At 73.2% G+C, this 56,856-nt stretch carries 53 protein-coding genes and 3 pseudogenes (1 of these 56 only partly in view); 22 read left to right on the forward strand and 34 right to left on the reverse strand.

The features are described 5' to 3' along the window. From VG276_17050 to VG276_17075, 6 genes are all read left to right on the forward strand, one after another. Positions 1–1,029 (forward strand): sensor histidine kinase (locus VG276_17050; GenBank protein HEV8651043.1); only part of this gene is annotated, 1,029 nt, incomplete at its 5' end. Continuing rightward, positions 1,026–1,715, forward strand: a complete 690-nt coding sequence (locus VG276_17055; protein HEV8651044.1) for a response regulator transcription factor — start codon at positions 1,026–1,028, stop codon at positions 1,713–1,715. The genes VG276_17050 and VG276_17055, both read left to right, overlap by 4 nt. 699 nt (positions 1,716–2,414) lie before the next feature. After that, on the forward strand, positions 2,415–5,051 hold the full coding sequence (locus VG276_17060) for a nitrate- and nitrite sensing domain-containing protein (GenBank protein ID HEV8651045.1): 2,637 nt from the start codon (positions 2,415–2,417) through the stop codon (positions 5,049–5,051). A 4-nt stretch (positions 5,052–5,055) separates the two neighbouring features. Continuing rightward, positions 5,056–5,478 carry a roadblock/LC7 domain-containing protein gene (locus VG276_17065; protein ID HEV8651046.1) on the forward strand — a complete coding sequence of 141 codons (423 nt, stop codon included), beginning with the start codon at positions 5,056–5,058 and terminating at the stop codon, positions 5,476–5,478. 15 nt (positions 5,479–5,493) lie between these two features. Then, positions 5,494–5,862, forward strand: a complete 369-nt coding sequence (locus VG276_17070) for a DUF742 domain-containing protein (protein HEV8651047.1) — start codon at positions 5,494–5,496, stop codon at positions 5,860–5,862. Next, positions 5,843–6,457, forward strand: a complete 615-nt coding sequence (locus VG276_17075; GenBank protein HEV8651048.1) for an ATP/GTP-binding protein — start codon at positions 5,843–5,845, stop codon at positions 6,455–6,457. The genes VG276_17070 and VG276_17075 overlap by 20 nt, the downstream gene beginning before the upstream one ends. A 47-nt stretch (positions 6,458–6,504) precedes the next feature. Here the strand turns inward: VG276_17075 and VG276_17080 are convergent, their stop codons facing one another. Continuing rightward, positions 6,505–8,052 carry a hypothetical protein gene (locus VG276_17080; GenBank protein HEV8651049.1) on the reverse strand — a complete coding sequence of 516 codons (1,548 nt, stop codon included), beginning with the start codon at positions 8,050–8,052 and terminating at the stop codon, positions 6,505–6,507. 494 nt (positions 8,053–8,546) lie between these two features. Here VG276_17080 and VG276_17085 point away from each other — a divergent pair. After that, positions 8,547–8,669, forward strand: a pseudogene (locus VG276_17085) (LysM domain-containing protein). Positions 8,670–8,840: 171 nt separating this feature from the next. Continuing rightward, positions 8,841–9,077, forward strand: a pseudogene (locus VG276_17090) (transglycosylase family protein). Positions 9,078–9,234: 157 nt separating this feature from the next. Here VG276_17090 and purL read toward each other — a convergent pair. The 6 genes and pseudogenes from purL to csrA form a co-directional block, all read right to left on the reverse strand. Then, a complete protein-coding gene (gene purL, locus VG276_17095) occupies positions 9,235–11,535 on the reverse strand; it encodes a phosphoribosylformylglycinamidine synthase subunit PurL (protein ID HEV8651050.1) in 2,301 nt (766 codons plus the stop codon). Beyond that, positions 11,532–12,185, reverse strand: a complete 654-nt coding sequence (purQ, locus tag VG276_17100) for a phosphoribosylformylglycinamidine synthase subunit PurQ (protein HEV8651051.1) — start codon at positions 12,183–12,185, stop codon at positions 11,532–11,534. The genes purL and purQ overlap by 4 nt, the downstream gene beginning before the upstream one ends. 116 nt (positions 12,186–12,301) lie before the next feature. After that, a complete protein-coding gene (locus VG276_17105; GenBank protein HEV8651052.1) occupies positions 12,302–13,240 on the reverse strand; it encodes a serine hydrolase domain-containing protein in 939 nt (312 codons plus the stop codon). A 27-nt stretch (positions 13,241–13,267) separates the two neighbouring features. Continuing rightward, entirely contained in the window at positions 13,268–14,068 is an 801-nt protein-coding gene (locus VG276_17110; GenBank protein ID HEV8651053.1) for a hypothetical protein, read from the reverse strand. Positions 14,069–14,074: 6 nt separating this feature from the next. After that, positions 14,075–14,314 carry a phosphoribosylformylglycinamidine synthase subunit PurS gene (gene purS, locus VG276_17115; GenBank protein ID HEV8651054.1) on the reverse strand — a complete coding sequence of 80 codons (240 nt, stop codon included), beginning with the start codon at positions 14,312–14,314 and terminating at the stop codon, positions 14,075–14,077. Positions 14,315–14,449: 135 nt separating this feature from the next. Continuing rightward, positions 14,450–14,602, reverse strand: a pseudogene (csrA, locus tag VG276_17120) (carbon storage regulator CsrA). Between the two features lie 539 nt (positions 14,603–15,141). Here csrA and VG276_17125 point away from each other — a divergent pair. The 4 genes from VG276_17125 to VG276_17140 all read left to right on the forward strand — a co-directional run bounded on the left by VG276_17125 (position 15,142) and on the right by VG276_17140 (position 17,882). Further along, positions 15,142–16,047: a sigma-70 family RNA polymerase sigma factor gene (locus VG276_17125; GenBank protein ID HEV8651055.1), complete on the forward strand. Its 906-nt coding sequence runs from the start codon at positions 15,142–15,144 to the stop codon at positions 16,045–16,047. Between the two features lie 255 nt (positions 16,048–16,302). Then, complete coding sequence (locus tag VG276_17130; GenBank protein ID HEV8651056.1) at positions 16,303–16,557, forward strand: hypothetical protein; 255 nt, start codon at positions 16,303–16,305, stop codon at positions 16,555–16,557. 149 nt (positions 16,558–16,706) lie between these two features. Continuing rightward, the gene (locus VG276_17135) at positions 16,707–17,444 is read left to right on the forward strand and encodes an SDR family NAD(P)-dependent oxidoreductase (protein ID HEV8651057.1); all 738 of its coding nucleotides are present in this window, start codon (positions 16,707–16,709) and stop codon (positions 17,442–17,444) included. 156 nt (positions 17,445–17,600) lie between these two features. Further along, positions 17,601–17,882, forward strand: coding sequence for a flagellar FlbD family protein (locus VG276_17140; GenBank protein ID HEV8651058.1), 282 nt, complete (start codon positions 17,601–17,603; stop codon positions 17,880–17,882). A 7-nt stretch (positions 17,883–17,889) separates the two neighbouring features. Here the strand turns inward: VG276_17140 and VG276_17145 are convergent, their stop codons facing one another. From VG276_17145 to VG276_17160, 4 genes are all read right to left on the reverse strand, one after another. Continuing rightward, positions 17,890–19,095, reverse strand: a complete 1,206-nt coding sequence (locus tag VG276_17145; protein HEV8651059.1) for an ABC transporter permease — start codon at positions 19,093–19,095, stop codon at positions 17,890–17,892. A gap of 70 nt (positions 19,096–19,165) precedes the next feature. After that, positions 19,166–19,978, reverse strand: a complete 813-nt coding sequence (locus VG276_17150) for an ABC transporter ATP-binding protein (protein HEV8651060.1) — start codon at positions 19,976–19,978, stop codon at positions 19,166–19,168. Then, positions 19,975–21,243 (reverse strand): peptidoglycan-binding protein, encoded by a 1,269-nt coding sequence (locus VG276_17155; protein ID HEV8651061.1) that lies wholly within the window; start codon positions 21,241–21,243, stop codon positions 19,975–19,977. Before VG276_17155 ends, VG276_17150 begins: the two co-directional genes overlap by 4 nt. Beyond that, the gene (locus tag VG276_17160; protein HEV8651062.1) at positions 21,240–21,902 is read right to left on the reverse strand and encodes a hypothetical protein; all 663 of its coding nucleotides are present in this window, start codon (positions 21,900–21,902) and stop codon (positions 21,240–21,242) included. The genes VG276_17155 and VG276_17160 overlap by 4 nt, the downstream gene beginning before the upstream one ends. 225 nt (positions 21,903–22,127) lie before the next feature. On the opposite strand from VG276_17160, the gene VG276_17165 reads away from it, so the two are divergent. From VG276_17165 to VG276_17190, 6 genes are all read left to right on the forward strand, one after another. Beyond that, positions 22,128–22,781, forward strand: a complete 654-nt coding sequence (locus VG276_17165) for a response regulator transcription factor (protein HEV8651063.1) — start codon at positions 22,128–22,130, stop codon at positions 22,779–22,781. 59 nt (positions 22,782–22,840) lie between these two features. Continuing rightward, positions 22,841–24,061 (forward strand): ATP-binding protein, encoded by a 1,221-nt coding sequence (locus tag VG276_17170; protein ID HEV8651064.1) that lies wholly within the window; start codon positions 22,841–22,843, stop codon positions 24,059–24,061. Between the two features lie 277 nt (positions 24,062–24,338). Beyond that, entirely contained in the window at positions 24,339–25,277 is a 939-nt protein-coding gene (locus VG276_17175) for an SDR family NAD(P)-dependent oxidoreductase (GenBank protein ID HEV8651065.1), read from the forward strand. A 118-nt stretch (positions 25,278–25,395) separates the two neighbouring features. Then, positions 25,396–26,124 (forward strand): Phenylacetic acid catabolic protein, encoded by a 729-nt coding sequence (locus VG276_17180; protein HEV8651066.1) that lies wholly within the window; start codon positions 25,396–25,398, stop codon positions 26,122–26,124. 69 nt (positions 26,125–26,193) lie between these two features. Beyond that, positions 26,194–27,339, forward strand: a complete 1,146-nt coding sequence (locus tag VG276_17185; GenBank protein HEV8651067.1) for a cupin domain-containing protein — start codon at positions 26,194–26,196, stop codon at positions 27,337–27,339. 5 nt (positions 27,340–27,344) lie between these two features. Then, positions 27,345–28,781: an AMP-binding protein gene (locus tag VG276_17190; GenBank protein HEV8651068.1), complete on the forward strand. Its 1,437-nt coding sequence runs from the start codon at positions 27,345–27,347 to the stop codon at positions 28,779–28,781. A 162-nt stretch (positions 28,782–28,943) separates the two neighbouring features. Here the strand turns inward: VG276_17190 and VG276_17195 are convergent, their stop codons facing one another. The 4 genes from VG276_17195 to purE all read right to left on the reverse strand — a co-directional run bounded on the left by VG276_17195 (position 28,944) and on the right by purE (position 33,190). After that, positions 28,944–30,338: an aminotransferase class I/II-fold pyridoxal phosphate-dependent enzyme gene (locus tag VG276_17195; GenBank protein HEV8651069.1), complete on the reverse strand. Its 1,395-nt coding sequence runs from the start codon at positions 30,336–30,338 to the stop codon at positions 28,944–28,946. A gap of 38 nt (positions 30,339–30,376) precedes the next feature. Continuing rightward, positions 30,377–31,273: a phosphoribosylaminoimidazolesuccinocarboxamide synthase gene (locus tag VG276_17200; GenBank protein ID HEV8651070.1), complete on the reverse strand. Its 897-nt coding sequence runs from the start codon at positions 31,271–31,273 to the stop codon at positions 30,377–30,379. Continuing rightward, positions 31,270–32,637, reverse strand: a complete 1,368-nt coding sequence (purB, locus tag VG276_17205) for an adenylosuccinate lyase (GenBank protein ID HEV8651071.1) — start codon at positions 32,635–32,637, stop codon at positions 31,270–31,272. The genes VG276_17200 and purB overlap by 4 nt, the downstream gene beginning before the upstream one ends. Positions 32,638–32,722: 85 nt before the next feature. After that, a complete protein-coding gene (purE, locus tag VG276_17210) occupies positions 32,723–33,190 on the reverse strand; it encodes a 5-(carboxyamino)imidazole ribonucleotide mutase (GenBank protein ID HEV8651072.1) in 468 nt (155 codons plus the stop codon). A gap of 150 nt (positions 33,191–33,340) precedes the next feature. Between purE and VG276_17215 the strand changes: the two genes are divergently transcribed. Continuing rightward, on the forward strand, positions 33,341–34,246 hold the full coding sequence (locus VG276_17215; GenBank protein ID HEV8651073.1) for a hypothetical protein: 906 nt from the start codon (positions 33,341–33,343) through the stop codon (positions 34,244–34,246). A 229-nt stretch (positions 34,247–34,475) separates the two neighbouring features. Here the strand turns inward: VG276_17215 and VG276_17220 are convergent, their stop codons facing one another. The 7 genes from VG276_17220 to VG276_17250 form a co-directional block, all read right to left on the reverse strand. Continuing rightward, on the reverse strand, positions 34,476–35,582 hold the full coding sequence (locus tag VG276_17220) for a histidine kinase (protein ID HEV8651074.1): 1,107 nt from the start codon (positions 35,580–35,582) through the stop codon (positions 34,476–34,478). 315 nt (positions 35,583–35,897) lie between these two features. Beyond that, positions 35,898–36,482, reverse strand: a complete 585-nt coding sequence (locus VG276_17225) for a GrpB family protein (protein HEV8651075.1) — start codon at positions 36,480–36,482, stop codon at positions 35,898–35,900. Between the two features lie 297 nt (positions 36,483–36,779). Then, on the reverse strand, positions 36,780–38,048 hold the full coding sequence (gene purD, locus VG276_17230; GenBank protein HEV8651076.1) for a phosphoribosylamine--glycine ligase: 1,269 nt from the start codon (positions 38,046–38,048) through the stop codon (positions 36,780–36,782). A gap of 3 nt (positions 38,049–38,051) precedes the next feature. Then, complete coding sequence (locus VG276_17235) at positions 38,052–39,335, reverse strand: adenylosuccinate synthase (protein ID HEV8651077.1); 1,284 nt, start codon at positions 39,333–39,335, stop codon at positions 38,052–38,054. Between the two features lie 227 nt (positions 39,336–39,562). Beyond that, positions 39,563–40,699 carry a cupredoxin domain-containing protein gene (locus tag VG276_17240; protein ID HEV8651078.1) on the reverse strand — a complete coding sequence of 379 codons (1,137 nt, stop codon included), beginning with the start codon at positions 40,697–40,699 and terminating at the stop codon, positions 39,563–39,565. 5 nt (positions 40,700–40,704) lie between these two features. Next, positions 40,705–41,145, reverse strand: coding sequence for a DUF6529 family protein (locus VG276_17245; GenBank protein ID HEV8651079.1), 441 nt, complete (start codon positions 41,143–41,145; stop codon positions 40,705–40,707). A 10-nt stretch (positions 41,146–41,155) separates the two neighbouring features. Further along, the gene (locus VG276_17250) at positions 41,156–41,539 is read right to left on the reverse strand and encodes a cupredoxin domain-containing protein (protein ID HEV8651080.1); all 384 of its coding nucleotides are present in this window, start codon (positions 41,537–41,539) and stop codon (positions 41,156–41,158) included. Positions 41,540–41,932: 393 nt separating this feature from the next. Here VG276_17250 and mscL point away from each other — a divergent pair, with 393 nt between their 5' ends. The 3 genes from mscL to VG276_17265 all read left to right on the forward strand — a co-directional run bounded on the left by mscL (position 41,933) and on the right by VG276_17265 (position 44,157). Then, the gene (gene mscL / locus VG276_17255) at positions 41,933–42,376 is read left to right on the forward strand and encodes a large conductance mechanosensitive channel protein MscL (protein HEV8651081.1); all 444 of its coding nucleotides are present in this window, start codon (positions 41,933–41,935) and stop codon (positions 42,374–42,376) included. Positions 42,377–42,525: 149 nt separating this feature from the next. Beyond that, positions 42,526–42,846: an RNA polymerase-binding protein RbpA gene (locus VG276_17260; GenBank protein HEV8651082.1), complete on the forward strand. Its 321-nt coding sequence runs from the start codon at positions 42,526–42,528 to the stop codon at positions 42,844–42,846. Positions 42,847–42,987: 141 nt separating this feature from the next. Then, a complete protein-coding gene (locus VG276_17265; GenBank protein ID HEV8651083.1) occupies positions 42,988–44,157 on the forward strand; it encodes a geranylgeranyl reductase family protein in 1,170 nt (389 codons plus the stop codon). A 119-nt stretch (positions 44,158–44,276) separates the two neighbouring features. Here VG276_17265 and VG276_17270 read toward each other — a convergent pair whose 3' ends face one another. From VG276_17270 to dnaK, 12 genes are all read right to left on the reverse strand, one after another. Then, positions 44,277–45,071, reverse strand: a complete 795-nt coding sequence (locus VG276_17270; GenBank protein HEV8651084.1) for a nuclease-related domain-containing protein — start codon at positions 45,069–45,071, stop codon at positions 44,277–44,279. 242 nt (positions 45,072–45,313) lie between these two features. Continuing rightward, positions 45,314–45,604: a hypothetical protein gene (locus VG276_17275; protein HEV8651085.1), complete on the reverse strand. Its 291-nt coding sequence runs from the start codon at positions 45,602–45,604 to the stop codon at positions 45,314–45,316. Between the two features lie 62 nt (positions 45,605–45,666). Then, positions 45,667–46,560: an amino acid ABC transporter permease gene (locus VG276_17280; protein HEV8651086.1), complete on the reverse strand. Its 894-nt coding sequence runs from the start codon at positions 46,558–46,560 to the stop codon at positions 45,667–45,669. Between the two features lie 46 nt (positions 46,561–46,606). Then, positions 46,607–47,251, reverse strand: a complete 645-nt coding sequence (locus VG276_17285) for an amino acid ABC transporter permease (protein ID HEV8651087.1) — start codon at positions 47,249–47,251, stop codon at positions 46,607–46,609. A gap of 72 nt (positions 47,252–47,323) precedes the next feature. Continuing rightward, positions 47,324–48,187 (reverse strand): glutamate ABC transporter substrate-binding protein, encoded by an 864-nt coding sequence (locus VG276_17290; GenBank protein ID HEV8651088.1) that lies wholly within the window; start codon positions 48,185–48,187, stop codon positions 47,324–47,326. Positions 48,188–48,233: 46 nt separating this feature from the next. Further along, entirely contained in the window at positions 48,234–49,007 is a 774-nt protein-coding gene (locus tag VG276_17295; GenBank protein ID HEV8651089.1) for an amino acid ABC transporter ATP-binding protein, read from the reverse strand. Between the two features lie 119 nt (positions 49,008–49,126). Next, the gene (gene clpB / locus VG276_17300) at positions 49,127–51,802 is read right to left on the reverse strand and encodes an ATP-dependent chaperone ClpB (GenBank protein ID HEV8651090.1); all 2,676 of its coding nucleotides are present in this window, start codon (positions 51,800–51,802) and stop codon (positions 49,127–49,129) included. 205 nt (positions 51,803–52,007) lie between these two features. Further along, on the reverse strand, positions 52,008–52,433 hold the full coding sequence (locus VG276_17305) for a MerR family transcriptional regulator (GenBank protein HEV8651091.1): 426 nt from the start codon (positions 52,431–52,433) through the stop codon (positions 52,008–52,010). Positions 52,434–52,460: 27 nt separating this feature from the next. After that, complete coding sequence (dnaJ, locus tag VG276_17310; GenBank protein HEV8651092.1) at positions 52,461–53,609, reverse strand: molecular chaperone DnaJ; 1,149 nt, start codon at positions 53,607–53,609, stop codon at positions 52,461–52,463. Between the two features lie 74 nt (positions 53,610–53,683). Continuing rightward, the gene (gene grpE / locus VG276_17315) at positions 53,684–54,487 is read right to left on the reverse strand and encodes a nucleotide exchange factor GrpE (GenBank protein ID HEV8651093.1); all 804 of its coding nucleotides are present in this window, start codon (positions 54,485–54,487) and stop codon (positions 53,684–53,686) included. Positions 54,488–54,625: 138 nt separating this feature from the next. Continuing rightward, complete coding sequence (locus VG276_17320) at positions 54,626–55,123, reverse strand: Hsp20/alpha crystallin family protein (GenBank protein ID HEV8651094.1); 498 nt, start codon at positions 55,121–55,123, stop codon at positions 54,626–54,628. 118 nt (positions 55,124–55,241) lie between these two features. Then, positions 55,242–56,856, reverse strand: the 3' portion of a protein-coding gene (gene dnaK, locus VG276_17325; GenBank protein HEV8651095.1) for a molecular chaperone DnaK. Its footprint extends 299 nt past the window's final position; only the last 1,615 of its 1,914 coding nucleotides appear in the window; the start codon falls outside the window, past its right edge; it ends in the stop codon at positions 55,242–55,244.

A 56,856-nucleotide genomic window follows, 5' to 3' on the forward strand; every position in this document is an offset into this window, starting at 1 on the left:
CTGCTGAGCCTGGCCGCGACCGTGCCGCTGGCGTTCGCGCGCACCTCCGTCCTGACCGCGGCGGTGACCATCACCGCGGCGACGCTGCTGACCCTCGCGCTCGATCAGCGGCTCACCGGCGCCGGCGTGATCGCCCAGGTCGCCGTCGTCTACCTGCTCGCACGGCGCCGGTCGGGGTGGGTGACCGGCGCGGTCCTGCTTCCGTTCGTGGTGGGGGTGACCTCGTATACCGTGGTCGCGCCGTCCGGCGGTGGCGTCAACGGCAGCGTCGTCCCGGTTGCCCTGCTGTCGCTGACCGTTATTGCGGCCGGGCTCGGCGTCGGCAGCCGGGCTCGTGGAGAGACGGCCGCGCTGACCGCGTCCAGGCAGGCCATCGCGGACACGCTGCTGGAGCACGCCGCGCGCGGTGAGCGCGCGCGGATCGCCCGTGAGCTGCACGACGTCGTCGCCCATCACATCTCCATGATCTCGGTGCAGGCAGAGATCGCCCGGCTGACCACGCCGGGCATGCCCACGGAGGGGGCCAGGCGCCTCGCCGCCATCGGCGACACCGCCAGGACGGCCCTGACCGAGATGCAGCGGCTGCTTGACGTGCTCCGCTCCGACGCCGCGGCGGAGCCGACCCGCAAGCCCCAGCCCGGGCTCGACCAGCTCAACGAGCTGATCGACGAGGCTCGCGACGCCGGCGGTGCCAGCACCCGCCTGATCGTTCGCGGCCGGGTGGTCTCGCTGGACGCGGGCCTGGAGCTGAGCGCGTACCGGATCATCCAGGAGGCCCTGACCAACGCCAGGCGGCATGCGCCAGGGGCCGCGGTCGACGTCGAGCTGCTCTATACCGGCGACGCGCTGCACCTGCGTGTCCGGGACAACGGCCCGGGCCCGCCGGACGGCGCCACGGCCGCCGGCCACGGGCTGCTCGGCATGCGCGAGCGGGCCGCGATGGTGGGCGGCACGCTGTCGACCGGTCGCGCTCGGACCGGCGGCTTCCTGGTCGAGGCCACCCTCCCGATCGCGGAGCCGGCCGCGTGAGCTCCCCGCGGCCCGTCCGCATCGTCGTCGTCGACGACCAGGAGGTCGTCCGCGCCGGGTTCGGCATGCTCCTGGAGTCCCAGCCCGACTTCTGCGTCGTCGGCGACGCGGCCGACGGCGCCGAGGCGATCGGGGTCTGCCGCGAGCAGCATCCCGACGTCGTGCTCATGGACGTGCGCATGCCGGTCATGGACGGCATCGAGGCGACCCGGCGGATCACCGCCGAGGCCGGTGACGGCGACCGGCCGAGGATCATCATGCTGACAACGTTCAACCTCGACGAGCATGTCTACGACGCCCTCAGCGCGGGCGCCAGCGGCTTCCTGCTCAAGGCGGTGACCGCCGATCGGCTGTTCGACGCGGTACGCGTGGTCGCCGCCGGCGAGGCGCTCCTCGCGCCGGCGGTCACCCGCCGGCTGATCACCGAGTTCGCACGCCTTCGGCCGCCGCCGTCGCGGCAGTCCATCCCGCTCGGCCTGCTGACCCCGCGGGAGACCGAGGTGCTCCGCCTGATCGCCGAGGGGCTGTCCAACCCCGAGATCGCCGAGCGCCTCGTGGTCGGGGAGGAGACGGTCAAGACCCACGTCGGCCGGGTCCTGAGCAAGCTCGGGTTGCGCGACCGGACGCAGGCGGTGGTTGCGGCCTACGAATCCGGCCTGGTCGTGCCGGGCTTCCCCAGCCGATGACCCCGCAGATCCCGATCGGCCGAACCCACGCATCACCCAAATCACGACTGACGTGCTACTAGGGTCTATCCAGCGGATCTAGGGTCTGCCCAGCGGATCCGCCCGGGCCCACCTACCCGGGACGCACCGCCACCTCAGCCTCAGCCAGCACCCAACGGTCAGCTCACGCCACCAGGGCCTTGGTCGCCGAAGTCCCCTGGTCAATCGCGAGCCGTCCACGGGTACATCCTCACACGAGCGGCACCCGGCTGACCGTGCGTCCGGGCTTTCGCCGTGTACGCCGGCAACGGCGCTGTCGCAAGCGCGCCGACCAGGCCGCCGCAGCTGGTCTTGGGGCGGTCATGGGCGATAGGGTGATCGGTGCAGAAGGCGGCTGTTGCGGCGAGTCAAGCCCAAGGGTTAAATTCGCGGCCACTTCCCCCATTTCCCCAGATCGCTGCACTTCCTCGGAAGCGAACGAGCAGGAACTATGCCTTCGCATCGACACGGATCCGGAGGGTCGTCTGCGGTGGCCGCAGCTCCATCCCGGCTCCCGACCGGGTGGCGCGCGCCTCGCCGCCGGTGGGGGGCCGGATGCTGTGTGGCCTCCCACCCTCGCGCGGGGCCGGCGCCGCTCCTCGGGCGGCCACCGTCCTCCGGTCGGCTGCGTACTGAAGGGACGAGGCAGGCAGGCACTCCGAACCGAACGAAGGGCAGCTGATGTTCCAGAATGTGTCCATCCGGTCCAAGCTCATCGCGATCCTCGTCGGCCCGTTGCTGGCCCTCACGATCCTCGCGTCGGTGGGCATCGGGACCAACCTGGCCGACAGCGTCAAGGCGAACCGCGTCAACGAGCTGTCCCAGTTCGCCGGCAAGCTGACCTCGCTCGTCCACGAGCTGCAGAAGGAGCGCAGCCTGTCGTGGAGCTACGTCGGCAGCCGGCGGACCACCGGCTCGGAGGCGCTGGGCACCCAGCGCGACAACACCAACCGGGCGGTGGAGGTCTACAAGGCCGCCGTGGCCGGGCTGGATGCCACCAACACCGGCAGCGGCCTGAAGGAGGCGCTGGCGCACGGCGTCGAGGTGCTCCGCAACCTCAAGGACCAGCGCGGCGCCATCGACAACGCGCAAATCGCCCCGCCCGGCGAGGCCGAGACCTCGGACTTGGGCAGCCTCGGGGCGGGACCGCGCCCCGAGGCTGCGCACGGCCCCATCGACTCGGTCGAGCACGCCCTCGACCAGTACACCGACACGATCGGCGACCTGCTGAACGTCAACAGCCAGATCGCCTTCGACAACGCGGGCAACAACCGCGAGATGCTGCGCACCCTCACGACCTTCGTCGCTCTCTCCCGGCTCAAGGAGTTCAACGACCAGGAGCGCGGGTTCATCAGCCAGGTCCTCGCCAACGGCCGCTTCGAGCGGGGGCAGTTCGCCCGGTACGCCGCCATCGTGGCCGGTGAGAACCTGTGGTTCGGGCAGTTCCAGGGCGCGGCCGACGCCGACCAGCGGCGCATCTTCGCCACCACCGTGGCCGGCCCCCAGGTCACCGAGGCCAAGAAGCTCCAGCAGGTCGTGCTGGACAGCGAGGACAGGCCCAAGATCAACATCCCGCAGCAGCCGTGGTACTTGGCCATGAGCAGCAGGGTAGAGCTGCTGCGCCGCGTCGAGCAGGGTCTCAGCACCGAGGTGAGCAACCTCTCCTCGCAGCTCAAGGCGTCGGCCGACCGGCGGGCGCTGCTGTACAGCATCGCCCTCACGATCGTCCTGTGGCTCGCGGTCGGCCTGTCGCTGTTCACCGCCCGCTCGATGGTGGGGCCGCTGCGGCTGCTCAAGGACGCAGCCGACGAGGTGGCCCGGCGCAAGCTGCCCGGCGTGGTCGAGCGGCTGCAGCGGTCCGAGCGCGTCGACCTGGACGCCGAGACGGCCCCGATCGGGATCACCTCGAAGGACGAGATCGGCCAGGTGGCCGAGGCGTTCAACGAGGTGCACCGGACCGCGGTCCACGTCGCCGGCGAGCAGGCGGCCCTGCGCACCAGCGTCGGGGACATGTTCCTCAACCTCGCCCGGCGCAGCCAGAGCCTGGTCGACCGCCAGCTCGAGCTGATCGACGACCTCGAGCGGGGCGAGACCGACCCCGACGCACTCGAGAACCTGTTCCGGCTCGACCACCTCGCCACGCGCATGCGCCGCAACGCCGAGAACCTGATCGTGCTCTCCGGCTCCGAGCCGGCCCGGCGCTGGAGCGAGCCGGTCGCGCTCGTCGACATCGTCCGGGCGGCGATCGCCGAGGTCGAGGACTACACCCGGGTGGAGCTGCTGCCGATCGAGCCGCTCGGGGTGGCCGGCCAGGCCGTGGGCGACGTGGTGCACCTGCTGGCGGAGCTCGTCGAGAACGCCACCGCGTTCTCCCCGCCGGGGACCAAGGTGCAGATCGCCGGCCAGAACGTGAGCAGCGGGTACGTGATCGAGGTCGAGGACCGGGGTCTCGGCATGACCGACGCCGAACTGGTGGAGGCCAACGAGCGCCTGGCCAACCCGCCCGTGATCGACTTCGCGCTCTCCCGCATGCTCGGCATCTTCGTGGTCAGCCGTCTGGCCGCCCGGTACGGCATCAAGGTCCAGCTCCGCCACTCCTGGTATGGCGGTGTCACCGCGCTGGTGCTGTTCCCCGAGGCGATCGTGGTCCGGACCGTGGCCGAGGGCGGCCCGCTGGTGCCGGCCCAGGTCACGCCGCAGCAGGGCCGCACCGAGCTGCCGCCCCCGGCCACGCCGTCGCTGGCCATGTCCTCGCTCAGCCCTCCGCCGCCGCCTGGGCCGAGCCGCTCCGACTCGCTGCCGATCTTCGAGGCGGCCCGGTCCGACTGGTTCGAGACCGGGTCCGCAGGCGCGCACCTGCCCCTGCGCCGCCACGCCGCCCAGCTCAACGGCGACGGGGAGCAGTCGCCGGCCAGCCTGACGCGGGGGCGGAACGACGGGGAGCAGTCGCCGGCCAGCATCGAACCACTGCCCGAGCGACTGGTGCCCCCGACGCCGGAAGCCCCGCCCGCGCCCGAACCGCCGCCAGCACCCGAACCGGTGCGGGAAGCCCCGGCGCAGACCACCAGGGCCGGGTTGCCGCGCCGGATCCCCAAGACCAACCTGAACCCGGAGATGACCGAGCCCACCCTGGCCTGGGAGCGGCCGCAGACTCCTGTAGGCTCCCGCAGCCCTGGCGAGGTGCGGAGCATGCTGTCGAGCTACCGTACCGGTCTCGAGCGCGGGCGCAGCGCCGCGTCGAGCGTCGTGTCGAGCAGGGACAGGGACGCAGAAGAGCCGATTGGCGGCGATGCCGCTCCGCACGCCGTCGAGGAGTGACCCAATGACGCAGCTCAGCAAGGAAGCGCAGAACCTCAACTGGCTTGTGACCAACTTCGTCAGGAAGGTCCCTGGCGTTGCGCACACCATCGTCGTGTCGGCCGACGGGCTGCTCATGGCGGTGTCCGAGAAGCTCGACCGCGCCCGGGCCGACCAGCTCGCCGCCGTGGCCTCGGGACTGTCGAGCCTGACCCAGGGCGCCGCCCGCTGCTTCGGGGGCGGGGCGGTGAACCAGACCGTCGTGGAGATGGAGAAGGGCTTCCTGTTCGTGATGTCGGTCAGCGACGGGTCCTGCCTTGCCGTGCTGGCCTCGCTCAACTGTGACATCGGTCTGATCGGCTATGAGATGGCGCTGCTCGTGGCTCGCACGGGAGACGTGCTCACCCCGGCTCTGCGGGCCGAGCTGCAGGCTTCGCTCCCGCGATGAGCGGAAGGATCGGCCATGAGTACCGAGAATGGACGTGGTCCAGGCCGCTTCGTAAGGCCCTACGCGATGACCGGCGGGCGCACCCGCCCATCGCACCTGGATCTCGAGCTGGAGCTTGAGACCCTGGTGTCGACCACGTCGCTCGGTGAGCAGTCCGTGGCCGCGCTCAGCCTGGAACGGCGCTCGATCGCCCTGCTCTGCCGCGACGTCATCAGCGTGGCGGAGGTGTCGGCCCGGCTCGACCTTCCCCTCGGCGTGGCCCGGGTCCTCGTCGGGGACATGGCCGACGAGGGCCTCGTGATCGTGCACCGTCCCGCCAGCCCGAATGACCGCCCCGACCTGGCACTTCTCGAGAGGGTGTTGTATGGACTCCGGACCATCTAGCCGCGCGCCGGGCGGGAGCCTCACCCCGGCTCCCACCCCGGTCAAAATCGTCATCGCCGGCGGCTTCGGGGTCGGCAAGACCACCTTCGTGGGGGCCGTCTCCGAGATCATCCCCCTCACCACCGAGGCGGTCATGACCTCCGCCAGCGTCGGCGTGGACGACACCAACCAGGTCCCCGGCAAGACGACCACCACGGTGGCCATGGACTTCGGCCGGATCACCCTGGACACCGACCTGATCCTCTACCTGTTCGGCACGCCCGGGCAGGACCGGTTCTGGTTCATGTGGGACGACCTCGTCCGGGGCGCGATCGGCGCGGTCGTGCTGGTGGACACGCGCCGGCTCGACGCCTGCTTCGCCGCGGTCGACTACTTCGAGCAGCGGGCGCTGCCCTTCATCGTGGCTGTGAACTGCTTCCACGGCGAGGCCCTGCACGCCGTGGAGGACGTCCGCGAGGCGCTGGCGATCGGGCAGGACGTCCCGATCGTGCTCTGCGACGCCCGGGCCCGCGACTCGGCCAAGGCGACCCTCATCGAGCTGGTCCAGCACGCGCTGGCCCGGGCCACCGCCGCCCTGGACTCGGCCAAGGCCTGAGCCTGGGCCTTCCCGGCCGCGGCCGGCGCGGCCTGGGGCCGCGCAGGTCACCCGCCCGGGGGTGCCTCCCGGGCGCTGGCCCGCTGGCGGGCCCGCCGCACGGCCGCGGCGGCAGCGCCGGCGGCCAGCAAGCCGGCCAGCGCTCCGGCCCCGAGGACCACGCCGGAGGGGCCGGGCTCGCGAGACGCGTCGAGCACGGGACCGCCGTCGCGGGGCGCGGCGGCTCCGTCCCCGGCGCGGGCTCCGTTGCCACCGCCCGCCCCCGCCGTGCTTCCTGTGAACTGGAACACCCACAGGCCGGAGGCCATGTCGCTGGCGAACACCAGTCCCTGCGCCTGGTGCACGCCCCAGACCAGCGGGTAGGTGCGGCGGCCGTCCGGTGAGTCCGCAGGCATGCTGCCCGGGGCCGGCTCCGGCGGGGGGACGAAGGAGCCGACCTCGCGCGGGTGGGCGGGGTCGGAGAGGTCGACGACCCGGACGCCGTCGGAGTACCAGGAGACGTACTCGAGCTCCCCCTCGACGACGGCGTTGTGGACCGAGTAGAAGCCGTCGAGCCCGATCCGCCCGTCCCGGCCGGGCGCTGCCGCCTCGGTGGCGAAGGTGCCGACGAGCTTCGGCTCCGACAGCGTGCGGGTGTCCCAGATACGCTGGGAGGGCCAGGACGCACCCGGGCCTTCGTCCACGCCGAGGGCCTCGTCGTTCTGGACGAACAGGGTCTCGTCCCGGTTGAACCAGCCGGAGTGGGCGGCCTGGTGACGGTCGCTGGGCTGGTAGGACGTGCGCCCGACCAGCCTGGGCTTGGCCGGGTCGGCGATGTCGAGAAACAGCTCGCCGGCCGCCCAGAACGAGGCGAACAACTTGTTCCCGTGGTCGAACGGCCACGCGCTGTGGCAGAAGACGTCCGGCCTGGTGGCCAGCTTCGACCGTAGCTCGGCCGGACCGTCCCGGCGGACGTCCCAGTCGGCGATCTCCTTGGGCCTCCGGGGGTCGGTGACCTCGATGATGCGCAGGTCCCCCTCTTCCCCCCTGGAAAGCGGGAACGAGCCAGGCACGGCCGCGAGCGCGAGCACGCGGCCGTCGGGCCGCACGGCCACGCCGAGCTCGTGCACGCCGGCCCGAGCTCCGGTGGCGAGCCGGCCGAGGGGCTTGGGCCGGGCCGGGTCGGTCACGTCGAACAGGGCCAGCCCGACGAAGCGGGGCTTGGCCGCCTGCCCACCGCAGGACTGGATCCCGGTGACGGCCAGGTCGCCGGAGAACGACGGCGTCTGCACCCGCCCAACCCACACGTCCTGGTCGTCGCTGCCCGGGAACTTCCCGAACTGCGCCAGGAGCCGAGGCCGGGCCGGGTCACGCACGTCGATGGCTGACACCCCGTTCGGCGCCGTGGCACACGCCTTGTTCCGGTAGCCGCCGAGGTAGGCGATGCCGGCGTGGACCCAGACGTCGGCGTACGGGCCCGGGCCGGGGTCGAGGTGACCGACGAGCCGGGTGTTGGAGGTGCGCGGCGCCACCTCGGCGGCCGGGGCCGTCCCGACCGTGCCCGCGGCCACCACGGCGGCGACCGCTGTCCGCCACCCGACGGCCCTCCAGCCCATCCGACCCACCTCCCGGCACCCGTCCACGCCCCATGGTGACAACCAAGCCTGAGCGCTTGCTAAGAAACCTGAGCGCTTGCTAAGAAAATCGCCCCTGCAATCGCTGTAAACCACCCCGAACCACCCGAGTCGTGAAGGGCTTCCTTGACCATTCCGGCGGACGTGACTACTCTTCTCGGCTCGTGTGGCCGGTGCAGTTGTAGACCCCACGGCGCTGCTCCGGTCGCGGCCCCCTGACCGGGGCGTCGGCGCGCCGCGCAGCGGCGCGTCCCGTGCGCCGCGTGGTGGCGCATCCGCGTGTGGGGCCCTCCCCCGGGTCCGCCGCGAGACCTTCGCATACAACCCTTGTAACCAGGAGGTTTTCTTTGGCACGCCATCCTTCGACCGGCCGGCGGTACTTACGCCGGACGGCCCGCCTGAGCGTGGTCCTCACGCTCGGTGCGGCGCTTGCGACGTCGGTGGCCGCGCTGCCGGCCGCTGCCAGCACCGTCCACGTGGTCAAGCGGGGTGAGACCCTCGCCAGCATCGCAAAGGGGGCCGGCCTCGACACCTGGCGCCCGATCTGGGACGTCAACGCGAGCATCGCCCACCCCGACCTCATCTACCCGGGCCAGCGCCTGGCCGTCCCCGCCAGGGGTGAGAAGGTCAAGCCGCGCCCGCTGCCGGGAAGCCTCCGTCCGGCGGTGGTGACCAAGGCCACGGTGGTGACCAAGGCCACGACGTCGCGGAGCTACCGGACCACGCGCGCCCGCACCGGTTCCGACCGGGCCCGTGTCCGGTCGCGAGCGACCGGGAGCTCGGTCTGGGACCGGCTCGCCAAGTGCGAGTCCGGCGGGAACTGGGGCATCAGCACCGGCAACGGCTACTACGGCGGCCTGCAGTTCTCCGCCTCCACCTGGCGTGCCGCCGGGGGGAGCGGCTCGGCCCACCGGGCCAGCCGGGAGGAGCAGATCCGCGTGGCCAAGCGCGTGCAGCAGCGGCAGGGCTGGGGCGCCTGGCCTGCCTGCAGCCGCAGGCTCGGCCTGCGCTGACCCGACCACAACTGATCCGACCACACCACAACTGACGCACGCGTGAGGCGCCGAGCGCGAGCTCACTCGTGCACCAATCGTGGGGTATGCGGCACGGCGTGCGGGTCCTCGGAGGACCCGCACGCCGTGCCGTCACGACCGGCCCGTCCGGTCACCGCCCGATATCGGGCGCAGCCTCTCCAAGGGCCCGCGGCACCGCACGCTCATAGGCGTCGCGCAGGCGGTCGAGCGGCAGGTCGAGCAGGCCGGGCACGACCAGGGCGTCCCCGCCGGTCCGTCCCAGGCGGCGGATCGGGACACCGGTCCCGGTCGCGGCGGCGGTCACAGCGGCCGCGGCCGCCGGGTCGACGGCGACCAGGACCCGGGAGGCGGACTCCCCGGCCAGCGCGGCGAGCGGCGGCAGGCCGGCAGGCAGCGCGACGGTGGCGCCCACGCCGGCGGCCAGCATCGCCTCGACCAAGGCGACCACGAGGCCGCCGTCGCTCAGGTCGTGGGCGCTGGCGAGCAGGCGCCTGGCGGCCAGGTCTGTCAGCAGGGCGTGCAGCCGGGACTCGGCGGCCAGGTCCAGGGCTGGCGGCCGCCCCTCGAGCCGGCCCGTGGCCAGCCGCTGCCAGACCGAGCCGCCCAGCTCCGCCCGGGTCTCGCCGAGCAGGTGGACCTCGAGCCCGGCCCGCGGGAACCCGGAAGGCACCACCGCGGTCGCGTCGTCGAGCACGCCGAGCACGCCGACGACCGGGGTCGGGTGGATGGAACGGCCGTCAGACTCGTTGTAGAAGCTCACGTTGCCACCGGTGATGGGGGTACCGAGCGCCCGGCAGGCCGCTGCCATGCCGGCCACGACCGCGGCGAACGCGCCCATGACCTCAGGCCGCTCCGGGCTTGCGAAGTTCAGGCAGTTGGTCACGGCGAGGGGCCGCGCGCCGGTACAGGCCACGTTGCGGGCCGCCTCGGCCACGGCCAGGGCCGCCCCGGCGGCCGGGTCCAGCCGGGCGTACCGCCCGTTGCCGTCGGTGGCCAGGGCCACGGCCCGGCCGGTGCCCGGAACCCGGATGACGGCGGCGTCCGACCCGGGACCGGCCACGGTGCCGTGCCCCACGAACCGGTCGTACTGCTCGTACACCCAACGCTTGGACGCGCACGTCGGGTCGCCGGCCAGGGCGAGCACGGCCGCGACCGGGTCGGCGTCCAGCGGCACCTCGGCGTCGGCTCCGGCCACCTCTGGCTCGGTGAGCGGCCGCTGGTACACCGGACCCTCGTCAGCCAGGCTGCGAGCGGGCACGTCGGCCACCAGCTCGCCCCGGAAACGGATACGGAGCCGACCCTCGCCCGAGGCGCCTGAGCCCCTGCCGCCCAGGGCACCCGGGGGCCCGGCCCCGACCATGCGGCCGATCACGCCGGCCAGGATCCCCCAGCGGTCGCACACCTCGAGCACCGCGTCCAGGTTGCCCGGGTCGACCAGGGCGAGCATGCGCTCCTGGGACTCCGAGGCCAACACCTCCCAGGCTTCCATGGACGGCTCGCGCAGGGCCACGGCGTCGAGGTCGACCTCCATGCCCATGCCGGCCCGGGCCGCCACCTCCGCCGTGGCGCAGGAGATCCCGGCCGCGCCCAGGTCCTGCAGGCCGGCCAGGAGACCCCGGTCGACCAGCTCGAGACAGGCCTCGATCAGCAGCTTCTCCTGGAACGGGTCGCCGACCTGCACGTTCGGGCGCTTGGCCGCACCGCCCGAAGCGCGCGAGGCCATGCCGCCTGAAGCGCGCGAGGCCTCGTCGCCCCGCTCGAAGCTGGAGGAGGCCAGCACGCTCGCGCCGCCGATCCCGTCCCGGCCGGTCTTGGCTCCCATCAGCACAGCCAGGTCGCCAGGCCGCTCGGCCCGGCCCAGCACCAGCCGGCTGGCCGGCATGATGCCGAGCGTGAGCGCGTTGACCAGCGGGTTGCCGGCGTAGCATGGGTCGAAGGCGACCTCGCCGCCGACCGTGGCCACTCCGACGCAGTTGCCGTAGTGGCCGATGCCGGCCACGACTTCCTCGAGCAGGCGGCGCTGCAGCGGGTCGGCCAGGTCCCCGAAGCGGAGCGAGTTCAGGCTGGCCAGCGGGCGGGCGCCCATCGCGAGGATGTCACGGATGATGCCCCCCACTCCGGTGGCCGCACCCTGGAACGGCTCGACGAACGACGGGTGGTTGTGCGACTCGATCTTGAACACCGCGGCCAGGCCGTCGCCCACGTCGACGACGCCGGCGTTCTCGCCCGGGCCCTGCAGCACCTGCGGCCCCTCGGTGGGCAGACCACGCAGGTGCACCTTTGACGACTTGTAGGAGCAGTGCTCCGACCACATCACCGAGTACATGGCCAGCTCGGCCCGGGTCGGCTCGCGCCCGAGCACCGCGAGGATGCGACCGTGCTCCTCGTCGGTCAGCCCAAGCTGCCGGTGCAGCGCGACGGTCTGGGTCATCGGATGGCCGCGGCGGCCAGCAGCGACTCGAAGACCGGGCGGCCGCCGGTCGGGCCGAGCAGCGGGTCGACGGCGTGCTCGGGGTGGGGCATGAGGCCTACCACGTTGCCGGCCGGGTTGGCGACCCCGGCGATGTCGGCCAGCGAGCCGTTGGGGTTCTCGCCGGGCGCGTAGCAGAACACCACCTGACCCTCGCCCCGGAGCCGGGCCGGGTCGGGGTGCACGTAGCGGCCCTCGCCGTGCTTGACCGGGACGGTGAGCGGCTTGGCAGGGTCGCAGGCCCGCGTCCACGGCGTGGCCGTGGACGCGACCAGGACGCGCACCTCCCGGCAGACGAAGCGCAGGCCGGCGTTGCGCAGCAGGGCGCCTGGGAGCAGCCCGGCCTCGCACAGGACCTGGAAGCCGTTGCAGATGCCGAGCACCGGGCCGCCGTCGTGGGCGAACCGGGCCACTGCACCCATCACCGGGGAGAACCGCGCGATCGCGCCGCAGCGGAGGTAGTCACCGTAGGAGAAGCCGCCCGGGACGACCAGCGCGTCGACGCCCCGGAGGTCGTCGTCGCCATGCCACAGCGGCACCCCCGTGGCGCCCATGAGCCGCACGGCCGCGAGTGCGTCCCGGTCGTCGCACGACCCTGGAAACGTGACCACCCCGACGCGCAGTGCTCCGCCCTCCTCGTCAGATCCTGGTCGTGAGCATATCGGGTCAGGCGGCCGGGAGGCGGGCCGGACAAGTCAGCTCCTGTCCTGGTCGTGAGCATGGCCCGTCAGGCGGCCGGGAGGCGGTCGGACCAGGCGGGCCAGACGTCCATGATCCAGCCGTCGTCGACGTCACGGTCGGTCACGGCGGCGGCGGCGATGCCAGCGTCGGGGTCGACCCATACGAAGCAACCGCTCGCGCCGAAATGGCCGAAGGCGTCCGGCGAGCGGCGGTCGCCCATCCAGTGGGGGCGTTTGCCGTCGTGCAACTCGAAGCCGAGCCCCCAGTCGTTGGGGTCGAAGCGTCCGACGCCGGGCACGACGCCGGCCAGCCCCGGGAACTGCACGGTGGTGGCCTCGGCGAACAGCTCGGGCCCGACCACGGGCGCGCCCCGGTCGAGCAGGCAGCTGGCGAGCCGGGCGAGGTCGGAAAGGGTGGAGACGGCGCCGGCGGCCGGGTCGGCCTCGACACCGTTTCGGGCGGTCAGCCTGGTCGCGTCCAGGCTGAGCGGGCCGAGCACGCTGCTGCCGAGCCAGCCCTCGAAGGTGGTCCCGACCGCGTCGGCGACCGCGTCGGCCAGGGCGCGGAAGCCGTGGTTGGAGTAGATGCGCCGCTCGCCAGGAGGCCGGAGCCGGCCGCCTGGGTGGTCCACCAGGCCGGCTGGAAGGCCGGAGGCGTGGGCAAGCAGGTGGCGGACGGTCACCCCGGTCGCCTCCCGGGCACCCTCGACCGGCTGGCCGGCGATCGAGGCGGGGTCGTCGAGGCCGAGGTGGCCGGCCTCGACTGCGGCCAGCGCGGCCATGGTGGTGAGCAGCTTGGTGACCGAGGCGACCGGGAACTCGTCGCCGCCGCTGCTGCCCGGCTTGAAGGACCACTCCTCCCCGCCGGCTGGGAGCACCGCGGTCCCGCCCTCCCCGCGGGCCGGGAGCACCGCGGTCCCGCCCTCCCCGCGGGCCGAGAGCACCGCGGTCCCGCCCCGGCCGACCGGCCAGTCCAGCTCGCTCACCAGGTCACCTCCTGTTCGGTCAGCAGCCTACCGGTACCCGGCCCGCCGCAGCTGGTCGAGGGCGCCCGTCTCGCCCAGGGCGAGCAGGGCCGCGGCATCCCGGCAACTCACGTTCCACTCCTCCGGGTCGGGCAGGAGCCGCTGGCAGGCGTCGAGCTGGGCCCGGTCGGCGGCCAGCTCGCCGGCGGCCGTCGGGGGGCCGCCGTCGGCGACGTGGACGCCCTCGTGGACCAGCAGCGTCGCGATCCGCTCCGGCAGGGAGTGCGTCTGGGAGAACTTGCCGTTGACGAGCACGAGCGGTCCGCCCGGTGCGAACAGGGTGGTCGACTCGTTGCCGGTCACCTGGAACTCGGCGAAGGCCACCGTGGCAGCGGCGCGGGAGAGGCCGTCGCGGGCCCGCCGCACCCCCTCGGTCGAGCGCAGCCCGCAGGTGCGGTCGGCAGCCTGCTCGAGCAGCAGGACCTCGCCGGGCGTGCCGGCCAGGGTGACCGTGGCCAGGCGCGCACAGTCCGGGTGCCGCCGGGTCACGCGGGCCCGGTTGGCCGGGTCGAGGGCGGGCACCCGGTAGTCGCCGACGTCGTGGCTGAGGCGGCCGACCGGCGCCGGGCGGCGGGCACCCAGGGGGACGTCGGGCTGGCCACCCTGGCCGACCAGCCCGACCGCCACGGTCACCATGGCCACGGTGGTGGCCACCACGGCCAGCCAGAGCCACCAGGGCAGGCGGGGCCATGGGCGGGCCTTGACCGCGGCGGCCTCGGCCGTCGACAGCACGCGCGGGCGGGCGGCCGGGGGGAGCAGCCAGGGCCGGCGGAACCGGGAGCGTGCCACGGACGGCTACGCGGGCAGGACGCGGACGGTGAACTCCTCGACGACCGGGTTGGCCAGCAGGGCCTCGGCGACCGCGCCGGCCGCCGCCTCGGCGTCGCCGTCCTGGACGGTCAGCTCGACGTGCTTGCCGACCCGGACGTCGGAGACACCTGAGAACCCGAGCGCGGGTAGGGCGCGCTCCACCGCCTGGCCCTGCGGGTCGAGGATCTCCCGTTTGAGCATGACGTCGACAGCCACCCGGGCCACCCGTGCCTCCTCCTTCTCAGCGGCACCGACCGTCGGCGCAGGTGGCAGGCTACACCGGCGCGGTCAGGCCGCGCCCGGCGGGCGGGCGCCGCCCCCCTCCTCCTCGCCTGCGGGAGCCGGCCCAGGCGACCGGGTGACCTCGAGGAAGACCTCCTCCCGGTGGACCTCGACGGACCTGGGGGCGCGGATGCCGAGCCGCACCTGGTCCCCGCGGATCTCGAGCACGGTGATGACGACGTCGCGCCCGATCATGATGCTCTGGTTGGCGCGGCGGGTGAGGACGAGCACGGGCGCTCCTTCGATCATCCGCGCGCCGTCGACCAGGCCGAGGCCCGGCGGTCCCACGCGCTCAAGGCGGATCTGGTCGGGCCGGCCACGGTCGGGCCGGCGGATCTGGTCGGGGCGGCCATGGTCTGGCCGGGCGGTCGAGCGGCGCATCCTCATCGGACTCGACGATTGTACAGAGTGACAGGATTGGCTGAATCACCCTTTCGGCCGCGGAAGCCGCCGGCTCCGGCAGGCGACCAGGCCGGTGAGCTCGGGACAGTCGGCCTGGGTCACCAGTGCAACCGCGAAGGGTGGTCGCGGTGGCCGCTGGCTCGGGTACAGCTTTCACCCTGGGTGAGATCTTGGAGGCTACCGAGGAGGAGCAGGTCGGCTCCGTCGCGATGCCCCTCGGGGCCTTGAGCGTGCGGGTCCCGGCTGTTCTGGGATGCGGGTAGCCCGCTGCGACGACAGAGCCTGGCCACGATGAGTGAGAGGAGTTCATGTGGAGATCGACCTCCTGGACGATGAACTTCTCACTCTAAGTGGCCGAGACCTTAGGTATGAGCACGCAGGGAGCCGCTCCGGCACCGGCACGAAGCGACCGGCAGGTGGTCGAGGACCAGCTCGTGCGCGACCACCTGCCGCTGGTCCAGCACGCCGTGGCGGAGGTGGCCAGCCGGATCCCCCGGCACGTCTGCCGGGACGACCTCGAGTCGGCCGCCATGCTCGGCCTCGCGCAGGCGGCCCGCACCTACGACCCGACCCGCGGCATCGCCTTCGAGCGCCACGCCGGGAACCGCGTCCGGGGCGCCCTGCTCGATGCGCTGCGCGACTCGGACTGGGCCAGCCGGTCGGTCCGGTCCCGCGCCCGCCAGATGCAGCGAGCCGCCGACGACCTGGCCGTACGGCTCGGCCGTACCCCGAGCGTGCCCGAGGTCGCGGCCGAGCTCGGCATCGAGCCCGGGAGCGTGCACAAGCTGCTCGAGGACGTGCACCGGGCGACCGTCCTCAACTACGACTCGATCGCGGCCGAGGGCGACGCCGAGGGGCTGCTCCCGGCCGACGGCGAAACCCCCGACCAAGTGCTGCTCGACCGCGAGCGCCTCGCCTACCTGGCCGACGCCGTGGTCGCCCTGCCCGAGCGGCTCCGCCTTGTGGTGACCGCCTACTTCCTCGAGGAGCGGCCGGTGCTGGAGATCGCGGCCGAGCTCGGCGTGACCGAGTCGCGCGTCTCCCAGCTCCGCTCGGAGGCGCTCGTGCTGCTCAAGGACGGCTTGAACGCTCACCTCGACCCGGGCACGCTGCCCCCCGAGCCGCAGCCGGGCGGCCGGGTCGCGCGGCGAAAGGCCGCCTACTACGCGGCGGTCGCCGCCGGCTCCGACTACCGGACCCGCCTCGACGCGGCGCCCCCGCCCCTGCTCAGGCGGGCCGGCGAGGCGGTCGCGGGGGGGTGCACCTCGGCTTGAGCGCCGGATTTGGTAATGTCTGGGATCGTTCCTGTCGAACTTCCCGTATCAGACCCGAACGTGCATTCCTGAGTGGCTAAAACGTTCTAGACTCCGGCATCAGTACGGCTCTGCAGCGCCATCGGATCGGCCCGTGGCGGAGCCGGGTCTCTCCGTACCAGCTTGCCTGTTCTACGTAGCTTTGTCGTTGAATGCTGTGTTCCAAGAGGTATGCTCCATTCGCTCCATTGAAGCAGGGTCTGAGAGGTGATGGCGATGACGGACCCGATGCTGGTTCGGCGGTTGGCGCTCGACCTTCGCAACCTTTCCAACAAGATGCTGTCGCTCCGCGGGACCGTCGAGGACTATCGCCATGACCTCGTCCGCAGCGCGGAGGACGGAGTCAGTGACGACCAGGAGCTGCTCGCCCTCCAGCGCCAGATCCAGGAGCTGTGGGAGGCGATGGACCGGGCCGAGAGCACCTTGCGGCGAGCCTCCCGCGTGATCTCGCCCCTGCTCTGGCTCGAGTAGCCGACCTTTCCGCTGACTGGCTCGTTTGCCTGCGGGCATCCGTCGGCCCCGAGCCCGGGAGGCACCCATGACCGGGCAGGAGGCACCCATGACCGGGCAGGGGCACCCATGACCGAACGGGAGGCACCCATGACCGAACGGGAGCACCCATGACCGAACGGGAGGCACCCATGACCGAGCGGGATCCGCAGGTCATGGGAGCGACTGTGCTGGTCACTGGGGGTACCGGTGGCCTCGGCAGGGCGGTGACCGAGGTGTTCCTGACCCGTGGCTGGCGGGTGGTGGCCCCCCACCGACCCGGGCGCGAGCTCGATGGGCCGGGGGAGCGCGAGCGGCTCCTGCTGGTGGACGCCGACCTGCTCGACCCCGGCGGGGTGGGGCGTGCGGTCGAAGCCGCCGCCTCGGACGAGCGGGCGCCCCTCCGGGCCGTGGTCAACCTGGTCGGCGGGTACGCGGGCGGCACGCCGCTGCACGAGACGCCGCCCGAGGAGTTCGAGCGCATGCTCACCCTCAACCTGCGGCCTACCTTCCTGGTCACCCGGGCCAGCATTCCCCACCTGCTCGCCGGGGGCGGCGGCGCGATCGTCTGCGTCTCCTCCCGCGCGGCCGTACGGCCCTTCGGCCGCGCGGCCGGCTACGTGACCGCCAAGGCCGCGGTGCTCGCGTTCGCCCAGGCGGTCGCGGCCGAGTACCGCGGCCAGGGGATCCGCTGCAACGCGGTGCTGCCAAGCGTGATCGACACACCCGCCAACCGGGCCGACCAGCCCGACGCCGACCATTCCCGCTGGGTGGCGCCTGCCGAGGTCGCGCGCGTCATCCACTTCTTCTGCGTGGACGAGTCCCGGCCGACCAGCGGCGCCGCCATCCCCGTCTACGGCCTGGCGTAGCGACCCGGCCGGCCGTACCCGGGCCCGGTGCCGAGGTGGCCGCCGGGGGTCCGGCCGCCGCCACCTGACCGGCGGCTGGTTCCCTCAGATCGGGCCGGGGGATGCCGACTGAAGGGTTGCGGCGGCACGCCGCCAGGACCCGGAGGACGGACACCGATGATCGTCGTGACACGCTTCCACGGGTCGGCGATGGCCTTGAACTGCGACCTGATCGAGCGCGCGGAAGCGACCCCGGACACGGTCGTGACCCTGGTCGACGGGCGCAGGTACGTCATCCAGGAGAGCGTCGACGAGGTCGTCCAGAAGGTGCGCGAGTTCCGGGCCTCCGTGGTCGTGCTGGCCCACCACCTCGACCTGGCGCCGGCCGCGTGCCCGCCTGGGCAACAGCGAGGCGGGCACGGGCCGGCGCTGCACGCGGTGCCCGACCCCGACGCCTGAGCGCGGCTCACACCGTGCGCAGGGCGTCCGTGGGCGACATGCGGGCCGCCCGCATGGCCGGGTAGAGGCCGGCCACGGCGCCGATCACGAGGGCGGCGGCCAGGCCGAGGGTCATGCCCAGGGCGGGCACCACCACCGTCCAGGAGCGGCTGGCGGCGTAGCCACCCGTGACGAGCGCCCCGGCCGCGACGCCGGCGAGGCCGCCGAGCAGCGACAGCAGCAGCGCCTCGGCCAGGAACTGCACGCCGACGTGGCGCCGGGTCGCACCCAGGGCGCGGCGCAGCCCGATCTCGGAGCGCCGCTCGAGCACCGAGATCACCATCACGTTGGCGATGCCGACCCCGCCGACGAGCAGCGCGACCGCGCCCAGCCCGAGCAGCAGCGAGGTGAACGCGGTGTTGGCCGCGGCCCGGGCCGCGAGCGCGTCCGACGGCCGGCTCACCTGCACCTCGTTGGGGTTCTCGGGGTTGACGGTGGCGGCCAGGACGTCGCGCACCGCCTCGACCGAGTCCGGGTCGGAACGCACGTAGACCGTGCCCGGCGAGCCGTCGAAGCCGAGCAGCGACTCCGCCACCGGGAAGCCGACCAGCGCGGCCCGGTCGATCTCGGGCGCGAGGGCGACCGGGTCGAGGACGCCGACGACCGTGAACCAGCGGCCCCCCAGCCAGACCTGGGCGCCCACCCGGTCGATGCCGAGCCGCTCGGCCGTCTTGGCCCCGAGCACGACCGCCGGGTAGCGTGCGGTCGCGCCGTTCAGGAAGGCGCCTCTGGCGACCGTGCCGCCGAGCGAGTCGAGCAGGTGCGTGTCGGCCGCGAGCACACTGATCCCGCCGGTCTCGGCCTTCGGGATCTTGTCGGTGCGGCGCACGCTGGCGTCGACGTTCCCGGTCGCGGCGACGCCCTGCACCGGGTTGACCCGCCCGACCATGCCGACCGACTCCTTGGGCAGCTTGGCGTCGTCGCCCCCGAAGGTCTGCCCTGGCCTGACCGTGAGCAGGTTGGTGCCGAGCCGGTCGAGCTGGGCGAGCAGGTCGGCCCTGCTCGACTCCGAGATGCCGAGCACCGCCACCATGGCGGCGATGCCGATGGCGATGCCGAGCGCGGACAGCGCCGCCCGCAGCCTGCGGGTGCGCAGGCCGATGCTGCCGACGCTCACGAGGTCGCGCGGGTGCAGGCGGCTCGCGGCCGGGCTCCCCCTGGACGTGCGGATCATCGCTTCACCTCCTGCCGACACTCAACCTGGAAGCTCATTGCCAGCCCGACCACCCGGCTGGACGCGTGGATCATCGTCCCGCCTCCTGCCGGGGAGCCGGGCTGGGCGCCGGGCCGCTGTCGTGCTCGATGCGCCCGTCCCGGAGGTCCACCCGCCGCGGCAGCCGCTCGGCGATGTCGCGGTCGTGGGTGATGACCGCGACCGTGGTGCCGTCGGCGTTCAGCTCCTCGAGCAGGGCAACGACCTCCGCGCCGCTGGCCGAGTCGAGGTTGCCGGTCGGCTCGTCGGCGAGCACGACGGCCGGGCGATTCACGACCGCCCTGGCGATCGCCACCCGCTGGCGCTCGCCGCCCGACAGCTTCGCCGGGTGGTGGCCGAGCCGGTGCCCGAGGCCGACCCGCCCCAGGGCCAGGGTGGCCAGGCGCCGGCGCTCGCCCGGCGCCAGGCCCGTGTAGAGCAGCCCGGTGGCCACGTTGTCGAGCGCGGTCATGCCGTCGAGCAGGAAGAACTGCTGGAACACGAAGCCGATGCTGCGCGCCCGGAGGGACGAGAGCTGGCGGTCGGACAGCCCCTGCACGTCGTGCCCTGCGATCGCCACCGTGCCCGAGCTCGGCCGGTCGAGGGTGCCCAGGATGTGGAGCAGGGTCGACTTCCCCGACCCGGACGGCCCGACGATCGCCAGCATCTCGCCCGCGGCCACGGTGAGGCTGACGCCCCGCAACACCTCCAGCTCGGGCGGCCCCGGGTACCGCTTCACCACGTCCCACAGCTCGACCACCCGCGCCTGGCGCCCCTCCCCCCCGGGCACCGTCTGGGACGCGCCCGCCTCCGTCTGGCGCCCCTCCCCCCCGGGCACCGTCTGGGACGCGCCCGCCCGCATCATTGGGGCACCACGACCTGCATGCCCTCAGCGAGGCCGGTGCCGCTGACCTCGACGAGGCCGTCGGCGAAGGTGCCCAGGCGCACCCCGAGCAGGCGCCGGGCGCCGCCTTCGTCCACCTCGACCGCGTAGCCGCCCTCGCTGAGGGCGAGCAGCGCGTTCACGGGCACGGCGAGCACGCCCTTGCGGGTCTGGGTGGTGATCCGTACGTCGACCGGGGCCTTGTCCAGGTCGGGGGCGTCCGAGGGGCGGTCGAGGGAGACGGTCACCGCGACCGTTGCCGACCCGTCGGAGCCGCCGCCACCGGCGCCCGAGCCGTCGTCGCTCGCAGTCGCCACCTTGCCGACCTTGACCACCTTGCCGGTGGTCGTCCGGCCGTCGGGCAGGTCGACGTCGACCGCGTCCCCGGCCTTCACGTAGGCCTGCCTGGTCGCGTCGAGGTCGACGGTGACCTGCTTGCTCGTGGAGGTGACCTCCATCACCTGCCCGCCGGGCCCGACCGAGGCGCCCAGGCTCGTCTTGAGGCTGCCGACCCGTACCGGGCCGGAGGCCAGCACGACGTCCCCCGGGTCGAACGTGCCCGTCTGCTCGAGCCCCTGCGCCTTCTGCCAGCGCTTCACGGCCGCCCTGGTGGCCGCGGTGAAGTGCTGGTCCACGGTCATCTCGTGGTCGGGGTCGTGGCCGAGGGCGGCCAGGTTCCGCTCGAGCTGGGCGACGTCCGGCCCGTCGTCGACGCCGCTGGAGAGTGCCCGCCAGAACGGGATCCTGCCGTAGAACAGGGGGACCGGCTCGTTGTCGACCCGGTAGAGGTTCTGCCCGCGCTTCCGCACCCTACCCTCGGCAGCCAGGCCGGTGACGGTGCCCTGGCGGCCGGTGAGGACCGTCTGGGCATCGCCGTAGCCGAGCGTGCCGCTCACCGCCTCCTGGGCCTTGAGGTCGCGCTTGACCACGGCCGCGGTCGTGGTGGACCTGGGCTGGCCCGCGGCATCCGCGCCGCCGTCGCCCGAGCCCCGGCGCGCGGCCACCCAGGCCACCGCCGCGGCCACCACCACGACGGCCAGCGCGAGCGCGGCCAGCCGGCGAGCGGCCCGGCCCCGGCGGGGCGCGGCCGGCCGGCCGCCCCCTTGGCCGGCGGGGCCGTGGCCGTCGAGCACGGGCGGCTCGGACGGCAGGCGGGCGTCGACGTCGGCGGGCGCGGTCCGGGTGTCGAGCGCCCCGGCCTCGCCGCCCGTGCGCGCACCCGAGTCGGCGGTCCCGCCGGCGCTCACCGGGTGCCTCCGGTGTCCTCGGCCTTCGCGGCGAGCTTGGGCATGAGCGACTGGCAAGCCTGCTCGGCCTCCTTGAACTTCGACGAGTCGGGGCCGGCGGCCTTGCCGTCCTGGACCACCAGCCCGCCGTCGGGCGACGGGTCGGGCATGTCGATGCCGTGCTCCCGCATGCACCTGGCGAACTTCAGCATCTGGTCCTGCATCTTCGGGTCGGGCTGGCGCGGCCCCTCGCCGCCGTTCTGGAGGTGCTGCTGGCACGCCTGGTGGGCGGTCTTCAGCTTGTTGGGGTCGGCCGGCTTGCCGCCCCGCTCGCCGACCTCCATCTTCATGAGGCCGTTACCGTCGACCTTCGGGTCGGGCATGTCGATCCCGTGCTGGCGCATGCACTTGGCGAAGTCGATGGCGCTCTGCTGGGCGTCCTTCTTCTCGCCCGCCTTCGTGCCGGTGTCGGGCTGCTTGGCTTTGCTCGCCTGGCTGAGGCTCGCGACCCCGCTGCCCTTGTCGCCGTCACCGGCGCAGCCGGTCGCAGCGAGGGCAAGCAGCGCGGCGGCGAGCACCGCGACGACGGCCACCCGGCCCCGGCCGCTCCGGCCCCAGCCGACCCGGCCCCGGCCGACCCGGCCCCGGCCAGGCGGCCAGCGGTTCGTCCCTGTCTTCATCCTGCGGGTCTCCTCGCTCCGGGGTGCGCCGGTCGCACCCGCCGCCGGCAGTCAACGCCAGGTGCCGTAACGCCTCCGTCTCGTGAATGCCTTATGCAGTCGTTACGAGCCGAGGAGCACCGTTGCAGGGCCGGTCGCCGCCGGCCCTGCCCCCCGGCACGTGCGGCGGCGACCGGTCCAACCCAGCGCGAGGCCGGGAACGAGCGAGGGGAAGGAGCGGTCCGGGTGCGCGTGCTCGTCGTGGAGGACGAGGTCGTGCTGGCCGATGCCGTCGCGCGTGGGCTCAGGCACGAGGGGATGGCGGTGGACGTCAGCCTCGACGGCGCCGACGCGCTCGAGAAGACGACGCTCAACCGCTACGACGTGGTCGTGCTCGACCGGGACCTGCCCAAGGTGCACGGCGACGAGGTCTGCCGGAAGCTCACCGCGGGCGCGCCAACGGCCCGCGTGCTCATGCTGACCGCGGCCGGGTCGGTCGACGACCGGGTCGACGGCCTCACCATCGGGGCCGACGACTACCTCGGCAAGCCGTTCGCGTTCAGCGAGCTGGTGGCCAGGGTCCGGGCACTGGCCAGGCGCACCGGGGAGGCGCTCCCGCCGGTGCTCGAACGGTACGACGTGCGGCTCGACCCGGCCAGGCGGGAGGCCACCCGGGACGGCCACTTCCTGCACCTGACCAGGAAGGAGTTCGGGGTCCTCGAGGTGCTGCTGGCGGCCGGCGGCGCCGTGGTGAGCGCCGAGGACCTGCTTGAGCGGGTCTGGGACGAGCACACCGACCCCTTCACCAACACCGTGCGGGTCACCGTGATGAACCTGCGCCGCAAGCTCGGCCGGCCCCAGCTCATCGAGACGGTCATCGGCGTGGGGTACCGGCTGTGACGCCGCCGCCCGGCCTCGAGCGCGCGTGGCCGGCCCGTCTCACGCAGGCCTGGCCCGCCGTGCGGGTCACGTTCCGTCCCAGCGTGCGGCTGCGGCTCACCCTCCTCTACGGGGGGCTGTTCCTGGCCGCCGGGGCCGGGCTGCTCGCCCTGACCTACACGATCGTACGGGCCAACTTCACGCCCCTGCCCCGGCAGATCGCGTTCCAGGCCGAGCAGTCCTCGCCGGGCACGTCCGCGGAAGGTGTGGTCCAGTTCCTGCCGTCGGCCCTCGGGGAGAAGGTCACCCCCGACGGCCGCCCGCTGGCCGAGGCGCTGAAAGAGCTCCAGCAGCAGGCTCAGGTGGCCGCGGAGCGGCGGCTGCTGTACGGGTCCGGGGTGGCCCTGGCCTGCATGGCGCTCGTGTCAGTGGGGCTCGGCTGGGTGGTGGCCGGGCGGGTGCTCCGGCCCCTGCAGGAGATCACCGCCACGGCCAAGCGGCTCTCCGGCCAGAACCTGCACGAGCGGATCGACCTGGACCGTCCCGGGGACGAGCTGAAGGAGCTGGCCGACACCTTCGACGCGATGCTCGAGCGCTTGGACGCCGCCTTCGAGAGCCAGCGCCGGTTCGTGGCCAACGCCTCCCACGAGCTGCGCACCCCCCTCACCATCGCCCGCACCGAGGTCGACGTGGCCCTGGCCAACCCCAAGTCGACCCCGGCCGAGCTGTGGGCCATGGCCGAGCGGGTGCGCGACGCGACCGCCCGCAGCGAGCGCCTGATCGAGAGCCTGCTCACCCTGGCCCGCAGCGAGCGCGAGCTGCGGGCCAGGGACGCGGCCGACCTCGCCGAGGCCGCCGGCGACGCGCTCTCCCTGGCCCGGCGCGACGCCGGGCCGCTCGGGATCGAGGTCACCACCCATCTCGCGCCCGCACCGGTGGCCGGCGACCGGGTCCTGCTCGACCGTCTGGTCGCCAACCTGGTCGAGAACGCCGTGCGCCACAACCAGCCCGGCGGCTGGCTCGAGGTCGCCACCGGAAGGGAGCGGAGCGCCTGGCCGGGCTCCCGGGGCGCGGCGTTCGTGCAGGTCGCCAACGGGGGCGTGCCCATCCCCACGGAGCAGGTGACCTCGTTGTTCGAGCCGTTCCAGCGGCTGACCGGCCGCACCGCCTCGGCCGACGGCGCCGGCCTCGGCCTGTCGATCGTCCGCTCGGTCGCCAAGGCCCACGGTGGGGAGGCGCTGGCTCGCGCCCTCCCGCACGGCGGCCTCGAGGTGACCGTGCGCCTGCCCGCCTCGGGCTGACCCCAGAATCCGGGAAGCTCCTGGCAGCAGAATCCAGGAAGCTCCTGGCAGCAGGCCCGACCCCGTAACCAGGAAGCCCCTGGCAGCAGACCCGACCCCGGATCAGGAAGCCCCTGGCAGCAGAGCTGACCCCTGGATCCAGGAACCTCCTGGCAGCGGGCCTGCCGCCCACGGCGTGGCCTTGTCGATCAGGGCCGGAACCCCTACGTTGAGGTTCGAGGCCCGCGGGGCCGGGCTGCCCGGGCCCGCCTCCTGGCCCGAAGGGAAGCGTGCACCAGTGGCCGACGAGGTCGCGATCGTCACAGGGGGAGGCCGCGGGATCGGGGCGGCCGTGGCCCGGCGGCTCGGGCGTGACGGTTTCGCCGTGGTGGTGGCCGACTCGGGCGCGGCCCTTGACGGCAGCGGCACCGACCCGGAGCCGGCCGCCCGCGTGGCCGGGAAGATCGGCGCGGAGGGCGGCACCGCGCGGGCGCTGCCCGTGGACGTCACCGACCCCTCGGGCGTGGAGGCGATCGCGGTCGCAGCCGCCGAGCTGGGCCGGGCCGCCGCGCTGGTCCACGCGGCCGGCAACCTGGCCGACCGCTCGCTGGCCAAGCTCACGCCCCAGGCGTGGCGCTCGGTGCTTGCGGTGCACCTGGACGCCGCGTTCGCGTGCGTGCGGGCCGTGTGGCCGGCGCTCAAGGAATCGGGCCGGGGCCGCGTGGTGCTGGTCGGCGGGGCGGCCGGCCTGGTGGGCGCGGTCGGCCAGGCCAACTACGCGACGGCCAAGGCCGGGCTGCTCGGCCTCATGCGCGTGCTCGCCCTGGAGGGGGCCAGGTCCGGGGTCACCGCCAACCTCGTGCTGCCGTTCGCCTACACCCGCATGACCGAGTCGATCCCGCCGGCCACGCCCAGGCTCGAGGCCTACCTGCGCGACGCCCACCGCGCCAGGCCCGAGGACGCCGCCCCGCTGCTGGCCTGGCTCTGCTCGCCCGACGGCGGCCGGGTCACCGGGCAGGTGCTCGGCATCCGCGGCGGCGAGCTGCTCGTCTGGTCGCAGCCGCGGCCGGTCGCCCGGCTCGTGGCCGAGGGCGGCTGGACCCGGGAGACGCTCGACAGCCTGGCCGAGCCGCCGCTGGCCGCGCACTTCACCCCGCTCGAGGACGAGTTCGACCTGTTCGGCGGCCCGCCCGTGCCGGTGCGTTCCCTTGACGACACGACCGGTACGTTCCCTTGACGACACGACCGCCGCGCCCCTGATGACACGACCGCCGGCCGCGCCCCCCGACGACACGACCGCCGCGGTCCCCGCGACACGACCGCCGCGACCCTGACGATACGAAAGGATCCAGGCGATGGGCACGACCGACGTGGCCAGCCCGTTCCAGGGCATGGTCACCGGGCCCGACGAGGCCAGGCAGCTCCCTGCCGAGTACATCACCGCGGTCGGCAAGGTGATCCTCAGCCACTGCCGCAACGAGCTGGCCGGGGCCGAGCTGTTCGACGAGCCCGCCATCGCCCTGGCCGGGCAGCCCAACGAGAAGTACCTGGCTTGCCGCATCGCCATGGAGGAGTACGGCCACCACCTCAAGTTCACCGCCCTGGCCCGGGCCCTGGGCCTGCCCGAGCAGGAGGGGGCCAGGCACCTGTCGATCTTCGACCTGCCCATGACGAACTGGACCGACTTCCTGGTCATCAAGGGGCTGGCCGACCTGGCTGAGGTCGTGCAGATGGAGGACCTGCTGGCCTGCACCTACACCCCGCTGCGGGACCTGGCCGCGGCGCTGATGCCCGAGGAGCGGTTCCACACCAGCTTCGGGCAGTCCCGGCTGCGGCAGGCGGTCAAGACCGAGGCGGGCCGGGCCGAGGTGCAGGCGTCGATCGACCGGATCTTCCCGGGGCTGCCGGCGTTCTTCGGGCGCTCCAAGTCGGCCAACAACCAGCTGTTCCGGCGCTGGGGAGTCAAGCAGCGGACCAACGACGAGGTGCGCGCGGACTGGCTGGAGCGCTCCCGGGCGTTCGTCGAGGGCGACCTCGGGTTGCGGCTGCCCGAGGTCGCGACCACCTACCCGGCCGAGAACTGAGCATCCGCACCGATTGGGGCGGGGGCTCAGGAGCCGGAGGCGGCCGCCCCCGCTGGACAGGAGTTCACCATGACCGAGCACGTCGATCCCGCGCTCCTCGCCGGCGGCGACAACAGCGCGCTGGAGCACTTCTACGCCGAGTTGCACGCCGAGCACCTGGAAGCCCTCTGGCGGATCAACGCCAAGATCATGCCGTTCGAGCCCAGGCCGCGGCCCAAGGCGTGGCTGTGGCGCTTCGACAGCCTGGCCCGCCTGGCCGAGCAGGCCGGCAAGCTGGTGCCGATCCACCGGGGTGGGGACCGGCGGGTGCTCGGCTGCATGAACCCGGGCCTGCCCGGCGTCTACGGCGCGACCGCGACGCTCTGGGCGGCGGTGCAGTACCTCGGCCCGCGCGAGTCCGCGCCCGGCCACCGCCACAGCCCCTCGGCGCTGCGGTTCGTGGTCGAGGGCACCGGGGCGTGGACGACCGTGGACGGCGACCGCTGCAACATGGCAGCCGGCGACCTGGTGCTCACCCCCTCCTACACCTGGCACGACCACCAGAACGAGTCCGACCAGCCGATGATGTGGTTCGACGGGCTCGACCTGCCCCTGGCCGGCTACCTGGACGCCGTGTTCTTCGAGCTCTACCCGGTCGACGAGCTGCAGCCGGTCCTCGACCGGCACGGCTCGGCGCGCGCCTTCGGCTCCCCCGGCCTGCTGCCGGCAGCGGCGGTCCTGCCCCCGGTCGCGGCCGGCCAGGGCGCGGCCGAGCCGCCCGTGGGCACCCGGCCGGCGCCCCGCTCGCCGCTGCTCCACTACCCGTGGGCGGCGACCGCGGCCGCGCTCGGCGCGCGCCGGGACGACCCCGGCGACCCCTTCGACGACGTGCTGCTGCGCTTCACCAACCCGCGCACGGGCGGGCCGGTGCTGCCCACCATCGCCGCCACCGTGCAGCTGCTGCGGGCCGGCACCCGCACGCGCGCCCACCGGCACGTCCACTCCACCGTCTACCAGGTGTTCCGTGGCAAGGGCGAGACCGTGATCGACGGGGTGCGGTTCTCCTGGCGGCGAGGCGACATCCTGGCGCTGCCGCCCTGGGCCGTGCACGAGCACCACGCTCCCGGCGGCGACGCGATCCTGTTCGCCATCACCGACGAGCCGGTGCTGGAGGCGCTCGGCCTCGAGCGGGTCCTGCCCGTGGACGGGCCTCAAGCGGTCACAGGCGACTTCTGACCGGCGTGGGCGCCGTCAACCAGGTCCAGCGGGCGGCGTGGCTGGCCCAGGCCGAGCGGCACCAGCTCGACCTCGACCGGCCCTCCGGTCCACGCTTCTGGTCGGAGCGCCTGGAGACCATGTCCCCGGACGAGCTCCGCGCGGTGCAGGACGCCAAGCTGCGCGCGGCCGTGCGCTTCGCCTACGAGTGCGTGCCGTTCTACCGCCGCAGGCTCGACCGGGCCGGCATCGACCCGGGCGACGTCCGCTCGGTCGACGACCTCGCCCACCTGCCGGTCACCACCAGGCAGGAGATGGCCGAGGACGTGGCGGCCCACCCGCCGTGGGGCACCTACACCTCGGTGGACGACGCCGTCTGGGCCGAGCGCGGCTGGCAGGTCTTTGCCACCTCGGGCACCACCGGCCTGCCCCGGGTGTTCCGCTACACCGCGTTCGACCGCGTCGCCTGGTCGTGGATCGGCGCCCGGGCCATGTGGGCGATGGGCTTCCGGCCCGGCCGGGACTCGGCCATGCTCGCCTTCGGCTACGGGCCGCACGTGTGGCTCTGGGGCGTGCACTACGCCCTGAACCGCATGGGCGTGCCGATCGTGACCGCGGGCGGGCTCGACACCCGCACGCGGGCCCGCTTCATCGACAGCTACCGGCCGACGGTCCTGGCCTGCACGCCCTCGTACGCCTTGTACCTTGCCGCGGTGGCCGAGGAGCTCGGCATCGACCCGGCCTCCACCTCGGTCCGCTTCCTGTTCTGCGCCGGCGAGCCGGGCATCAGCGTGCCGTCCACCCGCGCCAGGCTCGAGGCCCGCTGGGGCGCGGAGCTGCACGAGTTCTACGGCTGCACCGAGGCGGCGCCCTCGGCCGGCGCCCACACCTGCGCCGCCGTGGCCCAGCTCGGGCCAGGCGCCGAGCCGGGCCTGCACCTGTCCGAGGACACCCACCTGTGGGAGGTGGTCGACCCGGTCACCCACGCCCCGGTACCCGACGGGGAGCGGGGCGTCTCGGTGGTGACCAGCCTGCACTCGGAGGCGTCACCGCAGCTGCGCTTCCTGGTCGGCGACTGGACCCGGCTGGTCCGCGACCGCTGCGCCTGCGACCGCACCTCGGCCCGGGCCCTGGGCGGCTTCGCCGGCCGGGCCGACGACATGCTCAACGTGCGGGGCGTGACCCTGTTCCCGAGCGCGGTCGAGGACGCGGTGCGCCGGGTGCCCGAGGTCGGCGAGGAGTTCGAGGTGGTCGTCGACCGCCGACGCGACCTCGACGTGCTGACCGTGCGCGTCGAGGTCCGCCGCGACGTCGACGCCCGCCGCCACCCCGCCGTCGCCCGCCTGGTCGAAAGCGAGATCGTCTCCCGCTGCGAGCTCCGCCCGGTGGTGGAGGTCCTCCCCCACGGCGTCCTTCCCCGCACCGAACGCAAGGCCCGCCGGGTCCGTGACCTCCGGGAGTGACCTACCGGTCGTAGTGCCGGCTGCAGGTCAGCATGAGCTTCCGGCCTGGCAGGCGCGCGAACGTCATGCGGAGCGCAGCAGAGGCTGAGGCCGACCAGTTCCCGGCCAGGTCGCCGAGGCGCTGGCGCTACGCTGGGTCTGAACGACGGTCCCGGGGCTCGCTCAGGCCCCGGCCGCCGCCTGCCTGGCCAGGCGGGTCACCTCGGCGTGGAGGGTGTCCACGTACAGCTCGTGCTCGGGCTTCATCAGCACGCTGCGCAGGACGCGGGCGGCCGGGGCGTCGGGGACGAGGTCGGGGTCGCGCTGGCGCAGGCGCGCGGCCGGCATCCGCAGCGTCGACAGGAACACCGGGGACGGGTCGGTCATGGCGGCCCGGAGCAGCCGGGCCGAGGCGGCGTCGACCGCGGTGCACGACCGCTCCCGGGTGGCCGGGTAGAAGGTGACGATGTCAAGCTGCGGGTCGTTGCCGAGCAGCAGCTCGTCGCTGGCGTCGATGCGGGCGGCCCAGGCCCGGGCGGCCAGGGCCCCGGCGGCCAGCACCGGCCCGAGGCCCTTGCCGGCCCGCAGCGGGAGCACCCGCAGGGTGAGCCAGAGCGCCCCGGCGGCCGCCCCGGCCCGCGAGCACTCCAGGCTGATCTCGCCCAGGTGCAGCTCGTCGGAGGTGAAATAGGTGTAGGGCGAGTCGTGCTTGTAGAGCCGGCCCACGGACGCGTCCCGGAACAGCACCGCCCCACACCCGTAGGGCTGCAGGCCGTGCTTGTGCGGGTCGACCACCACCGAGTCGCACTCGGCGACGGCCCGCAGCGCCCGGGCCGCGGGCGCACCGATCACCCTGCCCTCCTCGCCGGCCCAGGCCAGCAGCGCGTAGAAGCCGCCGTAGGCGGCGTCGACGTGGAGGCGGCAGCCGTAGCGGTCGCGCAGGGCGAGCACCTCGTCGACCGGGTCGACCGCGCCCAGGCCGGTCGTGCCGGTGGTGAGCACGACCGTGCCCACGGAGCCGGTCTCAAGCACCCGCTCGAGGGCGTCGGCGTCCATCCGGCCCGACCCGTCGGCCGGCACCTTGACCGTGTCGACCCCGAGCACGCCGCACATCCGCTCGTGGGTGTAGTGGGCCTCCTCGCTGAAGGCGACCGCCTTGCCCGGGTGGAGCTGCCTGGCCACCCAGAGGGCCTCGAGGTTGGCGATCGTGCCGCTCGAGGTGAGGTGGCCGAGCGCGCCGGCCGGGAGCCGGAACATCGCCGCCAGGTCGGCCACGACCTCCTTCTCCATCGCGCCGGTGGCCGGGCCGCCGTCGAGGGCGTGGTTGTTGGGGTTGATGAGCATCGCGGCCAGGTAGCCGGCCACGGCCACCGGGTGCGCGGGCTTCAGCATCTGCCCGGCGTACCTGGGGTGGAAGAACGGGTAGTTGTCCTCGAGCCGCCGGGTGTACTCCTCCCAGGCGGCGCCCAGGCGGGCGGCGTCGACGGCCAGGGCGGGATGGCGCTCGAAGGACTCGAAGCTCCCCTCCCACGACTCCCCGAACCGGAGCGCGGCGGCCACCGCGTCGTTCAGGTCCATGCGCCGCGGAGTGTCGTTCAGGTCCATGCGCCGCGAGGTCAGGAGCGGGCCTCGGCCAGCCAGTCGGCCAGGGTGCGGCCGGCCAGGCGCTCGTAGGCCTCGCGGTACCTGGCCGCGGTGCCCGCGATCACGTCGGGGGGCAGGGGCGGTCCGGGCGGGGTCTTGTCCCACGGCTGGACCTCGAGCCAGTCGCGCACGTACTGCTTGTCGAACGAGGGCGGCGACTGCCCCGGCTCCCAGGCCCCGGCCGGCCAGAAGCGCGACGAGTCGGGGGTGAGCACCTCGTCGGCCAGCACCACCTCGCCGTCGGCCAGGCCGAACTCGAGCTTGGTGTCGGCCAGCAGGATGCCCCGGCGGGCTGCGTGCTCGGCCCCGCGCCGGTAGACCTCGACGGTGAGCTGGTGGAGCCGGCTGGTCAGCTCGGCGCCGACCAGCGCGGCCATGCGGGCCTCCGAGATGTTCTCGTCGTGGCCGGTGACCGCCTTGGTCGCCGGGGTGAACAGCGGGCTGGGCAGCCGCTCGGACTCGCGCAGGCCCGTGGGGAGCGGGATGCCGCAGACGGTGCCACCCGCCTGGTAGTCCTTCCAGCCCGACCCGGCCAGGTAGCCGCGGGCCACGCACTCGATCGGGACCATCTCGAGCTGTCGCACCAGCATCGCCCGGCCGGCCAGGTGCCTCGCGCCGGGGGGCAGCTCGGAGGCGCGCCAGCCGACCAGGTGGTTGCCGACCAGGTCGGCGAGCTGCTCGAGCCAGAACTGGGTGAGCGCGGTGAGCACCACCCCCTTGCCGGGCACCGGGTCGTCGAGCACGACGTCGAACGCGGAGATGCGGTCGGAGGCGACCAGCAGCAGGTGGCCGGCGTCGGCCTCGTAGAGGTCGCGCACCTTGCCGGAGGCGAGGTGGCGAAGGCCGTCAGGCTCGAGGGCGGTGCTCATGGCGCTCCTCCTTTGAATGCCTGGTCCTGGGTGCGCCCGCCCTGGTCCCGGATCGCCTCCAGACGGTCGAAGATGGGGTCGGCGTGGGCGACGAACCGGGCCGGGTCGAGGGCCGCGTCGAGGGCCGCTCCGCTCTCCCCGGCTCCGGTCTCCCCGAACGCGTCTGCAACGCCCGCCTCGGCGAGCAGCAGGTCGCGGAACCCGCCCTTGCCCTCCCAGGCCGCCATCGCCGCCCGCTGCACCGCGGCGTACGCGTCCTCCCTGGTCCAGCCCTTGTCGACCAGGGCGAGCAAGGCGGCCGAGGAGCCGGCCAGCCCGCCGGACGCCTCGAGGTTGGCGCGCATGCGCTCTGGGAACACCCGCAGGCCGGCCACCAGCCAGGCTGCCCGTTCCAGGCCGTAGTCGAGCACGCAGCAGGCGTCCGGGAGCACCACCCGCTCCACCGAGGAGTGGGAGATGTCACGCTCGTGCCACAGGGCGACGTCCTCGAGCCCGCTCGCGGCGTAGCCGCGGAGCAGCCGGGCCACGCCGGTGAGGCGCTCGGCCACGACCGGGTTGCGCTTGTGGGGCATGGCCGACGAGCCCTTCTGGCCCTCCGCGAACGGCTCCTCCACCTCCCGGACCTCGGTGCGCTGCAGGTGCCGGACCTCGACCGCGAGCCGCTCCAGGTTCGCCCCGGCGACCGCCAGGACGGCGAGCAGCTCGGCGTGGCGGTCGCGCGCCACCACCTGGGTCGGTGCCGGCTCCGGACGGAGCCCCAGGTCGGCCAGGACCTCGGCCTCCACGTCGGGTGGCAGGTTCGAGTAGGTTCCGACCGCCCCGGAGACCGTCCCCACCGCGACCGCCTCGCGGGCGGCGGCGAGGCGTCGCCGGTCCCGGTCGAAGGCGAACGCGTGCCCGGCCAGCTTCAGCCCGAAGGTGGTCGGCTCGGCGGCCACACCGTGGGTGCGGCCGAGGCAGAGCGTGTCGCGGTGTTCGAGCGCGCGGTCGCGCAGGGCCTCCACCAGCCGGTCGAGCCGGCTCATGAGGAGGTCGCAGGCGCGGGTGAGCTGCAGCCCGAGCGCGGTGTCGAGCAGGTCGGAGGAGGTCATGCCGTAGTGGACGTGCCTGGCGGCCGGGCCGATGCCCTCGCCGTAGGCGGTGAGGAAGGCCAGGGTGTCGTGGTGGAGCTGGCCGTCGAGCTCGTGGACGCGCTCGGGCGGCGGCGGCGGTGCGAGCTCGACGGCGGCGAGGTCCTCCGCCGGCACCAGCCCGCGGCGGGCCCGGGCCCGCACCACCGCGACCTCGACCTGCGCGAACAGCCGGAACCGCTCGGCCTCGCTCCAGACCGCGCCCATCTCCGGGAGGACGTAGCGAGGGATCACGGCGGACCCTTTCGGGAAGCCCGGGGGGGCCGGGCCGTCGGCGCGCTGAGCTGGTCGTGACAAGCGTAGCCGCCCACGCGGGGCGCTACAGGCGCAGCCCCTCCGAGAGCTGGTGCTTGAAGTCCCGAAGCTGCTTGCGCAGCCCCTGGTCGGCGGTGGCGAGGATCTGTACGGCGAGGATCCCGGCGTTGGCGGCGGCGTCCAGCCCCACGGTGGCCACCGGTACCCCGGACGGCATCTGCACGATCGAGTAGAGGGCGTCCGCGCCGGCCAGGTGCTGGCTGAAGATCGGCAGGCCGATGACGGGCAGGGTGGTGTGGGCGGCGATGACGCCGGGGAGCGCGGCCGACCGGCCGGCCGCGGCGATGACGACCTGGAGGCCCCGGTCCTCGGCGCTGGCCGCGTAGTCGGCGACCCGCCGGGGGCTGCGATGGGCGCTCGCGATCTCGATCTCGTAGTCGACCCCGAACTTCTCGAGCATGACGGCGGCCGCCTTGGCCTTCTCCTCGTCGGAGCTGGAGCCCAGGACGATCCCTACCCGTGGCTGCGGCATTCCCACTCCTCGCGCGGTGCATGGCCGGTCGGCGCATTCTATGCCGGCCCCGCCCGTACCTGGCGACTTGCGGTCGACCGAAGAGCGCGCAGAATACCTTTCGCGCTACTTGATTGTTTCGATCTTGTCGTCTGGCTATGAGGAGGCGGGATGCACCGGCGGGATCTCGGCATCGGAGCGGCCGTGGTGGTGGCCGCCGTCCTGATGGTGACGGCCGGCTTCGAGATCGGGTCCCGGGCCCGCGCCCGCCAGTCGGCCAGCTCGTCCGGGGCGCCTGCCGCAGCGCCGGCCAGCACGGTCGCGGGCACGGACGCGACCTCCGGCACGGACGCAGGCTCCGGCGCGCCGGTCCCCGGCCGGAGCACCACCGGCACGGGCGGGCCGGGCGGGCCAGGGTCGGCCGGGCCCACCGTGGGAGCCCCCGTCCCGGCCTCCGGGCGGCTGCTCGCCGCGCCCCCGGTCCGGGCCAGGGTCGTCGCCCGCAGCGGCGGCCTGGCCTGCGCCCAGCTCCAGGTCCGGGTGACCGGGCTCGTGCCCACGGCGTGCGGCCGGGCGAGCCTGGCCCCGAGCGGGCGGCCGGTCGTCTGGGTGAGCGGTCGCGCCCCCGGCTCGCGGGCCCTGGGCCTCCAGGTCTGGTCGCCCACTGGGAGCGGCACCTGGGAGCGGTCCCTGGCCGCGACCGAGCCGAGGGCGGGCAGGACCTGGGCGGCGATCCGGGTGGCCACGCCCGCGCTGTCGGCGGGCGGCCGGACGCTCCTGGCCCAGTTCCGCTCCCAGGGCCCGGGCGCGCTGCTCGCCTACGACCTGGTCGGCTTCCCAGGCGGTGGCCCGCCGGCCGTGGTCGCCCACCGCGACCACCTGGCCCACGGCACCGTCCGGGTGACGGTGACGGCGACCGGCACCGCCGTCCTGGACGACTACGCGGCCAGGAGCGAGGCTGTCGGGGAGCCGCCTGGCGGCGCCGCCTCGGGCAGGCTCGTCCACACGCGGATCGGCCTGGTCGCCGGCGCCTTCCGGTACCTCGCGCACGACCGGGTGTCCACGCCCGGCCCGTAGCCGCCGGCGACGGGCCGACCGCGACCTGCTCCGGCCGGCCGGGCCGGACCAGGCCACAGGTCAGACAGCCACCCGGCGGACCAGGCTTCGGGTCAGGCAGCCACCCGGGCCGCACCGGCCACGGGGTCAGACAACCACCCGGGCGCACCAGCCACGGGACCAGATGGGCAGCCGGGCCGGACCAGGCCACGGGACCAGGTGGGCAGCCGGGCCGGACCAGGCCACGGGGTCAGATGGGCAGCCGGGCGCGGACCCCGTAGGTGCCATCGAGCCAGGGCCCGGCCCCGGCGGGGGCCGAGGGCCCCGTCCCGGCGGCGCCCGGCCCGGCGGCGGACCGGGGCCGCATCCAGCCCAGGTTCTCGCGCCGGCCCGCCTCGGGATCGACCTCCCAGCTGCCGGCGTCCTCGGTCACCACCAGCTCGAGGTCGTCGACGCCGTAGCGGATCACGAGCTGGGGCCGGACCGGGCCGGCGTGCTTGAGGCAGTTGGTGAGGGCCTCCTGCACGATACGGTAGGCCGACCCGTCCACCTCGGCGGGCAGCGGCCGGGCATCGCCCTCGACCACGACGTCCACTGGCAGCCCGGCCATCTTCACCTCGGTGACCAGGGCTCCGAGCTGGCTCATGGCCGACGGCGAGGCCGGCGGCACCACCACCGGGTCCTCCGGCCGGAGCACGTCGGCGGCCCGGCGCAGCTCGGCGAGGGTCTGCTCGCCGGTCTTCCTGATGAAGTCGATCGCGTCCATGGGCGGTGCGGCGCCGACCGGCAGGGCGCGCTCGGCCACCTTCGCCTGGGCGACGATCATGCTGAGGTTGGCCGTGACCGTCTCGTGCAGCTCCCGGGTGATGCGGGCGCGCTCGTCGGCGACCGCCTCCCGGGCCAGGTAGCCGAGCTCCCGCTCCAGGCGGGCGGCCCGGTCCTCGACCAGCGCGGTGTGGGTCCGCCGGATGCGCAGCTCGGCGCCCATGATCCAGGCCACGGCGAACAGCACCTGCAGCAGCGCGAAGAGCTCGAACCCCATCCGGCCCTGGAAGGTGAGGGCGAGGACGACGCACGCGAACCCAGCAGCCGCGGCGAGCACCGCCCGGGCGTCGTACCTGGAGGCCACCGTGTAGAAGGCGACCAGGGCCCCGAGGTCGGCTCCGGTGAACGGGTAGTGGAGCAGGTGGTAGGCGATGGTCGCGAGCTCGACGACGATGAGCACGGTGAGGGGGCTCCGCCGGCGCCAGGTGATCGGCGTGGTCTGGAACATGACCAGCACCGCGGCCAGCGCCGGGGGGGAGGAGGTGGTGGCAGGGGCCGGCTCGGACTCCACAGCGGCCAGGAGCCCGACCACACCGAGCACGACCAGCGCGAAGGCGAGCAGGCCGTCGGCCAGCAGGGGGTCGATCTCGAACGCGTGCCGGATCGAGAGCCGCGAGCGGCTCAGCGCAGACGCCCCGGCAGAGCGGCTGCCCTCTGCATTCCGGTTCGTGGCAGACCCTTTCTGGCCCAGGACCCACGGCGGCGAGCTCGGTCCGGACCAACTCGGGGATGGAACGATCGGTTCACTCCATGGACACGGTCGGTTCAGTACAGGGACGAAGAGTACAAACATAAGGGATGCCCCGTGCAACTCGTAGGGCGTAAACGGACTCCTGGGTAGGACCGGTCAGATCGGCGAGCAGGCGCCCTCGTCCGGTGGCGACGCCAGCAGGCCGAGTCGCTCCAGGGCCGCGGTGATGTAGGCGTGCTTGGCCTTGGAGAAGGCCACCGAGTTGGTCACCCCGCGGGTCACGATGTCGCGCTTGAGCGTGGCGTACCCGAGCCGCAGGCAGGGATCGGCCCGCAGGGCGTCACGGAAGCCGCGCATCGCTGCCACCTCCGGGCTGGAGGCGGGAACGACGTGGACGTGCACCCGGTACGGCTTGTCGCCGTGGCGGAGGACCCCCTGAAGCATGGGCCGGGTGGGCGGGAACGCCTCGCGGATGGTCTGGCGCTGGAAGCCGATGCCGACCAGGGCGTCGGCGATCTCGGGGATCTCCGCCTCGGGCGCCGGCACCAGCAGGTCGATCGTGCCCTTGCCGGCCATGCCAGGAACCGCCGAGCTGCCGACGTGCTCGACGGCCGTGCCGGGACGGCACGCCGCAATCAGCCCGGCGAGCCGCTCGGCCACGGCCGCAGCCGCCGGGTCGTGCTCGCGGACCTCGACCGGGACGTAGTCGTACTGCTCGATGCAGCGCTCGTCGGCACGCATGCGGAACCCCCCAGCGCCCCCTCTCGGCAGTGCGTCCCCGCGGGTGGCAGGCGGCACCACGTGGGAAATATACCTCAAACACCGACAAACGAATCAAGGGCCCGCATCCGGTCGGACGGGTGGGGCCAGCCCATCTGGCGTGCAGAGGAGAGCCCGGGCGACCGCCCGCGGCTCCTGGGAGCCTGAGCGGCCGCGCAACCCCCTGGAGACCGCCCGCGCCCTCTGGAAGCCTGGGGCCACCCCGCGCCCCTGGAAGCGCCTCGGGCCACCGCGAGCGCCCCGGGCCCCGGACCCCGATCAGCCGCCGGCGACGTCGCGGCGCCAGTGGGCACCCTCGAACCAGATCCGCTCCACCGCCTCGTAGGCCAGGGCCCGGGCTGCCGGGGCGCCGTGGCCGAGCGCGCTGACCGCGAGCACCCGGCCCCCGGCGGTGACCGTCCGTCCCCCGGGGCCCGCGCTGGTCCCGGCGTGGAAGACCTGCACCCCCGGGGCAGGCGCGGAGTCGAGCCCGTGGATCTCGAGGCCGCGACGGTAGGGGCCCGGGTACCCGCCGGAGGCGAGCACGACGGTCACGCAGGCGCGTGGGTCCCACGCGAGCCGGACGCCGGCCAGGCGCCCCGGAGGGCCGGCCGTGGCCCGCAGCAGCCCGGCCAGGTCGCTGGCCAGCCTCGGCACCACCACCTGGGTCTCAGGGTCACCGAAGCGGCAGTTGAACTCGATCACCTTCGGCCCAGTGGCGGTCAGGACCAGCCCGGCGTAGAGCAGGCCCTGGTAGGGGGTGCCGCGGCGGGCCAGCTCGGCCACGGTCGGCTCGAGGATCGTGGTCCGCACCTGGTCGACGAGGGCGTCGGGCACGTCGGCGAGCGGCGAGTAGGCGCCCATGCCACCGGTGTTCGGACCGGTGTCGCCGTCCCCGACCCGCTTGTAGTCGCGGGCGGGCGCGAGGGGGACCACGGTCTTCCCGTCGCTGAGCGCGAACAGGCTCGCCTCCAGCCCGTCGAGGTGCTCCTCCAGCAGGATGCGGGCGCCGGCCTCGCCGTGGACCCCGCCCAGCAGGGCGTCCTCGACCGCGGCCCTGGCCGTGGCGTGGTCGCCGGTGACCGTGACCCCCTTGCCGGCGGCCAGGCCGTCGGCCTTCACCACCCAGGGCGGGCCGAAGTCGTCGAGCGCCTTGACCGCGGCGGACGCGTCGGTGAACGCCTCGGCCGCCGCGGTCGGGACCCCCGCGGATGCCATCACGTCCTTGGCGAACGCCTTGGAGCCCTCGATCCGGGCAGCGGCTGCGGTGGGGCCGAACACGGCCAGGCCCTGCCTGGCGAGCACGTCGGCCACCCCGGCGACCAGCGGCGCCTCCGGGCCGATCACGGTCAGGTCGACCGCCTCGCGAGTGGCCCAGGCGGCCAAGGCGGCGCCGTCGGTGACCGGGACCCCTGGCACGTTCTGGGCCACCGCGGCCGTGCCGGCGTTGCCGGGCACGGCGAACAGCCGCTCGACCTCAGGGCTGGCCGCGAGCGCGGCGAGCAGGGCGTGCTCCCGCCCACCGCCACCGACGACCGCGACGCGCACCGCCTACTCTCCCGGCTCCCGGACGAGGGTCTGCTCGCGGCCGGGGCCGACGAACACCGCGGTCACCGCCACCCCGCCGAGCTTCTCGATCGCTTCGACGTAGGTGCGGGCCGCCCTGGGCAGGTCGGCGTAGCGGGTGACCGCGGTGATGTCCTCGCGCCAGCCCTCGTACTGCTCGTAGATGGGCACCGCGTGGTGGACCTGGGTCTGGGTCATCGGCCAGTCCTCGGTCACGTCGCCGTCCACCCGGTAGGAGGTCGCCACCGGGATCCGGTCGAAGGCCGACAGCACGTCCAGCTTGGTGACGAACGTCTCGGTGAGGCCGCTGACCCGGGCCGCGTAGCGGAGCACCACCGTGTCGAGCCAGCCGCACCGGCGCGCCCGCCCGGTGGTGGTGCCGAACTCCGCCCCGTCCCGGCGCAGTACCTCGCCTTGCTCGTCGTGCAGCTCGGTCGGGAGCGGCCCCGTGCCCACCCGGGTGGTGTAGGCCTTGGCGATGCCGATCACCCGCTCGATCTCGCGCGGGCCGACGCCGGTCCCGGCCAGCGCCCCCCCGGCGACCGGCGAGGAGGAGGTCACGAACGGGTAGGTGCCGTGGTCGACGTCGAGCATCGCCCCCTGGGCGCCCTCGAACAGGACCTGCTTGCCCTCGCGGAGTGCCTTCCACAGGTAGAGCGAGGTGTCGGCGATGCGCGGGCGGAGCGCCTCGGCGTAGGTGGCGTACTCCTCGACCACGGCGTCGGGGTCGATCGGCAGCCGGTTGTAGACCTTGGCGAGCTGCGGGTTGCGCTCCTTGAGCACGACCTCGACCTTCTGGGCCAGGATCTTCGGGTCGAGCAGGTCCTGGACCCGGATGCCGAGCCGGCCCGCCTTGTCGCCGTAGGCCGGGCCGATGCCCCGGCCGGTGGTGCCGATCCGGTTGCCGCCGAGGTAGCGCTCGGTGAGCTTGTCGCGCTCCTTGTGCCAGGGCATGATCAGGTGCGCGTTGGCCGAGACGAGCAGCTTGGCCGTGGAGATCCCCTGGGCGTCCAGCGCGGCCAGCTCGGCGAGCAGGACCCCGGGGTCGATCACCACGCCGTTGCCGATCACCGGGGTGATGTGCGGGTAGAGGATCCCGCTGGGGACCAGATGGAGCTTGAAGGTGCGCCCGGCGACCACGATCGTGTGCCCGGCGTTGTTGCCGCCCTGGTAGCGGACGACCACGTCCATCCGGTCGGCGAGGAGGTCGGTGGCCTTGCCCTTGCCCTCGTCGCCCCACTGGCTGCCCACCAGGATCGTTCCGGGCATGCTCCGCTCGCTTTCGTTCGGGTGGGTCCGGGGACCCCAGTCTATGCCTCGGAGGGCCGGTCCACCCCCAGAGACGCCGAGGCCGCCCCACGCAGCCCGGCCGCCCCAGGTCGCCCAGGACCGGAGGCGCCGGGCCACCGCCTTGGTCTGCGTGCCGTGGCGTGCCCGGCCCGGGCGGCCCCCTTCACGGCTCCTCAGGAGCGCCTGTGCCCTGGTTGAGGCGCTTGCTACCCATGTCTGGGCCGGCCCCTGACGAACGCCGACACCCCGAAGCCCCCGGCGAAGGCACCGATCACCCCGGTGACCAGCGCGAGCCAGGAGAGGCCGGCCTTCGACGGCGCGGGGGTCGCGGCCGGCGGCTTCCCGGCCGCGGCCGCGGCCGGCTGGGTCGGGTCGGCGGCGTTCTGCCCGAGGACCACCAGCACACCGCGCATGCGGGCAGGGTGGATGGCGCACTTGTAGCTGTAGCTACCCGGCTTGTCGGGCGCGGTGAGGGTCGTCTGTTTCCCGGGCTCCACGGTCTGGGTGTCCAGCGGGACGTCGTCGAACGTGGCCGTGTGCGGCGCGGCCCCGGCGTTCTGCCACGTCACCTTGCCCCCGGGCGCCACCGAGACCTCTGGCTTGTCGAACTGGAAGTCCTGCATGGCCACGCTCGCCTGCTGGGGCGCGTTGGACGCGGCGGCCGGCGGTGCGGCCTCGCCGGCGGCGACGGTCAGCACCCCGCGCATCGCGGCGGGGTGGATCTCGCAGTGGAACGGGAACTTGCCAGGCTTGCTGAGGGTGATGGTGGCGTTCGTGCCGGCGAACCTGCCCCCCTCGGCCCCCGGGGCGACCACGCCGGTGTCGAACGAGCCGTCGTCCGCGGTCAGCGTGTGCGGCTTGCCGCCGACGTTGGCGAACAGCAGGGTGGAGCCGGCCTGGACCTCCAGGTTGGGCGGGTCGAAGCGGAGCTTCTCGCCCGGCAGGGCCGGGTCGAGGCCTTGGACCCGGTTCACCCTGGACGGCTCGCTGCCCTGCCGCACCACGATCACGCCGTTCATCCGGGCGGGGTTGATGCGGCAGAAGTACGCATAGGTGCCGGGCACGGTGAACGTCACCTTGCCGCTGCCGTTCGGCGCGATCGGCCTGGTGTCGAAGGTCCCGCCGCGGTCGGTGACCGTGTGCGGCCGCGCCCCGCGGTTTGTCCAGGTCACGGTCGTGCCCAGGGCGACGGTCGTCGTCCCGGGCTCGAAGCGGAAGTCGACGATCTGGGCGCCCGCCTGCTCGCCGCTCTGCGCGAGGGCGGCGGCCGCCAGCCAGACCGATCCCCACGCCCAGAGCAGCCAGGCGGTCCCGAGCAGCGCAACGTTGACCCGTCGTCCCATATCCGCTACCTCGCTGTCACGTAGTCCGCCACGCTGGTCGCCCAGATGCCGGCGAAGGTGAGGAACAGGGCCGTGCCGATCCAGGGCAGCAGGTCGTCGCCCCTCCGCAGCACCCGCAGGAGCGCGAACTTGGCCGCCAGGATCACCAACACCAGCGTCCCGAACACCGAGTGCAGCAGCACGCGGGTCGGCGACGTGGGGCCCGCCGGTCCGGCCACGCAGGACACGGCGACCAGCACCGCCACCAGCACCGCCCCCCGGCCGACGATGCGGTGGGCCCGGGCCGCGGCGCCGGGGCTGACCGACGGGAACGGCGTCACCCCCCACAGCCGTGCGGCGAGCAGGACCTGCAGCCCGGCCAGGCAGAACACCACGGTCGAGCCGACGACCTTCCACAGCAGCAGGTTGTTGCCGGTGAGGTCGTTCAGCAGACCGATGACGTCCACGCGTCCTCCTTCACCCGGAGAGCAGGATCTTGGCCTTCATGCTCGGATGGATCGTGCAGATGTAGTCGAGCGGCTGGCTGACGACGAGCTTGAAGGACTTGCCCGGGTTGATCGTTCCGGAGTCGACCCCCAGGGCTTCAGCGGTCACCGTGTGCGGCGCGACGTCGCGGTTCTCGAACAGCACCTCGGTGCCTGGGGGGACGGTCAGCGTCTCTGGCGCGAACGCGACGTTCTCCATGCTGACCACCGGCGCGGCAGCGCCCACCGCCTCGCCAGCGGACGCCGCGGCGCGCTTGGCCGGGCGGTTCTCCCTGACCATCGCGGCCGGGCCCGCGACGGCGAGCGCAAGGAACCCGATGACGATGCCGACCCACACCACGCGCCTTGCGTCCACCCCAGCCCCCCACGTCCAGCGGGTGTGCCAACCGTCTCCAAGCGAGCGGCGGCGCCGGCACCAAGGCGCTCGCCTGGCGGCGGTGCCAGCCACCGTCGCTCCGGCACCGAGTGCGGTACCCGACGACTTCTAAGGGATGCAAGCGCCCGGTGTCAACGTCGGAAAACTCATGATCTGGCGGGCCTGACCGCCCGGACGCCCATGGTCCACAGGCGGGTGAGGCTCCGGGCAAGCTTCCGGACCGCCTCTGGGCGGCGCCCGCCTACCCGGGCTCCTGCCCGTAGGCTGAGGCCTGCTCCGGCGCGGTTCGCGCGGTTGAAGCGCCAGCTGCCGCGGTAGTACCGGCCGCGATGGCTCGGTCTGGTTGGGCCGTGGAGGATTCGGGAGGCGTTCATGCGGGTGCGGACCTGGAGCACCGAGTTCAGGCAGTTCCTGCTGCGGGGCAACGTGATCGACCTCGCAGTCGGCATCGTGGTCGGGGCCGCGTTCAACGAGGTGGTCCAGTCCTTCGTGAAGGGCCTGCTCACGCCGCTCATCGCGGCGATGTTCGGCGAGCCCGACTTCAGCAGCCTCTCGTTCGCCATCAACGGGTCGAAGTTCCAGTATGGGCTGTTCACCAACGCCCTGATCTCGTTCCTGCTGATCGCGTTCGCCGTCTTCTTCTTCGTCATGAAGCCGGTGAACGCCCTCATGTCGCTCTCCCGGCACCGCGAGCCACCCGACCCCAACACCCGCAAGTGCCCCGAGTGCCTGAGCGAGATCCCGCTGCAGGCCCGCCGCTGCGCCTTCTGCAGCGCAGAGGTCGGAGCGGTCGGCCCAGCCGCCACCGAGCGCTGAGTCGGGGAGGCTCCCGCGCCTGCGTCCCGGGTCGCCGCACCGGACGGCCGGCGACCGGGACCTCCTTCTTCCCGTCGGTTGACACCAGGAGCAATACTTGCATCATCACCCAACCGACATGACCGCTTCGCACCGAACAAGGAGCAGCGATGAGCGACAGCCGGTACCGCCTCCCGGCGGAGTTCGACCGGTTGCAGGCGCCGTCCAGCGCCTACGCCCCACGCCACGTCGTCACCTACCTGTGCACGCGAGAGCATCTGGTCTCGGTCCCGTTCGCGGCCGACGCCGAGGTGCCCGAGACGTGGGACTGTCGCTGCGGCAAGCCTGCCACCCGGGTCAGTCCCACAAGCACCGAGCCGGCCACCCGGGTCAGCCCCACGCCCGCCGAGCCGGCCACCCGGGTCAGCCCCACGCCCGCCGAGCCGGCCAGCCAGGTCGAGGCCGGGGAATCCACCGCGCCCGCGACGTAGCGAGGCCGGCGTCCGGCGACTGGCGGCCGGCGTGCCGGGCGGCGCGGTCGTGGGCGCGGCCGGCGACTGGCGGCCAGCGTGCCGGGCGGCGCGGTCGCGGTCGTGGGCGCGGCCAGCGGCCAGCGGCCGTAGCATTGCCGGATGGACGGCCGGCTCTGGGACCTGATCGTGGTCGGCGCCGGCCCGGCTGGCGCGGCCGCCGCCTTGCAGGCACGGCTAATCCGGCCCGGCGCCGCCGTGCTGCTCCTGGACAAGGCCGCCTTCCCCCGCGACAAGGCCTGCGGGGACGGCATCGCGCCCCACGGCGTCGACGAGCTGGCCGCTCTGGGGGCTGCCCACGCGCTCGAGGGCTACCCGCCCATCCACTGGCTGCGCATCCGCGCGCCTGGCGGGGATGAGGTCACAGGGCGACCGTCCCGTCCCAACCGGGTGGTCCCGCGCCGGGTGTTCGACGCCCGCCTGGTCGAGACGGCCGTGGCCGGAGGTGCCGTCCTCGCCCAGGAGCGCGTCCGCTCGGTCGAGGAGCGACCCGGCCGCGTGGTGGTCAACGGCGAGCTGGCGGGGCGAGCCTTGGTGGGTGCCGACGGCGCCAACTCGGCCGTGCGGCGCCTCCTCGGCGTCCCCGCCAACCCCCCGGGGGACCTCGCCATCGCCGTCCGCGGCTACGCGCCCGCCGGGCCGGGCCCGCTCGAGCAGTACATCGGCTGGGTGCCCGACGGGTGGCCGGCGTACGTCTGGTCGTTCCCGACCGGAACCGGGCTGGCCAACGTCGGCTACGGCCTGCTCCGCAGCCGCTTCACCGGCGGCCGGGCTGAGCTGTCCGAGCGGCTCCGCAGGCTGCTGCCAGAGGCGCAGCCCGACGAGGCGAGCATCCGCGCCCACCACCTGCCCTTCTCCACCCACCGGCCCCGGCCCGGCCGGGGCCGGGTGCTGCTGGCGGGCGACGCGGCGTCGCTGGTCAACCCGCTCAGCGGCGAGGGGATCTACTACGCGCTGGCCTCGGGACGGCTGGCGGCCTGCGCCGCTCTGCTCGCCACCGAGGACCCCGCGGCCGCCTACCGGCGGCTGCTCACGCAGGCGCTCGGGCGCCATTTCCGGCACTCGACCGTGCTGGCGCGGGCGATCCGTTCCCAGCGCCTGGCCTCGGCGGCCATGCTCGCCTCGGGCGCGTCCCCGGCACTGTTCGACGCGCTGGTCGAGATGGGCCTGGGCCAGGCCCGGCTGACCCCCGGCCTGCTCGCGCGGCTCCCCGTGGCGTACCTGCGCGCCCGCGTCACCGCCGCTCCCCACCCCGCGGATGCCCAGCGCTGAGGAGCTGTGATCAGGGAGCCGCCGGGTCCCGCGACCGACGGACTGCGCCACCCACTGCCGCGAGCAAGCGGCAGGCTTCGACTTCCGTCGGCGGGCCCTCGCCTTCCTGACGACCCTGGTCAGCGCCGGGCCGCACGGCCGGAGGCGGCCCGGCGGCCGCCGGCTCCCGGCGCGCGCTGGCCGGAGGGTGGGAGGCGGTCGGACGCGGCAGCGGCGATGGCCGCCACCGCGTCCGGGCCCAGCCTGGCCGGACCGCCGGCCAGGGTCCGGGCGACCCGCCGGGGGGCGACGAGCAGCACGTCCTCGACCATCAGCTCCCGCTGCGGGAGCACCCAGAGTCCATGCACGCACCAGACCGGCCGGGCCACCACCCGGAGCGGGCCGAGCACGTCGGTGAGCGCCTGGTTGACCGATCCCACCGCGGAGCGGGTGGGGCCGAGCAGCGAGGCCAACGGATGCTCGCCATAGACCCAGCCGACCCCCGGCCGCCAGTCGAGCAGCCGGCGCAGGTTCTTCGACTCGACCACGAACACGCCGGTCGGGCCGATCACGAGATGGCCGATGCCCGCTCGGCACCCGGGCGCGGCACGATCGTGCAGGACCTGCCAGCCGTGCTCGGCGAGGCGGTCGAGCAGCATCGCGGTCCGGCGCTCCCCCCGTGCGACCTGGCGCCAGGCACGCGGCACGGCGGGACGCCCCCGCTGCAGCGAGCTCCAGACCCAGACGGCGAGGGCGCCGCCCAGCAGGGCGAGCACGATCACCGCGCCGCCCGGGGTGACGCGGGTCAGCATCACCCCGGCGGCGTACGCTGCGGCCGGGCTCAGGGCCATGCGCCACGACTGCCGGGCGGCGGCGGCGAGCCGCCGGTGCTCGGCCCGCGCCGTCCGGCTGGTGGGGTGCCGCACCACTTGCATCGCCTCGCCCCTCCCCGTCGCATGCCTAGTCCGAATCGAGGATTTCGGGGATAGTAAGGGCAACTACCGACCCTCATGCAAACCGGGCGGTCAGCGGCCCTTCCGCTACGGCGGCACAGGCAGCCTGAGGTCGTGACGGCCTCGGCCCGACCATGGCACCGGCGCTGTCGCGGGGCCGAGGGGAGCTCGCTTCCCCGGTGACAGATGGCCTCCCGGCGGGTGCCTGGCTGGCGACCCCCGCGTCAGTTCGGCAACAGCAGCAGTATCGCCTGGAGGGACACGGCGTAGGCGATCAGCGTCTGGGCCTTGAACAGGCGGAGGAACGCCTTGCGGGCCTTGAACAGCGCCCGCAGGGCCAGCACGACCAGGAGCACGACCACGAGCTCGAGGACCACCCGGGCGAAGGTCGGCACGTGGACAGGCAGCCGGAAGCCGAGCAGCGCGGCGAGGTAGCCGAGCATCGCGAACAGGTAGACCCCCACGACCCCGGGGTAGATGGGCCAGATCGAGCGGCGGTAGGTACGGCCGGGCATGCGGTCATTGTACGCATCGGCCCATCGCCCGGAACCTGCCAGCGAGGCCGGCCGCCTCTGGGCTAGCGGCGGCCGGCGGCGGCCTCGCTCTGGGCCTCGAGCACGGCCAGGTCCTCGATGCCGCTGACCTCGACCGCGCCCGCGCGGTAGCGGCGGCGCTGCCGGACCTCGAGCCACCGGGCGAGCCGGGAGAGCGAGAAGTTGACAGCGACATAGATGGCGGCCGCCACCAGCAGGCCCTGCAGGAGCGACCTGGGCTCGACCTCGCCGATGATCTGGGCGCGCCTGAGCAGCTCCTCGTAGGGAAGCACGAACCCGAGCGAGGTGTCCTTGAGCAGGGTGATGAGCTGGCTGACCAGCGCTGGCACCATGCGCCGGATGGCCTGCGGGATGACCACGTACAGCATCGCGCTCCAGTAGCCCAGCCCGATCGCGTAGGCCGCCTCGGTCTGCCCCCTGTCCAGGGAGAGGATGCCGGCGCGGAAGATCTCGCCGAGGACGGCGCCGTTGTAGGCGACCAGCGCGATCACCAGGATCCACAGGGCGTCCAGGTTGATGCCGTACTTCGGCAGCAGGCGGGCGGTGAAGAAGATCAGCAGCAGCAGCGGCACGGCCCGGAACGTCTCGACGTAACCGCCGGTCAGCCAGCTCGTCGGCTTGTTCCTGGCCAGCCGGCCGAGAGCGAGCACTGCCCCGAGGATCACCGCGAAGCCCATCGCGAGGGCGGCCGCCTTGAGGGTGTTGAGCAGCCCCTCGCCCAGGAACCGCCAGACCTCGCCGTGCGTGAACAGCTCCCAGCGCTCGGCGTCGAGCTGCCCGTTGTCGGCGAAGCGGCGCAGGGCGACGTAGACCAGCAGGGCCAGCACCACGCCGGCCCCGATCGAGCCGAGCAGGATCCGGCGGCGGGCGCGCGGCCCGATCGCGTCGTACAGGACGGCGCCGCCTCTGGCGCTCATTGCCGCGTCCTCCTCTTGCACCAGGTTCCGAGTGCGCCCGCACGCCTCATCGCTTGATCGCCACCCTGCGCTCGATGGCGCCGAAGACGAACCCGGCCGGCAGCGTGAGGATCAGGTAGGCGACCCCGGCCCCGAGGAAGACCGGGATCGGCTGGGCGGTCGCGGTGTTCAGCTGGTCGGCCCGGTAGGTGAGTTCCGCGACCGCCACCGCGGCCGCGATCGAGGTGTTCTTGGTCAGCGCGATGAACAGGTTGGCGAGCGGGGGGACGACCGTCCGGAACGCCTGGGGCAGCACCACCTGGCTCAGGGTCTGCCCGAAGGTGAGCCCGATCGAGCGGGCCGCCTCGGCCTGGCCCCTGGAGACCGAGTTGATCCCCGAGCGGATCGTCTCGGAGACGAACGCGCCGGTGTAGGCCGAGAAGACGATGATCGCCGAGACGAACAGGGAATAGCGGATGCCGATCTTAGGGAAACCAAAGACGAACAGGACGATCAGGACAGGGAGGGGCGTGTTGCGCACGGTCTCGACGAAGGCGAGCCCGGCGGCCCGGGCCGGCGCGATCGGGCTGACGCGCATGATGGCGACGACCGTGCCGATGACGAGCGCGAGCGCGTAGGACACCAGGGCGAGCTGGATGGTGACCCAGAAGCCGCTCGCGTAGTCGTCGAGATTGGACGTGATGACGTCCAACCCGATCCTCCTCGGTGACGAGCCTGGGCGGCGGGTGGGCCCACCGCCCAGGCACTCGGATCAGATGGTCACTCAGTAGCGGTCGACCTTGGGCGGCTCGGGCGTGTTCTTCTCGACCTTGCCCGCCGTCTTCTCGAACGCCGCCTTCCAGCGGCCGTCCTGGAACATCTTCTCGAGCTCGTCGTTGACGAAGTTGCGCAGGTCGGTCGCGCCCTTCTTCATGCCGATCCCGTACGGCTCATCGGTGAACGGCTTGCCGACCAGCTTGTAGGCCCCGCTGCTCTTGTCGATCAGCCCGAGCAGGATGACGTTGTCGGTGGTCACCGCAGCGACCCGCCCGTCGCCCAGGGCCTCGGCGCACTTGGAGTAGGTGTCGAAGAGCACGGCCTGGGCCTGCGGCGCCTTCTCCTTGAGGTTCTTCTCCGAGGTCGAGCCCTGGACCGAGCAGACCTTCTTGCCGTTCAGGTCCTCGACGCCCTTGATGGAGGTGTCGTCGCTCTTGACCATGATGTCCTGGCCGGCGATGTAGTACGGCCCGGCGAAGTCCACCACCTGCTTGCGCTTGTCGTTGATCGTGTAGGTGGCCGCGACGATGTCGACCTTGCCCTCCTGGATGAAGGGCTCGCGGTTCTTGGAGACCGTCTCGATGAACTGGATGTTGTCGCGGCTGCCGGTGATCGCCTTGGCGATCTCCCGGGCGATCTCGGTGTCGAAGCCCTCGAGCTCCCCGGACAGGCCCTTGAGGCCGAACAGGGGCTGGTCGAACTTGGTGCCGACGATCAGCTTGCCCCTCTTCTGGATCGCCTCCATGGTCGAGCCGGCCGGCACCGACGGCTTCTCGCCGCCGCTGCCCGAGCCCGAGTCGCCGCCGCAGCCCGCGGCGGCCATGGCCAGGACGAGCGCGACTCCCACGATCGCGATGCGTCGTCTCAGCATGTCGTTCCCTCCTCGTCGATGGGGCCTGGTGTCGATGGGGACTGGTTCAGTGCGCAAGGATCTTGGAGAGGAAGTCGCGGGCCCGGTCGGACTCCGGCTCGCTGAAGAACCTGTCGGGCGGCGTGACCTCGACGATGCGGCCCTCGTCCATGAAGACGACCCGGCGGGCGGCGGAGCGGGCGAAGCCCATCTCGTGGGTGACGACCACCATCGTCATCCCGCTCTCGGCCAGCTCGATCATCACGTCGAGGACCTCCTTGATCATCTCCGGGTCGAGCGCCGAGGTCGGCTCGTCGAACAGGATGACCTTGGGGTCCATGGCCAGCGCGCGCGCGATGGCCGCGCGCTGCTGCTGGCCGCCGGACAGCTCGGCCGGGTGGCGGTCGGCCTTCTCGGCGATGCCCACGCGCGCGAGCAGCTCGCGGGCGCGCGCCTCGGCCTTGGCCTTGGGCATCTTGCGGGCCTTGATGGGACCGAGGGTCACGTTCTGGAGGACGGTCTTGTGGGCGAACAGGTTGAAGGACTGGAACACCATGCCCACGTCGGCCCGCAGCCTGGCCAACTGCTTGCCCTCCTCGGGCAGGGGCGTCCCGTCGATCTTGATCGTGCCGCTGTCGATCGTCTCGAGCCGGTTGATGCACCGGCACAGGGTCGACTTTCCCGACCCGGACGGGCCGATCACGACGACGACCTCGCCCGCCTCGACCGTGAGGTCGATGTCGTACAGCACGTGGAGCTGGCCAAAGGACTTGTTGACCTTCTCGAGGGTCACGAGCTCTGTTCCCACCGCACCGCCTTCGCTCGCCGCTCCGCTGGCCACGGATGATATGCCTGACACTACCGCGAAGTCCCCATCGAGAGGGCAACTGACGCGCCCGAAGACGCCGACGTCCGCCCCGCTTGGGCGGACGTCGGATGCGTCGGGGTGCGGCCGGCGGCTCAGGCCACCACGCTGGCGGCCGGCTCCCGGCTGCTGGCGAACTCGAGCCCTGTGGGGCCGGCGTCGACCGTGACGGTGTCGCCGTCGCCGATCTCGCCCGCGAGCAGGCGCTTGGCCAGCTCGTCGCCGATCGCCTTGGCGACCAGGCGGCGCAGGGGCCGGGCCCCGTAGGCCGGGTCGTAGCCGCGGTCGGTCAGCCAGGCCCGGGCGGCCGGGGTCAGGTCGAGCAGCAGCCGGCGCCCGGCCAGGCGGGCGGCCAGCCTGGCCACCTGGAGGTCGACGATCCTGGCCAGCTCCTCCCGGGTCAGCCGGTGGAAGACCAGGACCTCGTCCAGCCGGTTCAGGAACTCCGGCTTGAACGCCTCCCTGACCACGGCCATGACGCGCTCCCGGATCACCTCCTCCGGCTCGACGACGTCGGCCTGGAACTGCGAGCCGAGGTTCGAGGTCATGATGAGCACGACGTTGGAGAAGTCCACCGTGCGACCCTGGCCGTCGGTCAGCCGGCCGTCGTCCATGACCTGCAGCAGCACGTTGAACACGTCCGGGTGGGCCTTCTCGACCTCGTCGAGCAGCACGACCGAGTACGGACGGCGCCGGACCGCCTCGGTGAGCTGGCCGCCCTCCTCGTAGCCGACGTAGCCGGGGGGCGCGCCGACCAGGCGGGCGACCGAGTGCTTCTCGCCGTACTCGCTCATGTCGATGCGGACCATGGCCCGCTCGTCGTCGAACAGGTACGAGGCCAGGGCGCGGGCCAGCTCGGTCTTGCCGACGCCGGTGGGGCCGAGGAACAGGAACGTCCCGATCGGGCGGCCCGGCTCGCTGAGCCCGGCCCGCGAGCGCCGGATGGCGTCGGCCACCGCCGACACCGCGTCGTCCTGGCCGACCACGCGCGCGTGCAGCTCGTCCTCGAGGCGGAGGAGCTTGGCCATCTCACCCTGCATGAGCCGGGTGACCGGCACGCCGGTCCAGGCCGACACGACCTCGGCGACATCCTCGTCGTCGACCTCCTCCTTGAGCATCTTGCGGTCGCCCTGCAGCGCGAGCAGGCGCTCGTTGGCCTCGCCGAGCGCGCGCTCGAGGCCGGGGAGCACGCCGTAGCGGAGCTCGGCGGCCCGGTTCAGGTCGGCGTCCCGCTCGGCCCGGTCCAGCTCGCCCTTGGCCTCCTCGATGCGGGCCTTGGTGTCCCGGATGGTCTGGATGGCCTCCTTCTCGGCCGTCCAGTGCGCCTTCATCCCGTCGAGGGTCTCGCGCAGGCCGGCCAGCTCCTCCTCGAGCTTGGCCAGCCGCTCCTGGGAGGCGGGGTCGGTCTCCTTGCGGAGCGCGGCCCGCTCGATCTCGAGCTGCTTGGCGCGGCGCTCGAGCACGTCGACCTCGACCGGCATCGAGTCGATCTCGATGCGCAGGCGGCTGGCGGCCTCGTCGACGAGGTCGATCGCCTTGTCGGGCAGGAAGCGGCCGGTCACGTACCGGTCGGAGAGGACCGCGGCGGCCACCAGGGCGGAGTCCTGGATGCGGACGCCGTGGTGGACCTCGTAGCGCTCCTTCAGGCCGCGCAGGATGGCGATGGTGTCCTGCACGCTCGGCTCGCCCACGAACACCGGCTGGAACCGGCGCTCGAGGGCCGCGTCCTTCTCGATGTGCTTGCGGTACTCGTCGAGGGTGGTGGCGCCGACCATGCGCAGCTCCCCCCGGGCCAGCATCGGCTTGAGCATGTTGCCGGCGTCCATGGCGCCCTCGGCCGCGCCGGCCCCGACGACCGTGTGGAGTTCGTCGATGAAGGTGATGACCTCACCGTCGGACTCGCGGATCTCGTCGAGGACCGCCTTGAGCCGCTCCTCGAACTCGCCGCGGAACTTCGAGCCGGCCACCATCGCGCCGAGGTCGAGGGAGACGATGCGCTTGTCCTTCAGGGACTCCGGCACGTCTCCGGCCACGACCCGCTGGGCCAGCCCCTCGACGATGGCGGTCTTGCCCACGCCGGGCTCGCCGATCAGCACCGGGTTGTTCTTGGTCCGCCGGCTGAGCACCTGGACGACCCGGCGCACCTCGTCGTCGCGGCCGATCACCGGGTCGAGCCTGCCCGAGCGGGCCAGGTCGGTGAGGTCGCGGCTGAAGCGCTCCAGCGCCTGGTACTTCGACTCGGGGTCCTGGTCGGTGACCCGCTTGGAGCCCCGGACCTCGGTGAGCGCGGCCAGGATCGACTCCCTGGTCACCCCGGCCTCGGTCAGCAGCTTGGCTGCCGTGCTCTTCGGCGTTGCGCCCGCCGGGCGCCCGGCGCTCTTCGGCGTTGCGCCCCCCGGGCGCCCGTCAATCTCGCTGCCGGTGGCCAGGCCGAGCAGGAGATGCTCGGTGGAGACGTACTGGTCGCCGAGGCTGGAGGCCTCCTTGCGGGCCCGCTCGATCAGCCGGGCCGTCTGGGGCGACAGCGCGGTGTCCTGCTCCGGGCCGTAGACCTTCGGGATCCGGTCGAGGGCCTCCTGGGCCCGCGCGCGCAGCGCCCCCGGGTCGGCCCCGGCCCGGCGGACGACCGGGAAGACGATCCCGTCCGGATCCGACAGGAGCGCGACCAGCAGGTGCTCGGGCTCGATCCGCTGGTGGTCGCCTGCCCGTGCGGTGCGCTGGGCGGTCGCCAGTGCCTCCTGGGCCCGCAGCGTGAACGCGTTGACATCCATTGTCGCTCTCAGTCCTACCTCATGTGCTCGTCTCCGTGGCTACCTCACGGAATCCCTGCGTTTGGTACGGTTATGTTTGCTACGGTTCCGGCCGTACAACTGTGTTTGCTACGGTGCAAGCCGTATGAGTGTGTTCGGCACGGTTCAAGTTGTGTTTGGTACGGTTCAGGCAGTACAACGTCGTAGGAGCTCCGTATAGTCCCGGTCAGTGGATCGTGTGTCGCTCTTCGGGTGGCTCGTAGCGGACGATCGCGGACGAGTACGGGACCAGGTCCCGCCGGGCGGCCCGGCGGACCCTCTCCAGCTCCTGCCGGTGGCGGCGGGCCTGGAGCGCGAGATCGGCCTCGAGCTGCGCGTTGCGGGCCTCGAGCCGGTCGATCTCCTCGGTCAGCTCGATGACCCGCTGCACGCCGGCAAGGTTGACGCCCTTGTGGGTCAGCTCCTGGATCTCGCGCAGCCGCTCGATGTCACGCTCGGAGTAGCGGCGCGAGTTCGACGTGGTCCGCTTGGGCCGGACCAGTCCCTTGCGCTCGTAGATCCGCAGCGTCTGCGGGTGCACGCCGGCCAGCTCGGCCGCCACCGAGATGACGAAGACGGCCCGCTCGTCCAGACGCTTCGGTCGATCGGCCATGGCGCTCCACCCCTCACAGCGTTGCGCTCACTCCACGCCGAGGTGCGCCCTCGGCGTGGCGTCCGACAGCGACGCGAACTCGCGCAGGAGGTCACGCTCCTTGCGCGAGAGCTTCTCGGGGACCGCGACCTGGACGGTGACCAGCAGGTCGCCACCGGACCTGCGCCCGTTGGGCGAGCCGGGCACGCCACGTCCCTTGACCCGGAAGGTCCGCCCGTTCTGGGTTCCTGACGGCACCTTCAGGGTCACCGGGCCGTCCAGCGTCGGGACCTTCAGCTCGGCCCCGAGGGCGGCCTCGGCGAAGGTGACTGGGACGTTGACGGTCAGGTCCTGCCCCTGGCGCCCGAACAGCGGGTGCGGCTGCACCTGTACCTTGACGATCACGTCGCCGGCGGGCGCCCCGGCCTGGCCGGGCTCTCCCTGCCCCTTGAGCCGGATGGTGGCGCTGTCGTTCACGCCGGCGGGGATGCGGACCTTGAGCGTGCGGGTGCGGACCTCGGTGCCGCGGCCCTGGCAGGTCGGGCAGGGGTCGTCGATCACGGTGCCGCGGCCCTGGCAGGTCGGGCACGGGCTCGACAGTCCGAACAGCCCCTGGTCGCGGGTTACCGTGCCGCGGCCGTTACACGTGGAACATGGCTTCGGCAGGGTGCCCGGCCGGGCTCCGGACCCGTGGCAGGTGGAGCAGGCGGCCGGGCCGGTCAGGTTGAGAGAGATGGTGCCGCCGCGGACCGACTCCTCGAAGCCGAGGGTGAGCTTGGCGTCGACGTCGCGGCCCCGGCGAGCCGCCTGCTGGGTGCGGCCCGCACCGCCGAACAGGTTGCCGAACAGGCCCCCGAGACCGCCGAAGTCGCCCAGGTCGTCGACCCGGACCCGCTGGCCGCCGGGGAATCCGCCACCCGGGAAGCCGCCGCCGAAGCTGCCGGGACCGAACGCGCCCGAGCCGAGCAGCCGCCGGGCCTCGTCGTACTCGGCCCGCTTCTTCGGGTCGGACAGGACGCTGTAGGCCCTGCCCACCTCCTTGAAGCGCTCCTCGGCCGTGCGGTCACCGGGGCTGGCGTCCGGGTGCAGCTTCTGGGCGAGCTTGCGGTACGCCTTCTTGATGTCGGCGGGCGAGGCGTCCTTGGGTACGCCGAGCACGGCGTAGAAGTCCTTCTCGAAGTACTCCGGGTTGTTCACGTTCTTCGCTCTTTCCTCCGGGTCTCGTCCTGCAGCCCCCAGCCCGTGGGCCTGCCTCGAAGCCCCGGGATCCTCTATCTGGCCACCTTCACCATGGCGGGACGGAGCACCTTGCCCTGGAGCTCGTAGCCCGTCCGCACGACGTCGACCACGGTGCCCGGCTCGGCGCCCTCCTCCTCGACCGCGACGACCGCCTCGTGGCGCTCGGGGTCGAACGGCTTGCCCTCGGCCTCGATGCGGGAGAGCCCCTCGCCGCGGAGCACCTCCTGCAGCTCGCCGAAGACCATCTCGACCCCCTTGAGCATGCTGCGGTCGAAGTCCCGAGACTGCTCGGCGTGGGAGATGGCGAGCTCGAAGTTGTCCAGCACGGGCAGCAGCCTGGAGACGAGCGCCTGGGAGGCGGAGGCCATCCGCGCCGTCTGCTCGCGCAGCATCCGTTTGCGGTAGTTGTCGAACTCCGCCTGCAGCCGGCGCAGGTCGTTGAGGTAGCCGACCGCCTCGGCACGGACGCCGGCGAGGTCGGCCTCGATCGTCTGGCTCTGCTCGGCGGCGGTCCGGCCATCCGGCTCCTTGTCGGCGGAGCCAGCCCCGGCGTCGACGCGCTGGTCCGGCTCGACCGGCTCCTCGTCGGCCGGCGGGTCACTGGCCTTCGGCTTGCCAGCGGCTGCCGCTCCGGCAGCATTGGCTACCGGCTCCCCGGAGACCGGCGCGCGGTCGGCCGCCACCGCGACCTCGTCGTCGGGAGCCGCGCCACTGGCGCCGTTCCCGTCCGCCGCCGCTCCCGTGCCGCCGGCCCGGGCCGTGCTCCGCTGGTGCTCCTCGCGCGGGAGCCTCTTCCTGGTCACGTCGTCCACTTCCTGCTCGGTGTCCTTCTGCACGTGTTGTCCCCCTTCAAAGACCGGTGAGAGCGCCCCCGGCCCGGTTGCCCCGGCCGGCGTACGCGCTCACCGCTCCCGTGGGGGAGAGGGGAGGCATCCGCCCCCCCTCTCCTGAACCTGCTCCGACGGTCGGCGCTGCTACTGCGAGCTGCTGGTGCTGACGCCCTCCACCGGCTGGCGGCCGGGGCGGATCTCGATCTTCTTGGGCTTGGCCTCCTCGGCCTTGGGCACGACCACCTGCAGCAGCCCGTTCTCGAACGACGCCTCGATCTCGTTCGCCCGCACCCGGCTCGGCAGGGTGATCGAGCGGCGGAACGCGCCGTAGCGGCGCTCGACGCGGTGGAACTGCTGCTGCCCGGAGGAGTCGGCGGTGAGCTGCCGCTCACCCTGGATGGTCAGCAGGCCGTCCTCGAGGGTGATCTCGAGGTCCTCGGCCTTGACCCCGGGCACCTCGACGGTGACCAGGTAGGCGTCCTTGCGCTCGGAGATGTCGAGCGCCGGTGCCCACATCCGGGTGCTGGCCTCGCTGCCCTGCCGGCCGGAGGGCTGCCCCATGGCCCGGCCGAAGAGCTGGTTCATCTCGTCCTGGATCGAAAGCAGGTCCTGGAACGGGTCCCACCGCGAGACGTTGGCCATGACATGCCTCCTTCTTCCCTCTTGGGGCCATGCCAGCCCCGACCTCGGACCTGGCCCGGCCCTTCCGGGCCAGGTCCACCGACCTCTGTGCCGCGCCCGGGATCAGGGGAGCCCGGGATCAGGCTCCCTTCTGCTCCTGGTTGCCCTCGTCGATGATCTCGGCGTCGACCACGTCGCCGTCGCCGGCCTGGGCGGTGGCGGCTCCGTCGCCGGCCGCGCCCGTGGAGGCGGAGCCGCCCGGGCCGGGCTGGCCCTGGCTGGGCTGGCCCTGGCTGGGCTGCTGGGCCTGGGCGTAGACCGCCTCGGCCAGCTTGTAGCTCGCCTGCTGCAGGGCCTCGGTGGCCGAGGTGATCGCGACGGTGTCGTCGCCGGTCAGCTTCTCCTTCATGGTGGCCAGCGCCTGCTCGACGGTGGAGCGGTCGTCGTCGGAGATCTTGTCGCCGTAGTCCTTCAGGCTCTTCTCGGTCTGGTAGACGAGCTGCTCAGCCCGGTTCTTGGCCTCGGCGGCCTCACGCCGGCGCCGGTCCTCCTCGGCGTAGCTCTCGGCTTCGCGGATCATCCGGTCGATGTCGTCCTTGGGCAGCGAGGTGCCACCCGTGATGGTCATCGACTGCTCCTTGCCGGTGCCGCGGTCCTTGGCCGAGACGTTGACGATGCCGTTGGCGTCGATGTCGAAGGTGACCTCGATCTGCGGCACGCCCCGGGGCGCGGGCGGGATGCCGACGAGCTGGAAGTTGCCGAGCAGCTTGTTGCCGTAGGTCATCTCGCGCTCGCCCTGGAAGACCTTGACGTCGACCTCGGACTGGCCGTCGTCGGCGGTGGTGAACACCTCGGAGCGGCGCGTCGGGATGGTCGTGTTGCGCTCGATGAGCTTGGTCATGACGCCGCCCTTGGTCTCGATCCCGAGCGACAGCGGGGTGACGTCGAGCAGCAGGATGTCCTTGACCTCGCCCTTGAGCACGCCAGCCTGGACGGTGGCGCCCACGGCCACGACCTCGTCGGGGTTGACGCCCTTGTGCGGGTCCTTGCCGCCGGTGAGCTTCCTGACGAACTCGGTGATCATCGGCATGCGGGTCGAGCCGCCGACCAGCACGACGTGGTTGATGCCAGTCAGGTCCTTGCCCGTCTTGGCCTTCCAGTCGTTGATGGCGCGGTCGAACGGGCCCCGGCAGCGCTCGACCAGGTCCTCGGTCATGCGCTCGAGCTCGCCCCGGGTGAGACGCTGCTCCATGTGGAGCGGGCCCTCGGGCGTGGCGGTGATGAAGGGCAGGTTGATGGTGGTCTCGAGCGTCGAGGAGAGCTCGATCTTGGCCTTCTCGGCCGCCTCCTTCAGGCGCTGCATCGCCATCTTGTCGTTGGACAGGTCGATGCCGTGGTTGCCCTTGAAGGTCTTGAGCAGCCATTCGACGATGCGCTGGTCCCAGTCGTCGCCGCCCAGGTGCATGTCGCCCGAGGTGGCCTGCACCTCGATGACGCCCTCGCCGATGTCGAGCAGGGACACGTCGAAGGTGCCGCCGCCCAGGTCGAACACGAGGATCGTCTCGTCGTTCTCCTTGTCGAGCGAGTAGGCGAGCGAGGCGGCGGTCGGCTCGTTGATGATGCGAAGCACGTCCAGGCCCGCGATCTCGCCGGCCTCCTTGGTGGCCTGGCGCTGCGCGTCGTCGAAGTAGGCGGGCACCGTGATGACCGCCTGGGCCACCTGGTCGCCCAGGTACGCCTCGGCGTCCCGCTTC

Source organism: Actinomycetes bacterium, from assembly GCA_036000965.1.
Classification (GTDB): domain Bacteria; phylum Actinomycetota; class CALGFH01; order CALGFH01; family CALGFH01; genus DASYUT01.

What these genes read in the sequence shown, in the direction of transcription:
- VG276_17240 (HEV8651078.1), bottom strand. Translation starts at nt 40,699, where the DNA reads ATGGGACGACGGGTCAACGTTGCGCTGCTCGGGACCGCCTGGCTGCTC.
- purE (HEV8651072.1), bottom strand. Translation starts at nt 33,190, where the DNA reads ATGCCGCAGCCACGGGTAGGGATCGTCCTGGGCTCCAGCTCCGACGAG.
- VG276_17225 (HEV8651075.1), bottom strand. Translation starts at nt 36,482, where the DNA reads ATGCGTGCCGACGAGCGCTGCATCGAGCAGTACGACTACGTCCCGGTC.
- VG276_17275 (HEV8651085.1), bottom strand. Translation starts at nt 45,604, where the DNA reads ATGCCCGGCCGTACCTACCGCCGCTCGATCTGGCCCATCTACCCCGGG.
- VG276_17185 (HEV8651067.1), top strand. Translation starts at nt 26,194, where the DNA reads ATGACCGAGCACGTCGATCCCGCGCTCCTCGCCGGCGGCGACAACAGC.
- VG276_17150 (HEV8651060.1), bottom strand. Translation starts at nt 19,978, where the DNA reads ATGATGCGGGCGGGCGCGTCCCAGACGGTGCCCGGGGGGGAGGGGCGC.
- VG276_17235 (HEV8651077.1), bottom strand. Translation starts at nt 39,335, where the DNA reads ATGCCCGGAACGATCCTGGTGGGCAGCCAGTGGGGCGACGAGGGCAAG.
- clpB (HEV8651090.1), bottom strand. Translation starts at nt 51,802, where the DNA reads ATGGATGTCAACGCGTTCACGCTGCGGGCCCAGGAGGCACTGGCGACC.
- VG276_17080 (HEV8651049.1), bottom strand. Translation starts at nt 8,052, where the DNA reads ATGGGCTGGAGGGCCGTCGGGTGGCGGACAGCGGTCGCCGCCGTGGTG.
- VG276_17135 (HEV8651057.1), top strand. Translation starts at nt 16,707, where the DNA reads ATGACCGAACGGGAGGCACCCATGACCGAGCGGGATCCGCAGGTCATG.
- VG276_17130 (HEV8651056.1), top strand. Translation starts at nt 16,303, where the DNA reads ATGACGGACCCGATGCTGGTTCGGCGGTTGGCGCTCGACCTTCGCAAC.
- VG276_17280 (HEV8651086.1), bottom strand. Translation starts at nt 46,560, where the DNA reads ATGAGCGCCAGAGGCGGCGCCGTCCTGTACGACGCGATCGGGCCGCGC.
- VG276_17145 (HEV8651059.1), bottom strand. Translation starts at nt 19,095, where the DNA reads ATGATCCGCACGTCCAGGGGGAGCCCGGCCGCGAGCCGCCTGCACCCG.
- VG276_17160 (HEV8651062.1), bottom strand. Translation starts at nt 21,902, where the DNA reads ATGAAGACAGGGACGAACCGCTGGCCGCCTGGCCGGGGCCGGGTCGGC.
- VG276_17215 (HEV8651073.1), top strand. Translation starts at nt 33,341, where the DNA reads ATGCACCGGCGGGATCTCGGCATCGGAGCGGCCGTGGTGGTGGCCGCC.
- VG276_17260 (HEV8651082.1), top strand. Translation starts at nt 42,526, where the DNA reads ATGAGCGACAGCCGGTACCGCCTCCCGGCGGAGTTCGACCGGTTGCAG.
- VG276_17290 (HEV8651088.1), bottom strand. Translation starts at nt 48,187, where the DNA reads ATGCTGAGACGACGCATCGCGATCGTGGGAGTCGCGCTCGTCCTGGCC.
- mscL (HEV8651081.1), top strand. Translation starts at nt 41,933, where the DNA reads ATGCGGGTGCGGACCTGGAGCACCGAGTTCAGGCAGTTCCTGCTGCGG.
- VG276_17075 (HEV8651048.1), top strand. Translation starts at nt 5,843, where the DNA reads ATGGACTCCGGACCATCTAGCCGCGCGCCGGGCGGGAGCCTCACCCCG.
- VG276_17125 (HEV8651055.1), top strand. Translation starts at nt 15,142, where the DNA reads ATGAGCACGCAGGGAGCCGCTCCGGCACCGGCACGAAGCGACCGGCAG.
- VG276_17070 (HEV8651047.1), top strand. Translation starts at nt 5,494, where the DNA reads ATGAGTACCGAGAATGGACGTGGTCCAGGCCGCTTCGTAAGGCCCTAC.
- VG276_17200 (HEV8651070.1), bottom strand. Translation starts at nt 31,273, where the DNA reads ATGAGCACCGCCCTCGAGCCTGACGGCCTTCGCCACCTCGCCTCCGGC.
- VG276_17140 (HEV8651058.1), top strand. Translation starts at nt 17,601, where the DNA reads ATGATCGTCGTGACACGCTTCCACGGGTCGGCGATGGCCTTGAACTGC.
- VG276_17320 (HEV8651094.1), bottom strand. Translation starts at nt 55,123, where the DNA reads ATGGCCAACGTCTCGCGGTGGGACCCGTTCCAGGACCTGCTTTCGATC.
- VG276_17270 (HEV8651084.1), bottom strand. Translation starts at nt 45,071, where the DNA reads ATGCAAGTGGTGCGGCACCCCACCAGCCGGACGGCGCGGGCCGAGCAC.
- VG276_17305 (HEV8651091.1), bottom strand. Translation starts at nt 52,433, where the DNA reads ATGGCCGATCGACCGAAGCGTCTGGACGAGCGGGCCGTCTTCGTCATC.
- purL (HEV8651050.1), bottom strand. Translation starts at nt 11,535, where the DNA reads ATGACCCAGACCGTCGCGCTGCACCGGCAGCTTGGGCTGACCGACGAG.
- VG276_17180 (HEV8651066.1), top strand. Translation starts at nt 25,396, where the DNA reads ATGGGCACGACCGACGTGGCCAGCCCGTTCCAGGGCATGGTCACCGGG.
- VG276_17195 (HEV8651069.1), bottom strand. Translation starts at nt 30,338, where the DNA reads ATGGACCTGAACGACGCGGTGGCCGCCGCGCTCCGGTTCGGGGAGTCG.
- VG276_17060 (HEV8651045.1), top strand. Translation starts at nt 2,415, where the DNA reads ATGTTCCAGAATGTGTCCATCCGGTCCAAGCTCATCGCGATCCTCGTC.
- VG276_17265 (HEV8651083.1), top strand. Translation starts at nt 42,988, where the DNA reads ATGGACGGCCGGCTCTGGGACCTGATCGTGGTCGGCGCCGGCCCGGCT.
- VG276_17065 (HEV8651046.1), top strand. Translation starts at nt 5,056, where the DNA reads ATGACGCAGCTCAGCAAGGAAGCGCAGAACCTCAACTGGCTTGTGACC.